General features: G+C 70.1%; 56 protein-coding genes (2 of these 56 running past the window's edge). 28 read left to right on the forward strand and 28 right to left on the reverse strand.

What is annotated here, in order from left to right; genetic code table 11:
• Both SY84_RS07480 and SY84_RS07485 read right to left on the reverse strand, forming a co-directional pair.
• Window positions 1-180, reverse strand: partial view of a hypothetical protein gene (locus SY84_RS07480; protein WP_046843497.1) — the 5' portion only. It extends 60 nt beyond the left edge of the window; the window shows 180 of its 240 coding nt (coding positions 1-180); the start codon lies at window positions 178-180; its stop codon lies off the left edge, out of view.
• A 44-nt stretch (window positions 181-224) separates the two neighbouring features.
• A complete protein-coding gene (locus tag SY84_RS07485; protein ID WP_046843498.1) occupies window positions 225-2,633 on the reverse strand; it encodes a transglycosylase domain-containing protein in 2,409 nt (802 codons plus the stop codon).
• A gap of 218 nt (window positions 2,634-2,851) precedes the next feature.
• Here SY84_RS07485 and ttcA point away from each other — a divergent pair, with 218 nt between their 5' ends.
• Both ttcA and SY84_RS15875 read left to right on the forward strand, forming a co-directional pair.
• Window positions 2,852-3,736 (forward strand): tRNA 2-thiocytidine(32) synthetase TtcA, encoded by an 885-nt coding sequence (ttcA, locus tag SY84_RS07490; RefSeq protein WP_046843499.1) that lies wholly within the window; start codon window positions 2,852-2,854, stop codon window positions 3,734-3,736.
• 37 nt (window positions 3,737-3,773) lie between these two features.
• Window positions 3,774-4,478 carry an HAD family hydrolase gene (locus SY84_RS15875; RefSeq protein WP_052751079.1) on the forward strand — a complete coding sequence of 235 codons (705 nt, stop codon included), beginning with the start codon at window positions 3,774-3,776 and terminating at the stop codon, window positions 4,476-4,478.
• On the opposite strand, the gene SY84_RS07500 is transcribed toward SY84_RS15875, so the two are convergent.
• The 4 genes from SY84_RS07500 to SY84_RS07515 all read right to left on the reverse strand — a co-directional run bounded on the left by SY84_RS07500 (window position 4,473) and on the right by SY84_RS07515 (window position 7,531).
• Window positions 4,473-5,108 carry a LysE family translocator gene (locus SY84_RS07500; protein ID WP_046843500.1) on the reverse strand — a complete coding sequence of 212 codons (636 nt, stop codon included), beginning with the start codon at window positions 5,106-5,108 and terminating at the stop codon, window positions 4,473-4,475. The two genes, SY84_RS15875 and SY84_RS07500, sit on opposite strands and share 6 nt — an antisense overlap.
• A 78-nt stretch (window positions 5,109-5,186) precedes the next feature.
• On the reverse strand, window positions 5,187-6,140 hold the full coding sequence (locus SY84_RS07505) for an acetyl-CoA carboxylase carboxyltransferase subunit alpha (protein WP_046843501.1): 954 nt from the start codon (window positions 6,138-6,140) through the stop codon (window positions 5,187-5,189).
• Window positions 6,137-6,991 carry an acetyl-CoA carboxylase, carboxyltransferase subunit beta gene (gene accD / locus SY84_RS07510; RefSeq protein ID WP_046843502.1) on the reverse strand — a complete coding sequence of 285 codons (855 nt, stop codon included), beginning with the start codon at window positions 6,989-6,991 and terminating at the stop codon, window positions 6,137-6,139. The genes SY84_RS07505 and accD overlap by 4 nt, the downstream gene beginning before the upstream one ends.
• Window positions 6,992-7,087: 96 nt before the next feature.
• Complete coding sequence (locus tag SY84_RS07515) at window positions 7,088-7,531, reverse strand: hypothetical protein (protein ID WP_046843503.1); 444 nt, start codon at window positions 7,529-7,531, stop codon at window positions 7,088-7,090.
• Between the two features lie 180 nt (window positions 7,532-7,711).
• Between SY84_RS07515 and SY84_RS07520 the strand changes: the two genes are divergently transcribed.
• From SY84_RS07520 to SY84_RS07545, 7 genes are all read left to right on the forward strand, one after another.
• Window positions 7,712-8,623: an SPFH domain-containing protein gene (locus SY84_RS07520; RefSeq protein WP_081424537.1), complete on the forward strand. Its 912-nt coding sequence runs from the start codon at window positions 7,712-7,714 to the stop codon at window positions 8,621-8,623.
• A 2-nt stretch (window positions 8,624-8,625) separates the two neighbouring features.
• Complete coding sequence (locus SY84_RS16720; RefSeq protein ID WP_168927154.1) at window positions 8,626-8,799, forward strand: hypothetical protein; 174 nt, start codon at window positions 8,626-8,628, stop codon at window positions 8,797-8,799.
• 124 nt (window positions 8,800-8,923) lie between these two features.
• Window positions 8,924-9,535, forward strand: a complete 612-nt coding sequence (locus tag SY84_RS07525) for a deoxynucleoside kinase (RefSeq protein WP_046843504.1) — start codon at window positions 8,924-8,926, stop codon at window positions 9,533-9,535.
• Window positions 9,535-10,158, forward strand: a complete 624-nt coding sequence (locus SY84_RS07530; RefSeq protein WP_046843505.1) for a deoxynucleoside kinase — start codon at window positions 9,535-9,537, stop codon at window positions 10,156-10,158. Before SY84_RS07525 ends, SY84_RS07530 begins: the two co-directional genes overlap by 1 nt.
• 69 nt (window positions 10,159-10,227) lie before the next feature.
• Window positions 10,228-10,860 carry a hypothetical protein gene (locus SY84_RS07535; protein WP_046843506.1) on the forward strand — a complete coding sequence of 211 codons (633 nt, stop codon included), beginning with the start codon at window positions 10,228-10,230 and terminating at the stop codon, window positions 10,858-10,860.
• A 33-nt stretch (window positions 10,861-10,893) separates the two neighbouring features.
• Window positions 10,894-12,363, forward strand: a complete 1,470-nt coding sequence (locus SY84_RS07540) for a UDP-N-acetylmuramoyl-L-alanyl-D-glutamate--2,6-diaminopimelate ligase (RefSeq protein WP_046843507.1) — start codon at window positions 10,894-10,896, stop codon at window positions 12,361-12,363.
• Between the two features lie 330 nt (window positions 12,364-12,693).
• Window positions 12,694-14,097 (forward strand): RtcB family protein, encoded by a 1,404-nt coding sequence (locus SY84_RS07545; protein ID WP_046843508.1) that lies wholly within the window; start codon window positions 12,694-12,696, stop codon window positions 14,095-14,097.
• A gap of 570 nt (window positions 14,098-14,667) precedes the next feature.
• On the opposite strand, the gene SY84_RS07550 is transcribed toward SY84_RS07545, so the two are convergent.
• Window positions 14,668-15,318 carry an HAD-IA family hydrolase gene (locus SY84_RS07550; protein ID WP_046843509.1) on the reverse strand — a complete coding sequence of 217 codons (651 nt, stop codon included), beginning with the start codon at window positions 15,316-15,318 and terminating at the stop codon, window positions 14,668-14,670.
• A gap of 102 nt (window positions 15,319-15,420) precedes the next feature.
• Between SY84_RS07550 and SY84_RS07555 the strand changes: the two genes are divergently transcribed.
• Window positions 15,421-16,035, forward strand: a complete 615-nt coding sequence (locus SY84_RS07555; RefSeq protein ID WP_046843510.1) for a DedA family protein — start codon at window positions 15,421-15,423, stop codon at window positions 16,033-16,035.
• A 60-nt stretch (window positions 16,036-16,095) separates the two neighbouring features.
• Here SY84_RS07555 and SY84_RS07560 read toward each other — a convergent pair whose 3' ends face one another.
• Complete coding sequence (locus SY84_RS07560; protein WP_046843511.1) at window positions 16,096-18,318, reverse strand: MMPL family transporter; 2,223 nt, start codon at window positions 18,316-18,318, stop codon at window positions 16,096-16,098.
• 146 nt (window positions 18,319-18,464) lie between these two features.
• Between SY84_RS07560 and SY84_RS07565 the strand changes: the two genes are divergently transcribed.
• A complete protein-coding gene (locus SY84_RS07565) occupies window positions 18,465-18,854 on the forward strand; it encodes a helix-turn-helix domain-containing protein (protein WP_046843512.1) in 390 nt (129 codons plus the stop codon).
• A gap of 63 nt (window positions 18,855-18,917) precedes the next feature.
• Here the strand turns inward: SY84_RS07565 and SY84_RS07570 are convergent, their stop codons facing one another.
• Complete coding sequence (locus SY84_RS07570) at window positions 18,918-19,700, reverse strand: APH(3') family aminoglycoside O-phosphotransferase (protein WP_046843513.1); 783 nt, start codon at window positions 19,698-19,700, stop codon at window positions 18,918-18,920.
• A 90-nt stretch (window positions 19,701-19,790) separates the two neighbouring features.
• Between SY84_RS07570 and SY84_RS07575 the strand changes: the two genes are divergently transcribed.
• From SY84_RS07575 to SY84_RS07590, 4 genes are all read left to right on the forward strand, one after another.
• Complete coding sequence (locus SY84_RS07575; protein WP_229755864.1) at window positions 19,791-20,483, forward strand: YqhA family protein; 693 nt, start codon at window positions 19,791-19,793, stop codon at window positions 20,481-20,483.
• 60 nt (window positions 20,484-20,543) lie between these two features.
• Window positions 20,544-21,446: a hypothetical protein gene (locus SY84_RS07580; RefSeq protein WP_046843514.1), complete on the forward strand. Its 903-nt coding sequence runs from the start codon at window positions 20,544-20,546 to the stop codon at window positions 21,444-21,446.
• Window positions 21,443-21,814 (forward strand): hypothetical protein, encoded by a 372-nt coding sequence (locus tag SY84_RS07585; RefSeq protein WP_046843515.1) that lies wholly within the window; start codon window positions 21,443-21,445, stop codon window positions 21,812-21,814. The genes SY84_RS07580 and SY84_RS07585 overlap by 4 nt, the downstream gene beginning before the upstream one ends.
• Window positions 21,815-21,900: 86 nt before the next feature.
• Window positions 21,901-22,641, forward strand: coding sequence for a CDP-alcohol phosphatidyltransferase family protein (locus tag SY84_RS07590; RefSeq protein ID WP_245621427.1), 741 nt, complete (start codon window positions 21,901-21,903; stop codon window positions 22,639-22,641).
• Here the strand turns inward: SY84_RS07590 and SY84_RS07595 are convergent.
• Window positions 22,620-23,294 carry a DUF2270 domain-containing protein gene (locus SY84_RS07595; protein WP_046845033.1) on the reverse strand — a complete coding sequence of 225 codons (675 nt, stop codon included), beginning with the start codon at window positions 23,292-23,294 and terminating at the stop codon, window positions 22,620-22,622. The genes SY84_RS07590 and SY84_RS07595 overlap by 22 nt on opposite strands.
• A gap of 238 nt (window positions 23,295-23,532) precedes the next feature.
• Here SY84_RS07595 and SY84_RS07600 point away from each other — a divergent pair, with 238 nt between their 5' ends.
• The gene (locus SY84_RS07600; RefSeq protein WP_046843516.1) at window positions 23,533-24,861 is read left to right on the forward strand and encodes a S8 family peptidase; all 1,329 of its coding nucleotides are present in this window, start codon (window positions 23,533-23,535) and stop codon (window positions 24,859-24,861) included.
• Between the two features lie 51 nt (window positions 24,862-24,912).
• On the opposite strand, the gene SY84_RS07605 is transcribed toward SY84_RS07600, so the two are convergent.
• The 6 genes from SY84_RS07605 to SY84_RS07630 form a co-directional block, all read right to left on the reverse strand.
• Window positions 24,913-25,557 carry an MBL fold metallo-hydrolase gene (locus tag SY84_RS07605; RefSeq protein WP_046843517.1) on the reverse strand — a complete coding sequence of 215 codons (645 nt, stop codon included), beginning with the start codon at window positions 25,555-25,557 and terminating at the stop codon, window positions 24,913-24,915.
• Window positions 25,558-25,744: 187 nt separating this feature from the next.
• A complete protein-coding gene (locus tag SY84_RS07610; RefSeq protein WP_046843518.1) occupies window positions 25,745-26,680 on the reverse strand; it encodes a DNA polymerase III in 936 nt (311 codons plus the stop codon).
• An 8-nt stretch (window positions 26,681-26,688) separates the two neighbouring features.
• Entirely contained in the window at window positions 26,689-27,450 is a 762-nt protein-coding gene (locus SY84_RS07615) for a metallophosphoesterase family protein (protein ID WP_046843519.1), read from the reverse strand.
• Window positions 27,451-27,504: 54 nt separating this feature from the next.
• Window positions 27,505-28,551: a S66 family peptidase gene (locus SY84_RS07620; RefSeq protein WP_046843520.1), complete on the reverse strand. Its 1,047-nt coding sequence runs from the start codon at window positions 28,549-28,551 to the stop codon at window positions 27,505-27,507.
• Entirely contained in the window at window positions 28,545-29,045 is a 501-nt protein-coding gene (locus tag SY84_RS07625; protein WP_328512063.1) for a GNAT family N-acetyltransferase, read from the reverse strand. The genes SY84_RS07620 and SY84_RS07625 overlap by 7 nt, the downstream gene beginning before the upstream one ends.
• A 5-nt stretch (window positions 29,046-29,050) precedes the next feature.
• Window positions 29,051-29,989, reverse strand: coding sequence for a carbon-nitrogen hydrolase family protein (locus tag SY84_RS07630; RefSeq protein WP_046843522.1), 939 nt, complete (start codon window positions 29,987-29,989; stop codon window positions 29,051-29,053).
• 107 nt (window positions 29,990-30,096) lie between these two features.
• On the opposite strand from SY84_RS07630, the gene SY84_RS07635 reads away from it, so the two are divergent.
• The 3 genes from SY84_RS07635 to SY84_RS07645 are packed head-to-tail and all read left to right on the forward strand — an operon-like array spanning window position 30,097 to window position 32,428.
• Window positions 30,097-30,654 (forward strand): 5-formyltetrahydrofolate cyclo-ligase, encoded by a 558-nt coding sequence (locus tag SY84_RS07635; protein ID WP_046843523.1) that lies wholly within the window; start codon window positions 30,097-30,099, stop codon window positions 30,652-30,654.
• A 49-nt stretch (window positions 30,655-30,703) separates the two neighbouring features.
• Window positions 30,704-31,324: a DinB family protein gene (locus SY84_RS07640; protein ID WP_245621428.1), complete on the forward strand. Its 621-nt coding sequence runs from the start codon at window positions 30,704-30,706 to the stop codon at window positions 31,322-31,324.
• Window positions 31,325-31,351: 27 nt separating this feature from the next.
• A complete protein-coding gene (locus SY84_RS07645; protein ID WP_046843524.1) occupies window positions 31,352-32,428 on the forward strand; it encodes a PilT/PilU family type 4a pilus ATPase in 1,077 nt (358 codons plus the stop codon).
• 58 nt (window positions 32,429-32,486) lie between these two features.
• Here the strand turns inward: SY84_RS07645 and SY84_RS07650 are convergent, their stop codons facing one another.
• The 4 genes from SY84_RS07650 to SY84_RS07665 form a co-directional block, all read right to left on the reverse strand.
• The gene (locus SY84_RS07650) at window positions 32,487-32,837 is read right to left on the reverse strand and encodes an endonuclease domain-containing protein (RefSeq protein ID WP_046843525.1); all 351 of its coding nucleotides are present in this window, start codon (window positions 32,835-32,837) and stop codon (window positions 32,487-32,489) included.
• Window positions 32,838-32,974: 137 nt separating this feature from the next.
• On the reverse strand, window positions 32,975-36,967 hold the full coding sequence (dnaE, locus tag SY84_RS07655) for a DNA polymerase III subunit alpha (RefSeq protein ID WP_046843526.1): 3,993 nt from the start codon (window positions 36,965-36,967) through the stop codon (window positions 32,975-32,977).
• A 24-nt stretch (window positions 36,968-36,991) separates the two neighbouring features.
• Window positions 36,992-37,882 carry a hypothetical protein gene (locus SY84_RS07660; protein ID WP_046843527.1) on the reverse strand — a complete coding sequence of 297 codons (891 nt, stop codon included), beginning with the start codon at window positions 37,880-37,882 and terminating at the stop codon, window positions 36,992-36,994.
• Window positions 37,875-38,534, reverse strand: coding sequence for a hypothetical protein (locus tag SY84_RS07665; protein ID WP_157882925.1), 660 nt, complete (start codon window positions 38,532-38,534; stop codon window positions 37,875-37,877). Before SY84_RS07665 ends, SY84_RS07660 begins: the two co-directional genes overlap by 8 nt.
• Before the next feature lie 109 nt (window positions 38,535-38,643).
• On the opposite strand from SY84_RS07665, the gene SY84_RS07670 reads away from it, so the two are divergent.
• Window positions 38,644-39,225: a PAS domain S-box protein gene (locus SY84_RS07670; RefSeq protein ID WP_046843529.1), complete on the forward strand. Its 582-nt coding sequence runs from the start codon at window positions 38,644-38,646 to the stop codon at window positions 39,223-39,225.
• 2 nt (window positions 39,226-39,227) lie between these two features.
• On the opposite strand, the gene panB is transcribed toward SY84_RS07670, so the two are convergent.
• From panB to SY84_RS07685, 3 genes are all read right to left on the reverse strand, one after another.
• Complete coding sequence (gene panB, locus SY84_RS07675; RefSeq protein WP_046843530.1) at window positions 39,228-40,049, reverse strand: 3-methyl-2-oxobutanoate hydroxymethyltransferase; 822 nt, start codon at window positions 40,047-40,049, stop codon at window positions 39,228-39,230.
• Between the two features lie 46 nt (window positions 40,050-40,095).
• Window positions 40,096-41,352: an MFS transporter gene (locus SY84_RS07680; protein WP_046843531.1), complete on the reverse strand. Its 1,257-nt coding sequence runs from the start codon at window positions 41,350-41,352 to the stop codon at window positions 40,096-40,098.
• 93 nt (window positions 41,353-41,445) lie between these two features.
• Entirely contained in the window at window positions 41,446-41,925 is a 480-nt protein-coding gene (locus tag SY84_RS07685) for a DUF420 domain-containing protein (protein ID WP_046843532.1), read from the reverse strand.
• Between the two features lie 160 nt (window positions 41,926-42,085).
• On the opposite strand from SY84_RS07685, the gene SY84_RS07690 reads away from it, so the two are divergent.
• The 8 genes from SY84_RS07690 to SY84_RS07725 all read left to right on the forward strand — a co-directional run bounded on the left by SY84_RS07690 (window position 42,086) and on the right by SY84_RS07725 (window position 51,614).
• A complete protein-coding gene (locus SY84_RS07690) occupies window positions 42,086-43,072 on the forward strand; it encodes a COX15/CtaA family protein (protein ID WP_046843533.1) in 987 nt (328 codons plus the stop codon).
• Window positions 43,069-43,998, forward strand: coding sequence for a heme o synthase (locus tag SY84_RS07695; RefSeq protein WP_046843534.1), 930 nt, complete (start codon window positions 43,069-43,071; stop codon window positions 43,996-43,998). The genes SY84_RS07690 and SY84_RS07695 overlap by 4 nt, the downstream gene beginning before the upstream one ends.
• Window positions 43,999-44,366: 368 nt before the next feature.
• Window positions 44,367-45,485 (forward strand): cytochrome c oxidase subunit II, encoded by a 1,119-nt coding sequence (gene coxB, locus SY84_RS07700; protein ID WP_308420083.1) that lies wholly within the window; start codon window positions 44,367-44,369, stop codon window positions 45,483-45,485.
• Window positions 45,482-47,938 carry a cbb3-type cytochrome c oxidase subunit I gene (locus SY84_RS07705; RefSeq protein ID WP_046843535.1) on the forward strand — a complete coding sequence of 819 codons (2,457 nt, stop codon included), beginning with the start codon at window positions 45,482-45,484 and terminating at the stop codon, window positions 47,936-47,938. The genes coxB and SY84_RS07705 overlap by 4 nt, the downstream gene beginning before the upstream one ends.
• A gap of 148 nt (window positions 47,939-48,086) precedes the next feature.
• A complete protein-coding gene (locus tag SY84_RS07710) occupies window positions 48,087-48,788 on the forward strand; it encodes an SCO family protein (protein ID WP_046843536.1) in 702 nt (233 codons plus the stop codon).
• 69 nt (window positions 48,789-48,857) lie between these two features.
• Complete coding sequence (gene ruvB / locus SY84_RS07715; RefSeq protein WP_046843537.1) at window positions 48,858-49,850, forward strand: Holliday junction branch migration DNA helicase RuvB; 993 nt, start codon at window positions 48,858-48,860, stop codon at window positions 49,848-49,850.
• 120 nt (window positions 49,851-49,970) lie between these two features.
• On the forward strand, window positions 49,971-51,176 hold the full coding sequence (locus SY84_RS07720; protein ID WP_211117131.1) for a NupC/NupG family nucleoside CNT transporter: 1,206 nt from the start codon (window positions 49,971-49,973) through the stop codon (window positions 51,174-51,176).
• Between the two features lie 78 nt (window positions 51,177-51,254).
• Window positions 51,255-51,614, forward strand: a complete 360-nt coding sequence (locus tag SY84_RS07725) for an ArsC/Spx/MgsR family protein (RefSeq protein ID WP_188844257.1) — start codon at window positions 51,255-51,257, stop codon at window positions 51,612-51,614.
• A 13-nt stretch (window positions 51,615-51,627) separates the two neighbouring features.
• On the opposite strand, the gene SY84_RS07730 is transcribed toward SY84_RS07725, so the two are convergent.
• From SY84_RS07730 to SY84_RS07750, 5 genes are all read right to left on the reverse strand, one after another.
• Window positions 51,628-52,134 carry a hypothetical protein gene (locus tag SY84_RS07730; protein WP_046843538.1) on the reverse strand — a complete coding sequence of 169 codons (507 nt, stop codon included), beginning with the start codon at window positions 52,132-52,134 and terminating at the stop codon, window positions 51,628-51,630.
• Between the two features lie 167 nt (window positions 52,135-52,301).
• On the reverse strand, window positions 52,302-53,006 hold the full coding sequence (locus SY84_RS07735; RefSeq protein WP_046843539.1) for a hypothetical protein: 705 nt from the start codon (window positions 53,004-53,006) through the stop codon (window positions 52,302-52,304).
• Window positions 53,007-53,094: 88 nt separating this feature from the next.
• A complete protein-coding gene (locus SY84_RS07740) occupies window positions 53,095-54,051 on the reverse strand; it encodes a GNAT family N-acetyltransferase (protein WP_046843540.1) in 957 nt (318 codons plus the stop codon).
• Window positions 54,048-55,034: a GNAT family N-acetyltransferase gene (locus SY84_RS07745; protein WP_046843541.1), complete on the reverse strand. Its 987-nt coding sequence runs from the start codon at window positions 55,032-55,034 to the stop codon at window positions 54,048-54,050. The genes SY84_RS07740 and SY84_RS07745 overlap by 4 nt, the downstream gene beginning before the upstream one ends.
• Window positions 55,031-55,463, reverse strand: the final stretch of a protein-coding gene (locus SY84_RS07750; RefSeq protein WP_046843542.1) for a GNAT family N-acetyltransferase. 605 nt of this gene lie beyond the right edge of the window; only the last 433 of its 1,038 coding nucleotides appear in the window; its start codon lies off the right edge, out of view; its stop codon occupies window positions 55,031-55,033. Before SY84_RS07750 ends, SY84_RS07745 begins: the two co-directional genes overlap by 4 nt.

The raw sequence follows: 55,463 nt of genomic DNA on the forward strand, positions 1-55,463 counted from the left end.
GGGCAGCAGGGTCGCCAGGGGCGCGCCCAGCAGCAGCAGGGCACCCAGCAGCGCGAAGGTCAGCAGTTCCCCCGCGATGCCGGGGATGGACACGCGCGGCAGGTCGCGGGTGAGCAGCAGGACGCTGCCGAGCGCCAGGGCGGCGGCCAGCAGGGACATCAGCCAGAACAGGGCCGTCATGCGCGCAGTGTAGAGCGCGGGGACGGCCCCGTTCCTGCTGGAGGTCAGTCCAGGGGTTGGATCTCGTTGATGGGGTCCGTGGTGTCCTGCCCGTCCGGGGTGGTCGGGTCCGGGAGAGGCTCGACCGGATCGCCGGGGTTCTGATCCGGGACGGCGTTCGGGTCGGGTTCGGTGGGCAGCGGCTCCGGGGGGTTCTGCACGGGGACGTCCGGCGCGGTGTCGGGCGTGGCGGGCTCCGGCGCGGGGGTGGGGTCCGGCTGCACCTGCGGTTCGGGTGGCGTGGCGGGAATGGCGTCCACCGGGGTGGGCTCGGGGGTCGCCTCGGGGGTGGGTTCGGGGGCCGCGACCTCCTCGGTGGGGACGGGCGCGGGTTCCGGGTCGGGCGCCGGGGTGGGCTGCACGGTCGGGGCGGGCTGGCGGCGGCGGCCGAAGAACCCGCTGCTCCTGCCGCTGCCGTCGCGGGCGACGGGTTCGTTGTCGGCCTCCTCGGTGCGGAAGGCCATGTTCACGTTCCGCACGACGCGGTACGTGACGCCGTCCGGCTCCCGGAAGGCGGCCTCGGGCTGCCCGGCCAGCGCGCCCGCCACCGCCTGCTGCCAGATGGGGGTGGGAATCTCGCCGCTGTACGCCCAGCCGGGCAGTGGGCCGCCCTCCTGCTTCCCGACCCAGACGGCCCCGGCGACGGTGGGGGTGACGCCCGCAAACCAGAGGTCCTTGATGTCGTTGGTGGTGCCGGTCTTCCCGCCGACGGGCCAGCCGGGAATCAGGGCGCGCGTGGCGAGGCCCCCCTGTGAGGCGCTGAGGTCGTTCACGACGCCGCGCAGCATGTCCAGGCCCAGCCACGCGGCGCGGGCGTCCCACACGCGCTTCGGGGTGGGGGCGGCGCGGGTGTAGATGACCTTGCCGCGCGCGTCCTCGACCTTCCGGACCAGGGTGGGCGCGTAGTACAGGCCGCCGTTGGCGAAGGTGGCGTACGCGGACGCCATCTGCAGCGGGCTGGCTTCCAGCGTGCCGATGGTCAGGGACAGCCCGGCGTTCGCGGGGGGCGTCAGGCCCAGGTCGCGCAGTTTCGCCTCGAAGGTCGGAATGCCGAGTTCCTGCCCGATCCGCACGGTGGGGAGGTTCAGGCTGTGGTCCAGCGAGTAGCGCAGGGTGACGTACCGGCCGGTCCAGCGGCGGTTGTAGTTCATGGGCTGGTAGTCGCCGCTGATGGGCGCGTCGAGGACGGTGTCGCTCTGTTTCCAGCCCTTCTCGAGCGCCAGGGCGTACAGCAGGGGCTTCACGCTGCTGCCCACCTGCCGCCGGGCCTGCGTGGCGTTGTTCCAGTCGCTGGGCCGGGCGTCCGTGAGTTTCTGCCCGACCAGGGCCAGCACCTCGCCGCTGTCCGGGCGGACCAGCGCCGCGCCCAGCGTGGCGCCGTCGGGCAGGCGCGCGCCCCGGCTGGCCTGCTCGGCGGCCGCCTGCGCCTGGGCACTCATGCCGGTGTAGATCTTCCCGCCGCCGTACAGCGCCTTGCGGCCGATCAGGGGCAGCAGTTCCTTTTCCACGGCCTGCAGGTAGTAGAAGTTCGAGTAGCGCTGCGCGCCCTCGGTCCGCTGGAGGTTCTCGCCCAGGCGGTCCGGGCGTTCCAGGTTCGCGCTGCGCAGCGTGCCGTCCGCGTTCCAGCCGATGCGCCACCCGGCCGGGTAGATCGGGGTCTTCCAGGCGGCGTCCGCCTCAGCCTGCGTGACCTGCCCGTCCTCGACCATGCGGGCCAGGAGGCTCTTCATCAGGGGGCGGTACGACTTGAATTCCTTGTAGCGGCGGTTGGGTGCGGGGATGATCGTGGCGAGGTACACGCTCTCGGCGAGGTTCAGTTCCGCCGCGTCCTTCCCGAAGTATGCGTGCGCGGCGCCGCCCGCCCCGATGATGTCGCGGTTTCCGCCGTCGCCCCAGTAGATGACGTTCAGGTACGCGTTCAGGATCTGCTTCTTGTCGAAGTTGCGTTCCAGCTGGTAGGCCAGGACCGCCTCCTTGAACTTGCGTTCCGCGGTGCGCGCGCCCTGAAAGTCGGCGAGCAGGGTGTTCTTCACGACCTGCTGCGTGATGGAGCTGCCGCCCTCCAGGTCGTTCTTCAGCAGGCCCTTCAGGAGGCCGCGCCCGATGCCGATCACGTCCACGCCGCCGTGCTGGTAGAAGCGGCGGTCCTCGCTGGTCACCACGGCCTTCTGGAGCCACGGGCTGATCTGCCCGGCCTTGAGCAGGTCGCGATTCACGCTGCCGCCGCTGCTCAGGCTGGGGGTCAGGGTGCCGACCAGCGTTCCGGCGCGGTCGTACACGCGGGTCTGCCCGCTGAATTCCAGGACGTCCAGGTCGGACACGCTGGGCAGGTCGCGGCCCCACGCGGCCCACAGGCCGCCCACGCCAGCTGCTCCGGCGAGCAGCGCGCCGCCCAGGATGTTCAAGGCTCTCATCGGGGCCACTCTAGCGGGTGAAGCTGAACGGAAGCTGCGGCGGCAGAGGGGGCGGCGGTGGCCGTCATGAGTGGCAGTCTGCCACGCGCGGGCCGCTACGCCGTCCACAGAAAGCATGAGCGTCCCTTGTGGCTTGCGGGCGCCCGGGGCGGGGGGCGGGGCGAGGCAGGGAACACTTGCCCCGCCCCGCAGCGCGTACCATGACCCGTTAGCGCGCCATGACCCAGACTGCCCCCCCCACCCCGACCACCGACCCCCGCCTCTTCCAGACGATCGTGAAGGGGGTGGGACAGGCCATCGGCGACTACCGCATGATCGAAGGCGGCGACCGCGTGATGGTCTGCCTGTCCGGCGGGAAGGATAGTTACACCCTGCTGGACGTCCTGCTGCACCTCCAGAAGAAGGCGCCCATCGATTTCGAGATCGTCGCGGTGAACCTCGACCAGGGCCAGCCGGGCTTCCCGAAGGACGTCCTGCCCCGCTACCTGACGGAACTCGGCGTGCACTTCGACATCCTGACCGAGGACACGTACAGCGTCGTCAAGGACAAAACACCGGAGGGCAAGACCACCTGCGCGCTGTGCAGCCGCCTGCGCCGCGGCATCCTGTACGCCCACGCCCGCAGGATCGGCGCGACGAAGATCGCGCTGGGCCACCACCGCGACGACATCCTGGAAACGCTGTTCATGAACCTGTTCTTCGGGGCGCGCCTGAAGGCCATGCCGCCCAAACTCCAGAGCGACGACGGCACGAACGTCGTGATCCGCCCCCTGGCGTACGTCGCGGAGGCCGACATCATCCGCTACGCGCAGGCGCGCCAGTTCCCGATCATTCCCTGCAACCTCTGCGGCAGCCAGGAGAACCTGCAGCGCAAGGTGGTCGGCGAGATGCTGGAAGGCTGGGAGCGGGAACATCCGGGCCGCCTGACGAACATCGCCCGCGCCCTGACCCGCGTCACCCCCAGCCACCTGATGGACCGCACCCTGTTCGACTTCGCGTCCCTGAGCGTCACGCCCGCCGAGGGCGACCGGGGGTTCGACCCGGACGAGTACCCGCAGCGCGAGTTCCTGAGCGGGGTGCAGGAACTCGACATGCTCGGCTGAGGCCGCGCGCGATGGGTGCGGCGGATAGGCTGCCGGAGTGCGTCCCGACCTGCCCGCCCCGCTGCGCTTCCTGGCCTTCGACTTCGACGGCACGCTGACGGATTTCGTCACGGCGGACATTCACGCGCTGGACACGCTGCGGCGCGCGGCCTGCCCGGACGTGCCGCCAGCAGCGTTCGAGGACCGGGCGGTCGAGGAGATCATGGCCTTCCACGACCGGGTGGAGGCTGGGGTGGCCGACCCGCTGCGGCAGGACGGCGAGCGGCTGGGGCGGACGCTCGCGGCGTACGGCGTGACGCTGACAGAGGAGCACCTGGGCCTGTATACGCGGGCGCTGGTGGCGGCGACCGTGCCCGTGCCCGGCGCGGCGGAGCTGCTGCGCGACCTGCGAGCGGCCGACGTGCGGCTGGCGCTGCTGTCCAACGCGTACGACGGCCCGGCGCAGCGGGCGCGGGTGCAGGCCTGCTTCCCCGACGTGTTTGAGGTGGTCGTCATCGCGGGTGAGGTGGGGGCGCTGAAACCCGATCCCCTGCCGTTCCGGGTGCTGCTGGACGCCCTGGGTCTGCCGGCCGGGGCGGGCGCGTACGTGGGGGACAGCCCGGAGCATGACGTGCGCGGCGCGGTCGCGGCGGGCCTGAGCGCGTGGCACGTCCACGCCCACCCGCGCGTGCGGGAGAGGGCGCTGGCGGGCGGCGCGGCGCTCAGCGTGGCGGCGCTGGCCGACCTGCCTCTGCCTTCATGACCCGTGGGGGATCAGGGCGGTGCCCACGCCCAGCGCGAGGTATACCCCGCCGGACACCCGCTGCTGCCGCCGGGCGAAGGTGCGGCTTCCCTGCCAGCGCCGCCCCAGGCTGCCCGCCAGCAGGGCGTACGCGCCGTCACTCAGGGTGGCGAGGCCCAGGAATACCAGCCCCAGCGTGAGCGTCTGCGCCCACATCGGCCCGTGACCGGGGTGCACGAACTGCGGCAGGAACGCCAGGAAGAACAGCGCCGTCTTGGGGTTCAGGGCGTTCACGACGGCCCCTTGCCGGTAGATTCGCGTCAGGGGCGGCGCGTCCGGTACGGTGACCGTCAGGGCGTCCGGGGTGGGGGCGCGCAGGGTGCGGAGGCCCAGCACGATCAGGTACGCGGCCCCCGCCCATTTCAGGACGCTGAACAGCAGGGCGCTGGACAGCACGAGCGCGGAGACGCCCAGCGTGGCGGCCAGGACGTGCACCAGTCCGCCGGTCTGCACGCCCAGCGCGGAGACCAGTCCGGCGCGCCGTCCCTGGTGGAGGCTGCGCGCCACGATGTACAGCACGCTGGGGCCGGGAATGACGATCAGGGCCAGCGCCGCGACGCTGAAGGCGAGCAGGGTGGGCAGGTCAGGCATGCCCGAGCATAGCCGCGCCCTGCCAGAACAAGCGCGGACCGCCCGGTCAGTGGCGGGTCCGCGCCGTCAGGATGTGGGTCAGGGCGTTTCGGTGTAGGCGCCCAGGCGGCGGAAGCGCGCGGCCCGGTCGGTCTTCAGGGTCGCGGCGTCCTGCGCGGCGAGTTCACGCAGGTGACGGGTGACGGCCTCGCCCACGGCGCGGGCGGCCTCGTCGGCGTTCTGGTGCGCGCCGCCGGCGGGTTCGGGAATGACTTCCTCGACAATCCCGAGTTTCAGGAGGTCCGGGGCAGTCAGGCGCAGCGCCTCGGCAGCGAGGGGGGCCTTGCTGGCGTCCTTCCAGATGATGCTCGCGGCGCCTTCCGGGGAGATCACGGAGTACCACGCGTTCTCCTGGATCAGGACGCGGTTGCCCACGCCGATGGCGAGCGCGCCGCCCGAGCCGCCCTCGCCGATGACGACGTTCACGACCGGCACACGCAGGTTCAGCATGCGGCGGATACTCTCGGCGATGGCCCAGCCCTGGCCGCGTTCCTCGGCTTCCAGGCCGGGGTAGGCGCCCTGGGTATCCACGAGGGCCACGACGGGCAGCCCGAACTTGTCGGCGAGGTCCATCAGGCGCACGGCCTTGCGGTAGCCTTCGGGGTTCGCGCTGCCGAAGCGGCGTTTGATCTTGCTCTTGGTGTCGCGGCCCTTCTGCTGCAGCAGCAGCATGACGGGCACGCCCTGCCAGCGGGCAGGGCCGCCGATCAGAGCGGGGTCGTCGCCGTAGCGGCGGTCGCCGTGCAGTTCGGTGAACTCGGTGCACAGGCGGTCCACGTAGTCCAGCGCGGTGGGGCGGCCCTGCGCGCGGGCCAGCTGCACGCGCTCCCAGCGGGTCGGGGTGACCCTGGGCTGCGCGGCGCGCAGGCGGTCCACCTCGGCCCGCAGGGGAGTCAGGGCGGCGTCGAGGTTCTGCCCGGTCTTCTGGGCAGTCACTTCGAGGTCGCGCACGCGGGCCTCGAGTTCCTTCAGGGTGTCGATGGGGGCGGTCACGCGTTCACCTCGCGGCGGGTCAGCAGGCCCAGCAGGGACGCGAGGTACGCGCGCTGCTCGCGGCGGTCCACGACGGCGTCCACCATGCCGTGCTCCAGCAGGAACTCGGCGCGCTGGAAGCCCTCGGGGAGGTTCTGGCGGATGGTCTGCTGGATCACGCGCGGGCCCGCGAAGCCGATCAGCGCGCCGGGCTCGGCGACGATCACGTCCGCGATGGTCGCGAAGCTGGCCGTCACGCCGCCCGTGGTGGGGTCGGTGAGCAGGCTGACGTACGGCAGGCCCCGCTCGGTCAGGCCTTCCAGGGCGACGGTGGTCTTGGCCATCTGCATCAGGGACAGGGCGCTTTCCTGCATGCGGGCGCCGCCGCTGGCGGTCACGATGATCAGGGGCGTGCCGTGCGCGGCGGCGTGCTCGGCGGCGCGGGCGATCTCCTCTCCCACGACGCTGCCCATGCTGCCCCCGGAGAAGGCGAAGTCCATGACGGCCAGCGTGACCGGCACGTCCAGGATGGTGCCGGTCCCGGTCAGGATCGCGTCGGGGCGGCCGGTCTTCTTCTGCGCGCGGCGCAGGCGGTCGGTGTAGGCCTCGGTGTCCTGGAAGTTCAGGGCGTCGGTGGGCTGCACGCGGCCGGACAGCTGCGTGAAGCTGCCCTCGTCGAGCAGCACCTGCACGCGCTGAGCGGCGTCGAGGCGGATGTGGTGCCCGCACTTGGGGCACACGTAGGCGCCCGCTTCGAGGTCGCGGTTGTACACCCCTTCCTTGCAGGCGGGGCACTGGGTCCACAGGTCAGGCACGTCCGTGCCCGGCTGCTGCTGGGGGCGACGGCGGCGGAAAAAACGGTCAAGGGCCATGCGGTGTACTCCTCCGTGGGCATTCTAGGCGGCGCGGCCCGCTGCTTTTGCACCGGGTGCAAGGAGTGTCCAGCCGCGCCGCCCGGCGCCCATACCTCAGCCCAGCTTGGTCTTCAGGTAGTCGTCCATCTGTGCGAGCTGCACGTTCAGGTCGCGTTGCAGGGCGTCCACGCGGGCGCTCAGGGCCGCGACGTCCGCGCCGCCGCTGCCCTGACCCAGCACCCGGAAGCGCTCGTCGAGGTGCGTCTGGAGCTGCGCGAAGCGGCTGCCCTCCTGCTGGTCGAGGCTGGTGCGCAGGGCTTCCATGTCGCGCAGCAGCTTGGCGCTGTCCGCCTGGGCACGCAGGCCCGTGATGCCCGCCCAGAAGTAGAACACCAGGGTCAGGAGGGTCGCCACGATCAGCAGGATCAGGCCCATGGGCACGCCGGTGTACGTGACGAACCCCAGACTCAGCGTGTGGGGGAACATCAGCGCGTTGGTGTTCAGCACGGCGAACAGCCCCAGCAGCACCAGCACGACGATCAGCACGACGGTTCTCATCCGCTCAGCGTAACGGCGCGCGGGCCGGGCGGCCTTGCGGGAACGTTGACGCTGCGGGCGTCCCCTGCCAGGGGTAGGGCGGGGGTGGCCGTCCCGGCTCGCGGGCCGTACCCCCTGGTGAACTCAGGTCCAAGGTGATATCACTTTGATGGTTATTCGAGATCGCCCGGAGGTTCCACCATGAACGAACTGCAACAGGCTCCCGTTCCCGCCCCGCAGGGCGGCGTCTCCACCCGCAGCGGCGTCGCCAGCACCGAACGCCCCGCCTTCGGCCTGCCCGGCATCCCGGTCTTCCTGGTGTGGCTGCTGGCCATGCTGGGCACCTCCGCGCTGTACATCACGTCCGGGTACTGGGCCCTGCTCCCGGTCCTGGCACTGCTCGGCCTCATCCCGTTCGGCTTCTTCATCGTGCAGCCCAACCAGGCGACCAACCTCACCCTGTTCGGCCGCTACGTCGGTACCGAGCGCCGCAACGGCCTGTACTGGACCAACCCCCTGACGGTCCGTAAGAGCGTCAGCCTGCGGATCCGCAACTTCAACAGTGAACGCCTGAAGGTGAACGACGCCGCCGGGAGCCCCATCGAGATCGCCGCCGTGATCGTCTGGCGGGTCGTGGACAGCGCCCGCGCCGTGTTCGACGTCGAGGACTACGCCGAGTTCGTCGCCATCCAGAGCGAGACCGCGCTGCGGCACCTCGCCAGCCAGTATCCCTACGACGAGTACGACGGCGCGGGCATGAGCCTGCGCGGCAACGCCGACGAGGTCGCCGAGGCCCTGGGACTGGAACTCGCCAACCGCCTGCGCCACGCGGGCGTGGAGGTCCTCGAAGCGCGCCTGTCGCACCTCGCGTACTCCCCCGAGATCGCCGGGGCGATGCTGCAGCGCCAGCAGGCCAGCGCCATCATCGCCGCGCGCGCGCAGATCGTGCAGGGCGCCGTGGGCATGGTGCAGATGGCCCTGAAGGAACTCAGCGAGCAGGACATCGTGCAGCTCGACGAGGAACGCAAGGCGCAGATGGTCAGCAACCTGCTGGTCGTCCTGACCAGCGAGCGCGGGACACAGCCGGTCGTGAACGCCGGTAGCCTGTACTAATCATGCCGCCGCGCAAGAACTTCCCCCTGCGCATCAGCCCGGAGCTGTACGCCGCGCTGGAACGCTGGGCCGCGGACGACCTGCGCAGCGTCAACGCCCAGATCGAGTACCTCCTGACCCGAGCCGCACGCGACGCCGGACGCCTCAAAGACAAGAAGAAAGAGGACGGGGAGTAGAGGAGGGAGGATGGATCTGGCTCCATCCTCCATGTCCCGTCACTCCTCCCCCCGGTCCCCCCGCGCGTGTCAAGGTCTTCATCCACCCTTGAGACTCGCGGGGGACGCTATGCTCAGCGCTGTCATGTACGTTGTCGTCGAAGGGCCCATCGGGGTCGGGAAAACAAGCCTCGCCCGGCGCCTCGCCGCGCGGCACAGTGCCGAACTGAACCTGGAGGTCGTTGAGGAGAATCCCTTCCTGGCGAAGTTCTACCGCCAGCCGGACGCCTACGCCTTTCAGGTGCAGGCCTTCTTTCTGCTCTCGCGCTTCAAGCAGCTCTCGGCGCTGTGGCAGCCCGGGTTGTACGCGGGCAGCGTCGTCAGCGACTACCTGTTCGACAAGGACTTCATCTTCGCGTCCATGAACCTGCGCGACGCCGAGTTCGCGCTGTACGAGGACCTGTACTCGCACCTGTCCCCGCGCCTGCCCACCCCGGACCTCGTGGTGTACCTGCGCGCCGACACGGATGAACTGCTGCGCCGCATCGCGCTGCGCGGCCGGCCTTTCGAGCAGGACATGCAGGCCGCGTACCTCGCGGACCTCACGGGGCGCTACGACGAGTACTTCCGCACGTACCCGCACCCGCACCTGATCATCGACGCCGCCGGCATCGACTTCGTGAACAACCCCGAGCACGAGCAGCAGATCCTCACCCGCGTCGATGAGGCCCTGCGCGCCGGCCAGGCGGCCGACTGATGTACCTCGCGATCTCCGGAAACATCGGCAGCGGCAAGAGCACCCTGACGCGCATGCTGGCCGGGCGCTACAGCCTGCGCCCCGTGTACGAACCCTACGCCGAGAACCCCTACCTGGAGGACTTCTACGGCGACATGCGCCGCTACTCCTTCCACTCGCAGGTGTACTTCCTGTCGCGGCGACTGGAGCAGCACCTGAACCTCGTGACCGGCGCGCGCTACGTCATCCAGGACCGCACGGTGTTCGAGGACGCGAACATCTTCGCCCGGAACCTCTATGAGAGCGGGCAGATGGAGGAACGCGACTGGGCCACGTACCGCAGCCTGTACGAGGGCGTGCTGCCCGCCCTGCGCGTCCCGGATCTGCTGATCCACATCGACGCGAGCCTCCCCACCCTGAAGCGCCGCATCGCGCAGCGCGGCCGCGCCTACGAGCAGGACATCCCCGAGGCGTATCTGGGCGGCCTGAACCGCCTGTACGACAGCTGGGTCGCGGGCTTCGACGCCTGCCCGGTCGTGCGCGTGCCCGGCGACCAGCTGGACTTCGTGGCCGACCCGCGGGCGTTCGAGTGGGTGTGCCAGCGCGTGCAGGCCAACGGGTACGGGCTGCCCCTGCTGCGCTGAAGCGCCCGCAGCTGAAGGTCCGGTCAGATGAGGCAGCGCGCGACGTGCCCGCTGGGTACGCTGCGCGGAATGTCCTCAATCCGGCCGATCATCCTGACGCTCACCCTGCTGGGCAGCGCCGCCCTGCTCAGTTCCGCCCGCGCCCAGGCCACGCCCGACCCGCTCCGGGGCTGCCCCGACTGGCTGACCCTGGACCCCGGCGACCTGCGGGCCGCCCGCGTGTCGGCCAGCCGCGCCGTGTTCACCGACGCCAGCGGCCAGCCGGGCAAGGCGTACGTGGTCAAGGGCGACCTGCTCCTCCAGGGGCCCCCCGTGAACGGTCGGCGCTGCAGCTACTTCGTGCGGGGCGGCGTGCCGACCGGCGTGGGCGGGTACCTGAACACCATGCAGGTGCAGAACGTGCCCGCCAGTCCCGCCCTGAGCGGCACCTGGAAGTCCGGGACGGGCACCCTGATCCTCGCGAAGACGGCCGCCGGCACGTGGCGGGTGAAGGGGGACGCGCTGTACCCCACGCCCGGCGGCAGCGCGAACCTGGGCGAGGTGGACGGGACCCTGACCCGCCAAGGCGGCGCGTGGCAGACCGTGTCAGACGGCTGCGAGCTGAGCCTGTGGCCGGTCGGCCCGTGGCTGGTCGCGCTGGACAACGGCGCGTGCGGGGGCCTGAACGTGACGTTCACCGGCCTGTACACCCGCCAGCGCTGAGGGGCTCAGGTGGCGGGCCGCTATGATCCCGGCATGCGCCTTGCCGAGCTGGCCGACCACCTGCACGCCCACCTGACCCCTGTTGGCCCGGAGCTGAACCCGGGGGTGACGGGGGTCACGCACAATGCCGACTGGGTGCAGCCGGGCTCGGCGTTCGTGGCGATCCGCGGGGCGCGTTTCGACGGGCACAGCTTCATCGGCCAGGTCGCAGCGGCGGGCGCGGTGGCCGTGATCGGCGAGGGGCTCCCGGACGGCGTGACCAGTCCGCTGCCGTACCTGCGCGTGCCGAGTGCCCGCGCCGCACTGGCGGACACGGCGGCCGCGCTGGCCGGGCACCCCAGCCGCCAGCTGCGGGTGGTGGGCGTGACCGGCACCGATGGCAAGACCACGACCAGCTGGATCACGCGGCACCTGCTGCGCGCCGCCGGACAGCGCACAGGCCTCCTGAGCACGGCCGGCTACGAACTGCCGGACGGGACGCTGCGGCACTTCCCGGCGCACTTCACGACCCCGGAGGCGCCGCAGGTACAGGCCACCCTGGCCGACATGGTGCGTTCAGGCGCGGACGCAGCGGTGCTGGAGGCCAGCAGTCACGCCCTGGCGCTCGAGCGCGTGCGCAGCGTGCACTGGGACGTGGCGGTCTGGACGCACCTGAGCAGCGAACACCTGGACTTCCACGGCACGCTGGAGAACTACTTCGCGGACAAACGCCGCCTCGTGGAGGCCGCGCCGTTTGCGGTGCTGAACGTGGACGACCCCTGGACCGCGCAGCTGCGCGGCGTCGCCCCGGCCGAGACCACCTACTCCGCCGAGGGACAGCACGCCGACTGGCGCGCCACCGACATCGAGGAACGCAGCACGGGGCTGCACTTCCACGTGATCAGCCCGCTGGGCGAGTTCGACGCGCACCTGCCCATGATCGGGCGCTTCAACGTGGCGAACGCCCTGGCCGCCATGGCCGCGAGCGCGCACCTCGGCGCGTGCTGGGAAGCGCTGGCCTCAGGCCTCGCGTCGTTCCGGGGCGTACCGGGCCGCATGGAACTCGTGCCCGACACGCGCGGACGGCGCGTGGTCGTGGACTTCGCGCACACGCCCCCCAGCCTCGAAAAAGCGCTGGGTACCCTGCGAACCACCACTGCGGGCCGCCTGATCGTGGTGCTCGGCTCGGCCGGCGGCCCCCGCGACCCCGGCAAACGCGCCCCGCTGGGTGAGGTCGCCACCCGGGTCGCGGATCACGCGATCCTCACCGAGGAGGACTGCCGCGACACCCCTCTGGCCGACATCCTGCGCGAGATGGCACGCGGCGCCCAGGAGGCCGGGCGCACCAACTTCGAGGCCATTCCCGACCGCCGGGACGCCATCCGCGCCGCCATCCGGCTCGCGCAGCCCGGTGACACGGTGCTGCTGGCCGGGAAGGGCCCGGAGGACACCCTCGAACGCGCCCACGAGACCGTTCCCTGGAACGAGACGCAGGAAGCCGTAGACGCCCTGCACCTGAGCTGACCCCCGACCACCCGCCAGGACCCGCCACCTGCCGTACAGGACGGCGCGACCGGTCACATCCACGCCTCCCCCACATCCACCCGCCTGACCACTGGCCTACGCCACTGGGCGGATGCCCCGCCCCACACCCTCGCGCCACACTCACGACGACCCCATTCAGGGAAAGGAGGCGACCATGCCCGCAGGTTCACCCAGCACAGCTCCATCCGGTACAGCCACGCCCAGCACACCCGCAACCAGTACGCCCGACGCCCCGGACGGCGATCCCGGCGACCGGACACCCACCGCCCGAGGCGCAGTCGCCTCCCCACCCACCTGAAGAGAGACCACATGAACGGCAAACACCTCGTGAAACTCGGCCTGGAAAAGAAAGCCATCGCCCTCGCCCAGACCGCCGCCACCACCCGCGAAACCGCCGGACTGAGCCGCGACGACATCCTGGCCGAACTGCGCGCCGTGCAGCAGAACCCCGCCGCGTACACAGCCGGCGGCGTGTACGCCCCGCTCGCCGCCGAACTGCTCGCCCAGCAGGCCGTCCAGGACGCCCGCAAGGGCAGCGACCTGCGCCCCGAACCCCTCCCCTACCCCACCTGGGGCGCCGACCTGATCGACCCCGGCGCGCACCGCCAGATGGACGTCGCCATGCGCCTCCCCATCAGCCGTGCCGGGGCACTCATGCCCGACGCGCACGTCGGCTACGGCCTCCCCATCGGCGGCGTCCTCGCCACCGAGAACGCCGTCATCCCCTACGGCGTCGGCGTGGACATCGGCTGCTCCATGATGCTCTCCGTCCTCCCCATCCAACCCGGCGCGCTGCGCACCGACGAGGCCACCACCCTGCTGCTCAAGCACACCCGCTTCGGCGCGGGCGTCGCCTTCGACAAACGCGACCGCCAGGACCACGACGTCCTCCACGAAAACACCTGGCAGGACCAGCCCATCCTGCGCCACCTGTTTGAGAAGGCCGCCACGCAGATCGGCACGAGCGGCAGCGGCAACCACTTCGTCGAATTCGGCACCCTCACCCTGCCCCACGCCGACCTCGGCCTGGGCGTCGGCGAGTACCTCGCCGTCCTCTCGCACAGCGGCAGCCGCGGCTTCGGCGCGCAGGTCGCCGGGCACTTCACCGCCCTCGCCGAACGCCACCACCCCACCCTCGCCCCCGAAGCGAAAAAACTCGCGTGGCTCCCACTCGACCACGAAGACGGCCAGGCGTACTGGCAGGCCATGACCCTCGCCGGCCGCTACGCCCTCGCCAACCACGACCTCATCCACGCCCGCCTCGCCCGCGCCCTGAATGTCACGCCCCTCGCGCAGGTCAGCAACAGCCACAACCTCGCCTGGAAACAGACCGTGAACGGTCAGGACCTCATCGTCCACCGCAAGGGCGCCACCCCCGCCGCCCAGGGCCAGCTCGGCCTGATCCCCGGTAGCATGGCCGACCCCGGCTACGTCGTCCGCGGCCTCGGCCACCCCGGCGCCCTTGCCAGCGCCAGCCACGGCGCCGGCCGCCAGCTCGGCCGCAAAGCCGCCGCCAGTACCCTCAACAAGAAAGATGTCCAGGCGTACCTCACCACGCGCGGCGTCACCCTCATCGGCGGCGGCATCGACGAAGCCCCCCAGGCCTACAAACGCATCCAGGACGTCATCGCCCGCCAGGACGACCTCGTCAACGTCATCGCCAGCTTCCAGCCTCGCGTGGTCCGCATGGACACCGGGAGTGAGGACATCTGACGGACTGATCGGCTATTTCACTCAGAACTTGAGCGGAATGGTTGCGCCTGCGGCGGGCTGCCCCACCCCCCAGCCCCCTCCCCCAGAGGGGCAGGGGGAGTTTTCGCTGCGCTCGGCAAGGTATTTCTCTGAGGTGGTCAGCAGGCATGCAGCGGGTTCGGCCACGTATGGGGTTGCAGACCTCCGGGTTCGCCGCGTTCGCCCCGCGCGCTGCGCGCACGACGGGCTCGGCTGCCACGACGCCAATGGGGCCAACCAACTTGGTGCGTGCCAGAAGGTTCTACTTTTTGGGCTGTTGCCAAAGCGGCCTTTTCAAAGTCGATCAGCGGCCCTAAGCGTTCCACCCTTCACCTGACCGCAGACTGCCACCGGCCGTCGTGCGCGCAGCGCGCGGACCTTGCGGGGGGCGGAGAATGGCGACGAGGCCGGACACGCCACCGCCCACAGCACCCCGCCGCACAAGTCAAAACTCTTGCCGAGCACAGCGACCGCTCCCCCTACCCCCCTGGGGGAGGGGGCTGGGGGGTGGGGAGGCCCGCCGCAGGCGCACCCCTTCCAACGGTTCCCCCGTCAGTCCCGAACAGTCGCCAGTAGGGCTTCCAACCCCCCTTCATACCCGTCGACGCGCCCCCATTCGGGCAGGAAGGCCTGGGTGCGGGTGACGTCGTTGGGGACGACAACGACGTGCAGTCCGGCGGCAGCGGCGGCGGTGGCGCCGTTGAGGCTGTCTTCGACGGCGAGGCACTGGTGGGGTTTCAGGCCGAGGGTGTGGACGGCGAGGGTGTAGAGCTCGGGGTCGGGCTTGACGCGGGTGACGTCGTCGCGGGTGGCGAGTGTTTCGAAGTGGTCGTACAGGCCGTGCTGGTGGAGCCAGCGGGTGACCCAGGTGCGGTCGCTGCTGGTGGCGAGGGCGAGGCGCAGGCCGGCGGGTCGGATGGCGTCGAGGACGTGGCGGACGCCGGGGCGCAGGTCGCTCTGCTGGATGGTGTGGTGGATGTCGGTGCGCAGGCGCTCGTGGGTGGCGTGGCGGTCCTGTTGGACGCTCTCGGGAAGGCCGAGCCAGGGGTCGAAGGCGTCCCAGGTGCCGATGCCGCGTTGCCAGTCGTGAAGGTGGAGTTCGCGGTCGTGTTGGCGGTAGAGGGCCTGCCAGTGGGTGAATTCGGGGGTTTCGGTGTCGAGGATGGTGCCGTCGAAGTCGAAGATCACGGCTTTGATGGTCATGCGCCGAGTGTAGGGGGTGGGGGGTGGGGGGTGGGCGTGCGTGAAGTGGGCTTCACTTTGGGTGGACGCGCGCCCTGCGTGGGGCCCTGTAGGCTCGGGGGTATGGCCGAGTGGGTGCAGAATTTGATGGACAGCATGGGGTACCTGGGGATCTTGCTGTTGATGGTGCTGGAGAACGTGTTTCCGCCGATTCCGAGTGAGTTGATCATGCCGTCGGCGGGGTTCGCGGCGTCGCGTGGGGATCTGAATCTGGTGCTGGTGATCCTGATGGGGACGCTGGGGAGTGTGATCGGGACGCTGCCGCTGTACTACGTGGGGCGAGCATTCGGTGAGGACCGGCTGGTGGCGTGGGCAGACAAGCATGGGAAGTGGTTGACGCTGAGCGGGAAGGACATCCGGCGGGCGGACGACTGGTTTGACCGGCATGGGTCGAAGGCGGTGCTGTTCGGGCGGATGGTGCCGGGGATCCGGAGTCTGCTGAGTCTGCCGGCGGGCATGAGTGAGATGCCGATGCCGAAGTTCCTGCTGTTCAGCGCGATCGGGTCGGGTCTGTGGGCGTCGTTGCTGGCGGGGGCGGGGTTCCTGCTGGGGGAGCATTACGACCGGGTGGAGCAGTACGTGGGTCCGGCGAGCAAGATCATCCTGGGGGTGCTGGCGGTGGCGGCGGTGGCGTGGTTCCTGCGCCGCAAGCGCGAGCAGGAGCACGCCGAGGCGTAACGACACACAGGGAGAGGGGCAACCGCGCGTGCAGGTTGCCCCTCTTTCTGTTGCCTCGGTTCAGTGTTCGAGACGGATGTGCGGCAGGCGTCTGTCGAGCCAGGCGGGCAGCCACCAGTTCCACTTTCCGGCGAGTTTCAGGAAGGCGGGGACGAGGACGAGGCGGACGAGGGTGGCGTCGAGGGCGACGGCGATGGCGAGGCCCAGGCCGATGCTCTTGCTGGCGACGACGCGCCCGAAGATGAAGGCGGAGAAGACGATGAACATGATGATGGCGGCGCTTGTGATGATGCGGGCGGTGTGGCCGACGGCGAGCACGACAGCTTCGTCGTTGGGGTGCCCGGCGAGGTATTCCTCCTGCACGCGGGAGAGCAGGAAGATCTCGTAGTCCATACTGAGGCCGAACATGACGGCGAAGAGGAGGACGGGGAGGCTGGCGTCGAGCACGCCGACGTCGCCGGGAATGCCGAGGGGGGCGGCTAGGACGCCCTCCTGCACGATCAGGGTGACGAGGCCGATCGCGGCCCCGACCGTCAGGGCGTTCATGAGGATGCTCTTGAGGGGGATCAGGAGGCTGCGGAACGCGACCATCAGCAGCAGGAACGTTCCGGCGAACACGGCGAGGACCACGGTGGGCAGCGAGTCGGTGATGGCGCGGCTGAATTCCTCGCCGCCGACGGGCGCGCCGCCGAGCAGATAGGCGTACCCGCTGGCCTGGATGGTGCCCCGGATCTGCCGTTCGAAGGCGGGGATCTCGCGGGCCGGGAGGGTCCGGTCGGGGATGACGGTGACGCGCAGCAGGGTGCGGTCGCGGCTGAAGGAACGGGTGGTCAGGGCGCTCAGCGCGGCCAGCTGGTCGGTGCTGCCCCCATTCGTGCCCGCGAGATCGCTGGGAGTCAGGAAGGGGCTGAGGACGCCCTTCACGCCGGGCAGGGCGCGCAGGTCGGTCACGAGCGCCTGGAATGTCGCGCGATTCTCCGGGGTGTAGCGCTGGCCCTTCAGGTCGAGGATCACCTCGAACTGGCTGAGCAGGCCGCCCGCGCCGAGCGCCTCGACGTCTTTCAGAGTGTCGCGGCTTTCCACGCCAGGCGTGAGCCCCCACGCCCCGGCGTATCCGGTGCGGATGTTCAGGGCGGGTGAGGCGAGCAGCAGCAGGAAGGCGGTGCTGCTCAGCACGGCGAACCAGGGGCGGGCGGTGACGCGCCGCGCGAAGGCCGTCCACGCGCCGGACGCGGCGCCGCTCTGCGCCCAGTTCAGGCGGGTGAAGCGCGGGTGGTTCACGCGGTCGCCCAGCAGGGCCAGCAGCGCCGGGAGGGCGGTGAGGCTGGCCAGGACGGTCAGCAGCACGGCCAGCACGCCGCCGATCCCGATGGACCGCACGAACGCGATCGGGGGGAGGATCAGGCCCGCCATGGCGATGGCGACGGTCAGGCCGCTGAAGGTGACGCTGCGCCCGGCGGTGTGGACGGTGCGTTCGGCGGCGAGGCGCGGGTCGGGCGTCCGCACGAGTTCCTCACGGAAGCGGTTGACCATCAGCAGCGCGTAGTCGATCCCGGCGCCCAGACCGAGCATGGTGATGACGCTCTGCGCGAAGGTGCTGACGTCCATGACGTGCGTCAGGCCGTACAGGGCGGCCATGGCGACGCTGATGCTGAGCATCCCGACGGCCAGCGGGAGGCCGGTGGCGACGAGCGCGCCGAACACGACGAGCAGCAGCGCCCCGATCAGCGGCAGGGCCACGAGTTCGCTGCGTTTGGTGTCGCTCTCGGCGAAGTGGGTGAAGTCGTCGGCGATGGCCTGCCCGCCGGTCACGCGGATGTCCAGCGCGGCGCTCTCTGTCCGCGCGGTGTAGGCGCGCACGCGGCGCAGGGTCTCGCTCGCGCCGTCCAGCAGGGGGATCTGCGCGAGGGTCAGGGCCAGGGTGCCGTCCTCGGAGCGGGTGCGGTAGGGGCCGCCTCCCTGCGCGGCGGTGACGCGGGTGACGCCGGGCACGTCCTCCAGCCCGTCCAGGAAGCGCCGGTAGGTGACGTCGCCCTGGGGGGTACCCAGCGGCGGCTGGCTGCGGGTGACGAGGACGACGGTATTGGTGTCGCGTTCCCCGAAGCGGTCGCGCAGCAGGTCGGTGACGCGGGTGGCCTCGGAGTCCGTCAGGCCGCCGGCGGGATCGGCGGTGAGGGCAGCGGGAGCGCGAGCGGCGAAGGGGAGGCTCAGGGCAGCGGCGAGCAGCCACGCGAGCAGCACCGCCCAGGGGTGCCGGGAGACGAGTCGGCCGAGGGTGCGCATGAGCCCGAGTAGAGCACGGGCGGGCCGGGCAGACCGGGGGGCAGGCGACGAAACACATTCAGCGTCAATTGACGCCATCTTGCGCTATCTATTGACATTAGGCATTAGATAGCGCAAGATAGCCTCACCTGAGAGGAGGTGCCGGAATGAACGCAGCGACGACCCCCACCGACGAGGTCCTGACCCTGGAGGAACTGGCCGCCTACCTGAAGGTGAGCGAAACCACCGCCTACACCCTGGTGCGGGGCGGTGAGATCCCGGGCCGCAAGGTCGGCCGGGAGTGGCGTTTCCTGAAAGCCCGCGTGACCCACTGGCTGATGCAGGCCGGTACGGAGGAAGACATGGAGAAGACTGGATTCGTACAGCGCGATGACCTGGGCGGGGAATTCAAGCAGGAAGGCGGCCAGGAGTACGTGGCCCTGTGGCTCCCCATCACCCGCGAGGAGAAGGCCGCCCAGATCGAGAAGGCCACCCGCGACGGCGTGAACGTCAGCGAACTCATCGCCGACTACCTCCGCAGCTGGGTCAAGGCGTAAGGGGGGGTAGGCAGTGGGGGGTGGGCTGTGGGAAAGAATCAGATCCCACAGCCCATACCCCACTCAAAACAGTTCGTCGTGCAGGCGGTAGTACGCGAGTTTCGTGTCGTCCACCAGGGCGCGGCCGTACAGGTCGAGGAACATCCCGGCGTAGCGTTCTCCCAGTTCACCGCGCACACTGCGGTGGGCAAGGGCGAGGTCGGCGTGCCGGTCGGCGATCCCGAGTCGGCCCACGTCAATCAGGCCCTCGACGTATTCGCCGTTCAGGATGATGTTGTCCAGCGTGGCGTCGCCGTGCGCGACCACGAGGTCGTCCTGGGTGGGGCGGGTGCGGGCCAGTTCGTTGAAGACGCTGGTGGCGCTGCGTCCGGCGCGGTCGTCGTCGAAGTCGCTGCCGTCGATCAGTCCGGCCTGCACGCGCTCGCGGGCCAGGGGCAGGGTCACGTCCAGCGTCTGCCGGAACGGGCAGTCCCGGATGGGCAGGGCGTGCAGTTCGCGCAGCGCGCGGGCCAGCAGATTCACGACCCGTTCGGGGTGCAGCCGGGCGTCCGGGTGGCTCATGGGGATGCCGGTCAGGCGGGTCATGGCCAGGACCTCCTGGTCACCTTCGGCCTCGAAGGCCACGACCTGCGGGGCGGGGATGCGGCCCTGGAGCCAGCGCAGCCGCTCGCGTTCCTGTTGCAGCGTGCTCGTGGCGTGCGGGATGCGGGGCTGCATCTTCAGCACGTAGCGGGTGGATCGCCAGACCTGCGCGCCGCTCTGGCCGCCGCTCACGCGTTCCCAGCGGGCGGCGGGCAGCACGCGTTTCAGGGCGTCGGGCAGGGTCGGGCGTTCGGGCGCACTCACATCCCGCAGTCTGGCAGCGGCCCTGACCTTCAGGCAAGCGTGAAGGTCCTCCCCCACCGCTCGTCCACGCCGCCCGGGATGATGGAGGGCGTGACCCGCCCTTCCTCTGCCCCGCGCCCCCCGAACCCCGAACCGTCCAAGCGGGAGTGGTTCAGCGAGATCATCGGCCGCACGCGCTTCGTGGTGCTGATCGCGGTGATTGCCGTGCTGCTCGTGTCGTTCAGCCTGTTCCTGCAAGGAACGCTGCTGGCGCTGCACACCATCTACGATTCCTGGCGGGACACGTTCACGCAGGGCATTGCCAGTCAGGAGGGCAACATCGCCGTGGAATTCCTGGAGATCGTGAGCACCATGCTCAAGGCGGTGGTGTTCTACCTGATCGGGGTGGGCCTGTACTCGCTGTTCATCACGCCGCTGAACCTGACGTCCGCGCTGGGCGTCGAGAGCCTCGCGGACCTGGAGCAGAAGGTCGTGTCGGTGATCATCGTGATCCTGGGCGTGACGTTCCTGGAGCACTTCGTGCGCTGGGACAAACCGCTGGACACCCTGTACTTCGCGGGTGCGCTGGCGCTGGCGGGGGGCGCGCTGGTGTTCTTCCAGCGGGTGCACCGGGGCAGCGGCGGGGACCTGGGGCAACCGCAGTCGAAGGTGCGCGCACGCCAGGAACTGTTCGAGAACCACACCGAGCAGCGGCACATCGACGATCACGACGTGGAGGTTGCGGAGCAGGCCACCCAGGCGAAGCAGGAAGGCAAGGTGGACGCCGAGGAGGGCAGCGGCTGAGATGCTGGGCACGGACCACCCTGGACACCTGGCCCCCCGCGCGCGGGTACACTGTTCAGAATGAGGGTTGGTCTGCTTGAAACTCACGCCGCGCGCCTCCCGGGCTACTGGGCGGCGTTCCTGAAGGAACTGGGCTCCGAGCCCGTTCTGCCCGCCCTGGACGACACGCAGGCCCTGGCACTGGGCCGCGAGAGCCTGCCGAATGAACCGCTGGGCGTGCAGCTCGTGCTGGGCCGGATCCTGTCGATGGGCCGCGTGGACGCCGTACTGATCGCGCAGTGGCCCGCCGTGAGCGGCGACGCCTGGAGCGAGGCGTTGCCCGACCTGCTCGCGCGGCGTATCAGCGGTCTGCCCACCCTGATCGGCGTGCCCGACAGTCCCGAGGGCCTGGAGGGCGCGGCGACCGAGCTGGGTCTGCGCATATCGCAGAACGCTGGGCGGGTACGGCTGGCGCTGGAGAAGGTGCGGCCCCTGGCGCAGGATCCACGCGCCGCGCAGCCGCCCCTGACCCGCGCGAGCCGCGCGACGGTCGCCGTGATCGGCCCGCGCGCCCTGCTGAGCGAGCCGCTGGTGGCCGCTCCGCTGCGCGCGGCACTGGACGACCTGGGCCTGTACGGCGTGTTCAGCCATGAGCTGCCGGTCGCGGACGTCCTGAAGCGCGCCGAGCGTCTGGAGCAGCCGCGCGCGACCGCCGGGGACCGTGAACTGTTCGGCGCGGTGTCGCTGCTGGGCGGCAAGGGCGCCGTGAAGGGCTTCCTGTTTGTGAGCGGCGCGCGGGACGGCTCGACCGCCACCGCCACGGCCCGTCTCGCGGAGCGGCAGCACAAGCCCACGCTGCTGCTGAGCGTGGACGGCCAGACGGACTTCCCGGAACTCGCGGCGTTCCGCGACCTCGTGACGTCCGGCGGCGCAGCCCGCCCCGCCCCCAGCGGACCGGACAGCGCGGAGGGTGAGCGCGCGTGAACCTCTGGCGCTGGCTGACCACCCCGGACCCCGCGCCGGGCTTCACGGCAGGCAAGATGCTCAAGTTGACGGTACGGGTCATGCTGTTCGCGCTGGTCGCCACGCTCCTGAGCGGACTGCTGCAGCTGACGCCGCTGAAGGACACCCTGAACACGTGGTGGGGCAGCCTGCTGTTCGTGCTGCTGCTGTACATTCCCGCCGCGCGCTTCCTGACCATGGACACCTTCGCGCCCCGCCGCCCGGTCGCCACGCCGGGCACGGGAGCGAAGGGCGCAGCGGCGAAGGGCAGCAGCGCGCAGCGCCGCAAGGAACGCAACCGCTACGCCGGGGTCCGCAAAGGCGCGCCCAAGTACGGGGGCCGCCGATAGACGCCGGGCTCGCCCACACGCGCAAGGCCCGTCCGGCGCGCGAGTGGGCGGGCGAACGTCTGTTCCGCCCGGCGGCGCAGCTGCTCGTGCCGCCCCTGGCGCGGCTGAACGTCAACCCGCAGCACGTGGTGCTGCTGCACACCGCCCTGGGCCTGATCGCCGCGCTGCTCATCCGGCGCGGCGAACGCGTCCGGCCCGCACTGCTCCTGCAGGTCAAGACACTGCTGGACGGTCTGGACGGGCAGCTGGCCCGCGCGACCGGGCAGACGACCGAGACCGGCCGGTACCTGGACACCGAGGGGGACCTGCTGGTGAACCTCGCGCTGAACGTGGCGATCCTGGGCCGTGCGGGCGTGCCGGTCACGCTGCTGCAGAGCCTGATCCTGACCGTGGATTTCCTGTGGGAGCGGGAGTACCGCGCCGCGCGCGGTGAGGTCTTCCGCGAGGGCGCCGCGCAGGCCGGGGATCACCCGGTCGTGCTGGGAGCCCTTCAGGCGGTGTACAACGCGTATTTTGTGCCGCAGGAACGGGCGCTGGACCGCGCCTTTCAGCGTCGGCTGCGCCGCGTGACCGGCACGGCTGTGCCCTCCCTGACGCAGCGGCAGGCGTACACGCCGCTGGCCGTGAACACCCTGAGCGCCAACCTCGGTCTTTCCACGCAGTTTCTCCTTCTGGGCGCGTGCGTGCTCTCGGGCCGCCCGCGGTGGTACGCGCGCAGCCTGGGCGTGCAGGCGCTGGCGCTGGTGGGCGCGCAGATGTGGCGGGAAGCGCAGGCGCGGACCGTCGGGGGAGCGCCTGGGCCGGATCAGCCTTCCTCCAGCGGGTAGGTGCGCGCCGCGCGGGCTGCCAGGGCGATCAGGTGCAGGTAGAACCCGCCCACGATCGTGAACACCAGCCAGCCGGGAAAATTCCCGATGTCCGCCAGGGCGAACGCGGCCGGGAACTCCAGCACCCAGCCCTTGGGCTGCGCGAGGTCCAGTTTCGCGAACCACGCCGCGAGGACCGCCGCGTAGATCCACAGGTAGTTGCGGTTCAGCCGCCAGCCCAGCGCGTCGGCGCGGCTCATGGGACTGCGCGGCTTGCTCAGTTCCGCCAGCAGCAGCTGGTGCCAGCCGGGGTCCACCCGGTCACCCAGCATGGCCGGGTAGAAGAAACGCTCCATGATCCGCACGCGGTGGTGCGCGATCTCGAAGGTGCGGAACCGCCGGGCTTCCAGGCGCAGGAAGAAGTAGTTCATGAACATCGCGAACAGGAAAGTCGCGTGGCTGTTGTTCACGTCGCCCAGCGCGAAGGACGCCAGACCCGCCGTGGTCACGACCGACCAGTTGGTGGTCATGTCCAGCCGCTGCCGGTAGGCGGTCATCTTGCCGACCTCGGCGCGGTACAGGTGAATCAGGGCGTTGGCGGTGTTCGTGCTGTAACTCACGTCGGTCAGGCCCGCAGCCGCCTGCGCGCCCGGTCCCAGCCCTGTTCCTGGCATCACGTCCCGCATTGTGGCATGGCGCGTGGATCAGGAGGCTTCTCCTCACTTGTCGGCAGAGCCGCTGCCGGACGCGCCTGACTCGTCCTGCCACCTCGGCGCTACCCCCAGATGGCGGGACAGGCAATGGAATTCGTTTCACAAATGACCGATTGCAGAGCAGCCTATGGTTTGCAGACCGTTCCATACGTTCCACTCACCGTGACGGGCCCCGCGCCCCATCACGCCGGAGGCTGCAATGAACCGTACCCGTCTGTTTGGCCTGCTCACCCTCTCCGTCCTCCTGGCTGCCTGCGGACAGACCCCGGCCCAGCTCACCCCCGACGCCCCCCAGGCCAGTGCGCCGACCTTCGTGGACGGCGAACTCCTGGTGCAACTGAAAGGCGGGGTCAGCAGCCAGGCGCTGACCAGCCTGAGCGCGCTGGGCGTGCAGAACGTCGAGACGCTCGCCACCGTGAACGGCGCCGCACTGCTGCGCGCCCGCATCACCGACGGTCAGGGCGTGACGGCCAAGGCCCAGCAGCTCCAGGCCAGCGGCCTCGTGCGCTTCGCGGAACCCAACTGGACGTACCAGACCCAGGCGCTGCCCAGCGACATTTCCTACACGAACGGCACGCTGTGGGGCATGAAGGGCAACTTCGGCTCGGGCGCCGAGACCGCCTGGGCCGCCGGGAAGACCGGCAGTAAGAGCGTATACGTGGGCATCATCGACGAGGGCTACCAGTTCGACCACCCGGACCTCAGGGGCAACGCGTGGCTGAACCCCTTCGACCCGGCCGACGGGCGCGACAACGACGGCAACGGCTACGTGGACGACTCGCGCGGCTGGGACTTCGCGAACAACGACAGCACCGTCTATGACGGCGGCACGCGCGGCAGCCTCGACGCGCACGGCACGCACGTCGCCGGGACGATCGGCGGCACCGCGAACGACGGCGGCGTGGTCGGCGTGAACCACAACGTCACGTTCATCAGCGGCAAATTCCTGGGCCGCCGCGGCGGGAACACCGCCGACGCGATCAAGGCCGTGGACTACTTCACGGACCTCAAGACCCGCCACGGGCTGAACATCGTCGCCACGAACAACAGCTGGGGCGGCGGCGGCTACAGCCAGGCCATGTACGAGGCGATCGTCCGCGCCGCGAAGGCGAACATCCTGTTCGTCGCCGCCGCCGGGAACAGCGGCACGAACAACGACACGACCGCCAGCTACCCCAGCAACTACGACACGACGGCCGGCGCCGGGTACGACGCCGTGATCGCCGTGGCCGCCATCGACAAGGCCGGCGCGCTGGCATCCTTCAGCCAGTACGGCAAGACCACCGTGGACATCGGCGCGCCCGGCGTGGCGATCACCAGCAGCGTGCCGTACAACACCTACAGCAGCTACAACGGCACCAGCATGGCCACCCCGCACGTGACGGGCGGCGTCGCCCTGTACGCCAGCATCAACCCAGGCGCGAGTGCCGCGCAGATCCGTTCCGCGATCCTGGGCAGCGCCACGCCCACCACCAGCCTCAGCGGCAAGACCGTTACCGGCGGCCGCCTGAACGTCAGCGGCTTCTAACCTCTTCCCTCTCCGGTGCCGCCCCCCAGTGAACGGGGGGCGGCGCTGCTGTCATTGCAGGAAGGGATTCGTCTGGATTTCCGTGGCGACCGTCGTGCGCGGTCCGTGCCCCGGGTACACCGCCGTGTCGCCCGGCAGGGTCAGCAGCTGCCCGCGGATGCCCGCCAGGAGCTGCGGGTGGTTCCCGCCCGGCAGGTCGGTGCGGCCGATTCCACCGCGGAACAGCGTGTCCCCCGCCACCACGAGACCCGGCGCGCTGAACACCACGTGCCCCGGTGCGTGCCCCGGCAGGAACCGGGCGGTGAGGGTCAGGTCGCCCGCCGTGAACGTCTGCCCCTCGCTGATCTCATGGTCGGGATCGGCCGGCTGGATGAACGGGAGGTTCCAGCGCGCGGCACTCTGCGCGCCCGCCCGGTACAGCGGCAGGTCCGCCGGGTGCAGCCACACCGGCACCTGCAGCGCTTCCCGCAGCGGCTGCACGGCGCCGATGTGATCGAAGTGCGCGTGCGTGAGCAGGATGCCCCTCACCGTCACCCCCGAGCCGCGCACCAGCGTCAGCAGGCGCTCGGCGTCGTCGCCCGGGTCGATCAGGAAGCCCTCATTCTGGGTCCCGGCGATCAGGATGGCGTTCTCCTGGACGGGACCGGTCGGCACCGACCAGAGGCGCAGCGCGCCATGCGTGAAAGGAGCACTCATGCCCGGCAGTCTACGCCGGGGCGTCCTGCGCTGGTCCCTTCAGGTGTCGGGTCATACCGACTCCGGTTGCGTGGTTTGCAAAAACCATTTGATCCGGGTGGACGCGAGTCGGAGCAGCGCGGGTTCCGGGCGTAGCGTTGGCCCCCGGTGGTCTTCCGGGTTGCTGACGGAACAGACGAAATCCGCTTCAGGCGTGCCCGAAGGCGCCTCGCAGCGCCAGCGCGAACACCTGGAAGCTCAGACTGGGGCTGGCGTACGCCTCCAGGGCCTCCTGGAGCGCCGTCAGGGCCGTGTCGGCGCGCGCGCGGACGTGCGGCGGCTGATCCCGCCACGTGAAGCGCAGCGTCTCGGGATGCCAGGCCGGATCGAAGCGTTTCTCCAGCGCCTCGGCGGCCTCCAGGGCGCCCAGCAGGCTCTCGCCGAGCGCGTTCGTGAGTTCACGGGCGTCCTGCAGGGCGGAGCGTACCGATTCCGGGTCGTGCAGGACCCCGGTGCGTCCCGCGGCGAACGCCACGAGTTCCGCGTCGGGTTCCTGCCCGGCGCGCAGCAGGGCGCGTTCCAGCGCCGGGTCGCTGACCGGCGTGACGGTCAGGCGGGCGCTGCGGCTGACGATGGTGGGCAGCACCGCGCGCAGGTCCTCGGCGAGGAACACGAACAGTGCGCCGTGCGGGGGTTCCTCCACGAGTTTCAGCAGGGCGTTCGCGGCCTCGGGGCCGAGGTACTCGGCGCCCTGCACGATCACCACGCGCCGATAGAAGGTGGGCCGCACCTCCAGGAATTCGAACACGTGCGTCTCGTACTCGCGGGCCTTGTCCCGGGCGGACAGGACCGCGCCGATGGGAATCAGTTTGCGCCGCGCGGCCTTGCCGGTGCTCGTCGTGGCGCGCGGCTCGACGAGCAGCAGGTCCGGGTGGGCGCCGGCCGCCAGGGCCCGGCACGACGGGCACGTGCCGCAGGCCTCGCCGTACATGCCCCTCTGCCCGGCGCAGTTGTGCTGCGCGGCCACGGCGCGCGCCACGTCCAGCTTGCCGACGCGGGCCGGGCCGGTCAGGAGCAGGGCGTTGCCCCGGAAGGCTCCGGTCTGCTCCAGCAGCGGGCCGTGCAGGTCGGCGGCGGTCGTCATGGAAGCGCCTACTTCCCGATGGCGAGCCGGGCGGCGAGCACCTGCGGCAGACCCGCCTCCAGCGCCGCCTCCTGCGCCCGCTCGATGTCGTACGCCACGCGGAACACCTCGAAGTAGCCGCGCACCGAGTCGTAGATGGCGTAACTGGCCTTCGGGTTCCCGTCGCGCGGCTGCCCGACGCTGCCGGGGTTCAGGATCACGCGGGTGCTGGGCGCCACCATGTAACTCCCGCCGTCCGGGAAGGCCTGCACCTTCACCCAGTCGCCCACCGGGGAGTTCAGCGTGGCGTACGCTGCCGGGACGTGCGTGTGTCCCACGAAGCCCAGGCGGCCCTGCCACTGCGTGAAGGCCTCGCGGGCGGCCGGGACGGAATCGGTGTAGTGGTCGAGGCTCACCGGCGTGCCGTGCCGGTACCGCGCGCCGACGTCCGGGTCATCAATGCCGTCGCGCCACAGCCGCACCCACGCGACGTCCCGTTCGGACAGGCGTGACAGCTGCCACGTGAGGGCCATGCTCACGATCGAGTCCTTGGCCTCTTTGCGACCTGCCGCGTACTGGAGGAGCATCTCGTCGTGGTTGCCCAGCACGCAGATCGCGTCGAGTTCGCGCAGGACGTCCAGCACCTCGCGCGGGTGCGGGCCGTAGCCCAGCGCGTCGCCAAGGTGGATGACCTGATCGAAGCGGCGTTTTTCGGCGTCGTTCAGAACCGCTTGCAGCGCGGTGTGGTTCGCGTGGATATCAGACAGCAGCAGCAGCCGCACACCGCGCATGATAGCGCGCCACGCGCCTGGGACGGATGTGTGCGCCCCTGCCGACCGGACCGGTCACGGCTGCACGGTCACGCGGCCGCCCAGCCGGTCCAGGCGCACGAACGCGCCCAGCGGCAGCGTGAGCTGCGGACTGGTGTGCCCGAAATCCACGTTCGCCACGACCGGCAGGTCCGGACGGCCCGCCTCGCGCAGCACGCGGCGCACCCAGGTGTACAGGTCCGCGACCATCTCGGGCGTGTAGCGGCGCGGGCGGGCCAGCAGCAGTCCCGCCAGCCCACCCAGGATGCCCTGCGCGGCAAAATTGCGCAGCCAGTACCCCACCTGCCGGGGCGGGGGGACGTCCTCGCTGGTCTCCAGCGCCAGCACCGCGCCGCGCCACAGGTGGGGCTCCGGCCAGCCGGGCGTGCCGCTGAACATGTCCAGCACCTCGATGCAGCCGCCCAGCAGATGCCCCTGCGCGGGCGCCTCGCCCTGCAGCCACACCCAGCCGTCACCGGCATCGAAAGTCCGGGGGACCTCCTGCGCGGCCTCGTCGGCCCAGTCCGGGCTGGCCTGCGTCCAGCCGGGCGCGGGCGCCAGATCGAAGGGCGCGGGCGGATCGATCAGCGCGCGGCGCACCCCCTGCACCACGTAGGGGTGCATCCCACCGTTCTCCGCGAGGTCGGTCAGCAGCGCCGGACCGTGATATGCCATGACCCCGGCCCGCACGAACTGCGTGAGGGTCACGGTGGTGTCGCTGAAACCCAGCAGCGCCTTCGGGTGCGCGCGGATCAGGTCCGGGCGCAGGAACGGCAGCAGCCGCACGCTGTCGTCCCCGCCGATGATGCTCACCATCCCGCCGATGTCCGGCGCCTCCAGCGCCCAGTGCAGGTCGTCCGCACGGGCCTGCGGGTTCGCCGCCAGGAACGCCGGGCCACGCAACGCGTTCGGGGCGGCCACGATCTCCCACCCGAACTCCTGCGCGACCTGCCGCACCCCGGCCCGGTAGCGGGTCATGACCTCGGTCACGAAGCCGCTGGAGAGGCTCAGGGCCGCCACCCGCGACCCCGGAACCAGCCGCGGCGGGCGCACGAAGCTGGGCGCTGGAGGCGCCGTCAGCATTCCAGCACCAGCCAGTGCTCGGCGTGCACGCGGCCGTCCCGGCGCACCGCGTCCGGCTGGATGCCCCACACGCGGAAGCCGCAGCGTTCGTACAGACGCCGCGCGGCGTCCTGCGTGTCCATGACGGCGAGGTGCAGGGACGTCACGCCCACCCACGAGCGCGCCAGCGCCACCCCGGCCCGCACGAGCGCCGCGCCGAGGCCCTGCCCGCGCGCCCCCGGGGCGACGGACACGCCGTACACGTTCACGCGGTGCGCCAGCGGCGGGGCCGTTTCGCGCACCAGGGTCAGGAGGCCCAGCAGCTGACCGTCCACGAACGCCCCCAGCGTGACGCCCGCCGCGTCCGGCGCGAGGCGGGCCGCCAGCGCCTCCTCACCCAGCGCCGCGAACTCGTGTGCGGTCGTCAGGAACGCCGCCGGGTCGGCCTGCAATGCCGCCAGCCGCGCGGCGCGGTAGGCCGGGGCGTCCGGCGGGGTCAGGCGACGGACCGTCACGGCACTCAAACGCGCTCCGGCACGCCGCCCAGGCTCACGACCTGCGCCGGTGTGGGACGCGACGCGCCCACCACGCGGTCGCGCCAGTTCAGGACGTGCCCGTCCACCCTCACGGCGCGGGTCAGGCGCAGGTCCAGGTCCGTCACCAGCCAGCCCGGCTCGTTCCAGCCCAGCTGCGCCACGATGCCGTCCTCGGGCAGGCCGTTGTCCGACGGGGCGTACACGCCCGCCGCGCCGTGCGCGTCCTCGACGGCGTACGTCCAGGGGGCGTCCGCGATCAGCGGGGCGTGCAGCGCGTACAGCTGGTTTTCCAGCGCGCGGGCCATGCTGCCCACCCGCACCCGCGTGAACCCCGCGCGGCTCCCGGTGAAGGACGGCACGACCAGCAACTCCGCGCCCGCCTCCGCCAGTTCGCGCGCCAGGGTGGGGAACTCGCTGTCGTAGCAGATGGCGATCCCGAAGCGCAGCGTCCCGCCCGGCAGGGGCAGGTCGAACACCGCCGCGCCCTCGCCCGGCGCGATGTGCCACTCCTCGGCCTCGAAACGGGTCATCAGCAGCTTGTCCTGATGCGCCTGCGTGCCGTCCGGACCGAACACGAACGCCCGGTTCACGAAGCCGTGATCCTGCGCCACGGGGTAGCTCCCGGCGACGATGCTCACGCCATACTCGCGGGCCAGCTGGGCATGCAGCGCCACGAAGTCCGGCACGAACGCCTGCAGCGCCGGGCGCATGCCGACCACGTCATGATGCAGGTCCTGCGGGAGCAGGCTGATCAGTTCCAGCGGCGCGTACTCCGGGAACACCAGCAGCTCCGCGCCCTGCCCCGCCGCGTCCGCCACCCAGCGCGAGAGTTTCGCCTCATACGCCGCCCAGTCCGCCAGGAAGTCCACCGGGTACGCCGCTGCCGCCACCCGCACCACCTCTGCCCGCACGCCATCCGTCATGCGCCCGAGTGTAGCCCCACCCCCCGCCGCGCGCCGCCGCCAGATGACCTATCCGGGACGCGGGGGGCAGGAGGCGGGAAACAGTCGCATTTTGCTAGCGTGCAGGTATGAGCACTGCCGGAGCCGTGCGCGAACAGGTGTGGGACGACCTGATGGGCAAGCAGGCCTGCGCCTACCCCCTGCCGCCGCACGGGCACTGCCCGAACTTCACGCACGCGAAGAAGGCCGCCGCGCAGCTGCTGGCCCACCCCGACCTCACGGCGCGGCACACCCTGATCATCGGGCCCGAACGCGCGCTGCTCCCCCTGCGGCAGCAGGCGCTGAAGACCGGAAAGACCCTCTACGTCCCGCACCAGAAGAAAGGCGGCTGGTACTGGCGCGTCACCGACCCGCGCGGCGCGCGCCTGAGCGCCCTGCCAACGTACGGCGAGCCCACCCTGACCCCCGAGGGCGCGCAGGCGGCCGTCCTCGCATGCGTCGCCGTGGACACGCGCGGCGCGCGGCTCGGGAAGGGCTTCGGGTGGGGCGCGCGCGGCCTGCCCCTGAACCTGCCCGAGTACACCCTGGCACACCCGCTGATGCTCCGGGAGGCCCTCCCCTGCCCCGCCGACTCGTACGTGCAGCTGATCGGCCTGCCCGACCGGGTCCTGACCTGCCCCCCCTGACCCCCCCGGCGGACGGAACCCCACCCCCCTGAAGCGCGTACCATGCGGCATGAGCCAGCGAAGAACCAGCCCCGCCGTGCCCGCCCTGATCACGGTCGCCACCGTCGGCGTGGCCGCCGGCGCCGCGTACCTCGCCCGCACCCGCCAGCGCGACCTCAAGGGCGCCGTCGTCAGCCGCGTCTTAGAGCGCCCCGCCGGCCGCAGCTCCTACCAGGAACTCGCCCACAGCCTCGAAACCAGCGGCACCCACCTCACCGGCCGCGCCGCGCGGGCCGCCGACACGCACGCCAACCGCGAAACACTGGCGCACATCATCGGCATCGAACGCTGGGGCCAGCACCGCCTCGGCGCCGCGCTCGGCCGGCACCCCGACCTCACCGCGCCATACCACACCCACCGGCCTCCCCAGGACACCGCCCTGCCCCAGTTGCAGGCCATGATCACCAGCACCCGCGCCGCCAGCGTCGACCTCGCCCGGCAACTCCACACCCGCCCCCCCAACGACGACCAGACCATCCCCCACAACAGCCTCGGGGACCTCACCGCCAAGGCGTGGCTGCGCTACCTGACCCACCACGCCGACCTCGAAAGCCGCAAGCTGCGCGGCCCCACCCCCCAGAAGGGGGACATGAACCCCACCGAAACGCAGCCCAGCGCAACGAAACTGTAAGACGCCTGCCCCTACCCTGAGGGCACCATGAGTGTCCTGAACAGCGTACTGACCGCCATTGTCAAAGAAGGAGCCAGCGACATCCACCTGCGCACCGGCAGCGCCCCCGCTGGCCGCATCAACGGCGAGATCAGACGCTTCGGGGACACCCGACTCGGCCACGAACACGTCGAAGCGTTCACCCGCGAAATGATGAACGGCCCCATGTGGGACGACTTCGTCAAACGCCGCGAAGCCGACTTCGCCTACGGCATCCCCGGCCTCGCCCGCTTCCGCGTCAACGCCTACTGGCAGCGCGGCAGCATCGGCCTGATCATGCGCGTCATCGAGGACAAACCCATCCCCACCTTCCAGCAGCTCGGCCTCCCGGTCGAGACCTTCGAACAACTCGCGCAGCACGAACGCGGCCTGATCCTCGTCACCGGCCCCACCGGCAGCGGCAAGACCACCACCCTCGCCAGCCTCCTCGACCACATCAACGCCACCCAGCCCGTCAACATCGTCACCCTCGAAGACCCCATTGAAGTGCTGCACAAAGACCGCATGGCCATGATCAGCCAGCGCGAACTGGGCCTCGACACCATGAGCTTCGCCAACGGCCTGCGCGCCAGCATGCGCCAGGACCCCGACGTCATCCTCATCGGCGAGATGCGCGACAAGGAAACCGTCGAAGCCGCCCTGTCCGCCGCCCAGACCGGCCACCTCGTCTTCAGCACCCTGCACACCCAGGACGCCATCCGCAGCGTCAACCGCATCATCGACTTCTTCGCCCCCCACGAACGCGACCAGATCCGCCAGGGCCTCTCGGAGAGCATCGTCGGCATCGTCAGCCAGCGCCTCCTGCCCAAAGTCGGCGGCGGCCGCGTCCTCGGCCTCGAAATCATGCTCGGCACCCCCACCGTCCGCGAATGCATCAAAGACCCCGAACGCATGGAAGAAATCAAACAGGCCCTCCAGGAAGGCGGCGCTCGCGGCATGCACACCTTCGACCAGCACCTCGCCCACCTCGTTCAGGAAGGGCTCATGCACGAAGACGACGCCCTGCAGAGCGCCACCAGCCCCCACGAACTCAAGATCATGATGATGCGCGCCAAATACGCCTGAGCCGAAGGCAACCCCTCAGTCAGCTTCGCTGACAGCTCCCCTCAAGGGGAGCCTTTTTTTATTCCCGGAGCGATGACTCAATCAGGGCGGCCACACCGGGCAGGTTCCGCATGACCTCCACGTTCCGCACACGCAGCACCCGGATACCCGCACCCGCCAGCCCCCGCGACCGCTCGGCGTCATACGCCACAGCATCCGGCGAATCATGCGACGCGCCGTCCACCTCCACGCACACCCGCGCGGACGGCGCGTAAAAATCCAGAATGAACCCCAGCAGCGGCACCTGCCGGCGAAACCGCACGGGATGCGACCGCAGCAGATCGAACCACAACCGCCGCTCCGCAGGCGTCATGGCCCCCCGCAACTCACGCGCACGCGGCACCAGACGCCTCGAATGCAGGTCACGCATGACCCGCAGCGTAACCCCTCCGCCCCCTCCGGGGGCACCTCCCCTCAAGGGGAGGCAGCAAAAGGCTCCCCTTTGAGGGGAGCTGTCAGCGAAGCTGACTGAGGGGTTCTCCGCACAGGGGAGGGGTCCGCCCGCGCTTAAGCCCGCATGCCGCCGTTCTGTTTGTTCATCCAGGCGGGGGGTTTGGGGGCGAAGCGGCCGAGGATGGTCTGCTGGTCGTAGGCGAGGTACGCGTCGGCCCAGGGGAAGGTGTGGTTGAGGACGCGGATGGCCTCGCTGCTGCCCATGCCGTGGTCGAGTTGGTACAGGACGAACTGTTCGGGGGTCTCGAGGCGGAGGTAGGTGGGCATGCTGCCCGCGTGTTCGTCGAGGAGGCTCTGGAATTCGCCGAGGGCGTCGGGGGTGGCGTGTTCCAGGTCGATGGTGACGTACATGACTTTGGGAACCTCGCCGAGCTGTTCGACGCTGACGACTTCCTCGGCGATGGCTCGCAGGCCGCCGTCTTCCGATTCGAGTTCGACGATGACGAGGGCGGGGGTGTCGTTGATCAGCTTGTCCTGGATGCGGTCGTAGGCGCGGCTGAAGGCGACGAGTTCGGTCTGGCCGGATTCGTCGGCGAGGATGAAGCGGGCCATCATACCGCCTGATTTGGTGGGTTTCTTGACGACGCTCTCGATCATGCCCGCGAGGACGGCCTTGATGCGTTTGCCGGGGGCGACGTTCTGCGTCTGGAACCACGTGTCGAGGTCACTGATGCGGCAGCTGGCGGCTTCGCGCAGACCTTCGTGCTGTTCGAGGGGGTGGCCGGAGATATAGAGGCCCAGGGCTTCCTTCTCGATGCTGAGGCGTTCCAGATCGGTGTAGGGGGTGACGCCGGCCCTGAGCTTGGGTTCGGGGGCGACTTCCTGCGCGCCGAACAGGGCGTCCATGCCGCTGTTGGCGAGTGCGGCGGCGCCCTGCGCCCAGGTCATGGATTCCTCGAGGCTCTCGAGGAGCTGGCGGCGGTCGCCGAACTGGTCGAAGGCCCCGCTCTTGATGAGGCTTTCCATGGCCTTGCGGTTGCAGACCTTGTTGCCCAGGCGGGAGCAGAAGTCCGCGAGGCTCTTGAAGGCGCCGGCGCGTTCGCGTTCCTCGAGAATCTTCAGCACGGCGCCCTCGCCGAGGCCCTTGATAGCGTACAGGCCGAAGAGGATGTCCTGCCCGACGACCGCGAAGTCGGGCGCGGACTTGTTGATGTCGGGGGGGAGGACGTGGACGTCCATCTTGCGGGCGTCGCTGACGTACTCGGCGACCTTGTCGCTGTCCTTGCGTTCGACGGTCAGCAGGGCGGCCATGAACTGCACGGGGTAGTTCGCCTTGAGCCACGCGGTCTGGTACGTGATGACGCCGTACGCGGCGGAGTGGGACTTGTTGAAGCCGTAGTTCGCGAACGCGTCGAGCAGATCGAACAGTTTGTTCCCCTCGTCCTTGGGGACGCCGTTGCCTTCGGCGCCCTCGACGAAGATCTGCCGCTGGCGTTTCATCTCCTCGGCGTCTTTCTTGCCCATCGCGCGGCGCAGCAGGTCGGCCCCGCCTAAGCTGAATCCGGCGACCTCGGAGGCGATCTGCATGATCTGCTCCTGGTACACGGGGATGCCGTAGGTTTCGGCGAGGATCTTCTGGAGGTACTGGGCGCTGTTCGGGAAGCCGTCACGGACGTAGTCCACCTGTTCGATGCCGTGGTGGCGGCGGACGTAGGTGGGGATGTTCTCCATCGGGCCCGGGCGGTACAGCGCCGAGAGGGCGATGATGTCCGCGAGGCGGCGCGGTTTGAGGCGCCGGGAGGCGTCGGCGATCCCGGCCCCTTCGAGCTGGAAGACGCCCTTGGTGTCCCCGCGGCTGAGGAGTTCGTAGGTGCGGGCGTCGTCGAAGGGAATGTCGTCGAAGGTGCCGTACTTCGCCTCGAAGTCGGTGCCGGATTCCTTGAGGATGCGTTTGGCTTCGTCCAGGAAGGACAGGGTGCGCAGGCCCAGGAAGTCCATCTTGATCAGGCCGATGTCCTCGACGGCCTTCATGTCGTACTGGCAGACCATGCCCGCGCCCGACGTGTCGCGCATGACGGGCACGAGGTCGGTCAGCTGCGTCTTGCCGATGACGACCCCGGCGGCGTGGACGCTGGCGTGGCGGGTGAGGCCCTCGAGTTTCTGCGCGAACTCGTACGCCTCTTTCAGCTGGGCGTCCTCGTTCAGCATCTGCTGGATGTCCGGCACGGCCTCGCGCGCCTGTTCGAGGCTGTAGCTCTTGCCGAACTTGATCGGGATGAGCTTGCTGACCTTGTCGACCTTGGCGTACTCCAGGCCCATGACGCGCGCCACGTCCTTCAGGCAGGCCTTGGACGCCATGGTTCCGAAGGTGGCGATCTGCGCGACCTTGTCCTCGCCGTACTTGTCCTGCACGTACTGGATGACTTCCGTGCGGCGCGCGTCGTTGAAGTCGATATCGAAGTCCGGCATGGAGATGCGGTCGGGGTTCAGGAAGCGCTCGAACAGCAGCTCGAATTCCAGGGGGTCGAGGTTCGTGATGCGCATCGCGTACGCCACGAGCGAGCCTGCGCCCGACCCACGCCCCGGCCCCACGCTGATGTCCTGATCCTTGGCCCAGTTGATGTAGTCCGCGACGATCAGGAAGTAGTCGGGGAAGCCCATGTTGTTGATGACCGACAGTTCGTACTCGGCGCGGCGCAGGATCACCAGCGCGTGGCGGTGGTGGGCGCGGGTGGTCTCCTCGCCGTGCTCGCCGTCCAGGGCGATGCTGGTGTCGCTGTCCTTCTGCGCGGCGCGGCGGCAGTCCTCGTGCGCGTAGGCGGGCAGCGGTCCGGAGTCCGCCTCGGCCTCCATGAGTTCCAGCGCGGGGTACTTGGTGTACTTCTCGCCCGCCGCCTTGCCGCGCGCCTCCCACTCGCTGCCCGCGAAGGCCAGCAGGGTGTACAGCGTCTCCAGGTCGCAGCTCTGCGGGTCGCAGCCGCCCGCGCGCTCCAGGACCTTCTGCGCGTCGGCGCCCAGCGCGGTCAGGGTGCGGGCCGCGTAGTCGCGCAGCAGACCTTCCGTGGCGTGTGCCGGGTAGCGTTTCACGGTCCCGCGGTACGTCTGCACGCGCAGTTCCTCGGGCATGGTGCGGCCCTCGGGGATGGGCAGGGCGGGCATCTGGTACACGCGCTTCTTGCCCACCGGCAGGTCCACGTTGCACATCTCGGCGATCATCGCGGTGTTGTCGAAGGGTTCCTCGCCCCACTCGCTGACCGGCAGGGACGCCTGCATCTCCTCGAGGTCCTTCACGTAGAACTCGTCGCAGGGGAACTTGAAGCGGTTCTCGTCCGCCAGGGTCGCCTTCGTCTGGATGGCCAGCAGCGTCTCGTGCGCGGTGGCGTCGCTCTTCTTGACGTAGTGCCCGTCGTTCGTGGCGACCATCCCGATCCCGAGTTCCTGCGCCCAGGCCCGCAGGATGGGATTGTTGCGCTTCTGCTCGGGCAGCCCGTGGTCCTGGATCTCGATGAAGTAGTTCTCGCCGAACAGCTCGCGGTACCACAGCAGGCGTTTTTTGGCGTCGTCCTCGCGGCCCTGCAGGAGCAGCTGCTGCACCTCGCTGCCCAGGCATCCAGAAAAGGCGATGACGCCCTTGTGGTGCTCTTGCAGAAGCTCGTGATCGATGCGCGGCTTGTAGTAGTAGCCTTCCGTGTACCCGCGACTGCTCAGGCGGCAGAGGTTCTGGTAGCCCTCGAAATCACGGGCGAGCAGCGTCAGGTGGAAGATGCCCTTCTCGCCGTCCTGCGCGCGCGTCCGGTCGCGGCGGGTGCCCTCGCCCGGCACGACGTACGCCTCGTACCCGATGATGGGCTTGACGCCCATCCCGGTCGCGTAGTTGTAGAAGTGCACCGCGCCGTGCATGTTCCCGTGGTCCGTCATGGCCAGCGCCGGGGTCTGTCCTTCCGGCGTGACCTCCTTGGCCCACTTGAGCAGGTCCTTGAGTTTCGCCGCGCCGTCCAGCAGTGAGTACTGCGTGTGCTGGTGCAGATGCGCGAACTTCTTCGGGGTGCAGCATGAGCCGTCCGGAACGTGAATATGAGGCTTCGCGGAATCGGCAGACGCGGTCATTGGATCAGGATAGAGCCCCCCCGGTCACGGCGCTGTGACACCGGGACTTGACGCGCCGGGCGTCACGATCAGCACCGAATGGAACGCCTGACCCCGCAGCCAGGAGGCCAGTTCAGGAGCCGGGGACGCGCCCGTTGCCGGGACCGGATCACGCCGGGACACGGCGGTCACGGTGAATGGCTGGACGTCGTCCTCGGCGATGCAGCGCAGCGGCACGGCCCACTGCCCGCCCGTCACGCCGCCCGCCTGCCGGAAGGGCAGGTTCAGCGCCGGGGCCTCCACCGGCTGCCCGGCGTCCGTGAAGGTGCGCCGCTCGTCCTGCACCCACGCGCGCACCATGTCCGCGAAGGACTGCCCCTGCGGGAAGTCCTGCCACGCCACCAGACACAGCGAGTCCGGCTGCACGCTGCCTGCCGGGAAGTCCCGGCAGCTGACCCGCGTGAAGCCCAGCGCAGCGGCCGAGGTCCACTGACCGTTCGTGGTGTACCGCACCACCTGCGTCCCGAGATCCCGCGCCCCCCACGCGAACATGCCCCCGACCAGCGCCACTGGCACGGCGTACAGCAGCGCGGCCCGCCACAGCGGCAGGGGCGGCAGCGCGGGCAGGCTCCGCAGTTCCGGGTGCCGCCAGAGTTGCATGGGCGCGGCAGCCTTCCCCAGGGTGCCGAAGGCCCCCCAGTAGGCGTGCGCGTACGCGCCGAAGGACAGCGCCTGCACCAGGAACCACCAGGGGAACAGCCCCATGACCCGGTCCGCCAGCCGCGACAGCGGACTGCTGACCACCAGCACGACCAGTCCGGTCAGCATTCCCAGCAGGAACACCCCCTGAAGAAGCAGCGTCAGCCGCAGCGGGCCGGAGCGCGGGCGGAACTGCGGGCCGTCCGTCTGGATGTGGGAAGCGGTTCGGTCAGTCATCGGCGCGCTCCAGGCTGGCCTGCGCCAGGGGCAGTGCCGCGTCGGGCAGGGGCGCGGCGCGGCCCACGATCACCGGGCCGTCGTATCGCAGCGTGAACGGCACCTGCCGCAGCCCGGCGCGCAGCGTGACCCGCGCCTCCCCCATCACGCGGTCTCCCTGGCGGGTCAGGGGCAGGGCACCACCCTTGATCCGGCCCCCGGCAGCCGTGACCGCCGACTGCAGGAGTTCGGCCATCAGGGGACCGTCCACGTTCGCCTGCACGCACCGGTTGCCCCGCACCGGACAGGGCACCATGATCAGTTCGAGGTCACGGGCCGACCGATCGAAGGCTGTCTGGGCCGTGAGGTCCACGTCCCGCGTCAGCTCGCGGTCGATCAGCAGCGCGCCGCCCAGGAGCAGCCCCAGGGTGGGCAGCAGGTAGAAGGGCAGCGAGGTCCGCCAGTCCCGGACCGGCACCTCGCCCCGCAGGGGCCACAGGGCGTGCAGCAGCGTCCCGAGGGCCGCGCCCAGCATCAGCGCCACGCTGATCAGGCTGGGCCAGGGGAAGTCCGCTGCGGGGCGCTGCACGTCCCGGAGCAGCGCGGGAAGCTGAAGGGCGCCGGCGGCGCTCATCAGGGCGGCGCTGATCAGCATCTGCCGTCGTGGGTTCATATCCTGGCAGGGTAACGGCCCGGGTGCGCGGGCATGCGCTCAGGTGCGCGGACGTTCAACGTGAACGGACGTAAGAACCCTGCAAGGTTCCGCCGGGCACCCTGTACTCATGAGACCGGGTCAGCTGGAGTTGCGGGTGGCGTACGTGCTGTTCGCTCTGCTGATCCTGGAGTCGTTCCTGGTGGCGCTGCTGGTGCCGCGCCCACAGGCGTTCGTGGTGATCCTGCCGGTTCTGGCGACGCTGGGTGTGGCGGCGTGGCTGGCGCCGCAGCTGGTGCGGCTATTGCGCGGGCACCGCGAGCTGAAAGAAGCCTACGCTCAGGAACTGCACTTTACGCGGCAGCTCATGGAGTCCGTGGAGCACGGCCTGACCGTGGCGGACGAGGACGGGCGGTTCGTGTTCGTGAACCGGGCGTACGCGCGGATGCTGGGCCTGACGCCCGAGCGGGTGCTGGGACGCACGCCGTTCGAGTTCACGGTCCGGGAGGATCACGCGGCGCTGCGTGACGCGCGCGAGCAGCGCCTGGCGGGCACGTCGAGCACGTACCGCACGCGGCTGCGCCGCCCGGACGGGTCGCTGCTGGAGGTCGTGATCACGGGCTCGCCCCGCTGGCACGCGGGGCGGATCGTGGGGAACGTCGCGGCGGTCGTGCCGCTGCGCGAGTTACGGGACGCGGACGACGGGGCGTAGCGTCAGTACAGTTTGTCGAGCACGTCGTCTTTCATGACGAAGGCGTTGTCGCGGGTGGGGAATTCGCGGGCGCGGACGTCGGCGGCGTACGCGGCGATGGCCTCGCGGGCGGCGCGGCCGAGTTCGGCGTAGCGCTTGGCGATCTTCTTCTCCTCGCCCTCGTAGATGCCGAGCAGGTCGTGCGTGACGAGCACCTGCCCGTCGCAGTTCACCCCGGCGCCGATCCCGATGGTGGGGACGGTCAGGCGTTCGCTGATCAGGCGCGCCAGCCGCGCGGGGATGGCTTCCAGCACCACGCTGAACGCCCCGGCACTCTCCAGGGCGAGCGCGCCGTCCAGGGTGGCGCGGGCGCCCGCGTCGTCCTTGCCCTGCACGCGCAGGCCGCCCTGGGCGGTGGCGGTCTGCGGCATCAGGCCCACGTGGCCCATGACGGGAATGCCGTTGCGGGTCAGGGTCTGCACGACCTGCAGGATCTCGGGGCTTGAGCCTTCCATCTTGATGGCGTCCGCGCCGGTCTCCTGGATGACGCGCACGGCGTTGCGCATGGCGTCCTGCACGCCGGTGTGGTACGTGCCGAAGGGCAGGTCCACGACCATGAACGTGTCGGGGGCGCCGCGGCGTACGGCGCGGGCGTGGTGGATCATGTCGCCCAGCGTGACGGGCGCGGTGCTGTCGTAGCCCAGCACGACGTTCCCCAGGCTGTCCCCGACCAGGATCAGGTCCACGCCGGCGGCCTGCGCATGCTTCCCGCCGGGGTAGTCGTACGCGGTCACCATGACCAGCGGCTGCGCGGAGTGCTGCAACTCCGGAATGCTGCGTTTCATGCCCGGAGCGTAGCAGGGCCGGGCGCGTGCGAACTGGCGTTCCGCCTCAGTCCTCGATGTCCGTGAGGTTCATGGCGCGCAGTTCGGGGGCCAGTGCGGCGGTGGCGGCCACGACGATCAGGGTGACGATGCCGCCCAGCCAGACGCTGCGGGCGGTGCCGAGCAGCCGGGCGGCCACGCCGCTCTCGAACGCGCCGAGTTCGTTGCTCGCGCCGATGAACATGCCGCTCACGGCATTCACGCGGCCGCGCATGTGGTCCGGGGTGTTCAGTTGCAGGGTGGCGCTGCGGATGATCATGCTGATCCCGTCGAACACCCCGGCGGCCACCAGGGCCACCACGCTCAGGGCGAGGTTGTGGGACAGGCCGAAGACGATCATGCTGACGCCGAAGCCCGCGACGGCCAGCAGCAGCGTGCGGCCCGCGCCCTGCCCTGGGGGGCGGCGGGTAGCGAGCAGCATGACAGCCAGCGCGCCGACGCTGGGCGCCGCGACGAGCAGGCCCAGCCCGGTGGGGCCGACGCGCAGGATGTCGCTGGCGAACACGGGCAGCAGCGCGATGGCCCCGCCGAACAGCACGCTGAACAGGTCCAGGGCCATGCTGCCGACCAGCACCTGCCGCTGCAGGACGAACGCGAGGCCCACCTTGATGCTCTGCCCCAACGGCTCGCCGGGCGTGAAGGCGGGGCGGCCCTTGCTCTTCACGTACAGCACGCAGCCCAGCGAGATCAGGAACAGCCCCAGCGCGAAGGCGTAGGCCGCCTGCGGGCCGCGCCACGCGTACAGCGCGCCGCCCAGCGCCGGGCCGATGATCGCGGCGGCCTGCCACGCACTGGACCGCCAGGCGCTGGCGCGCAGCAGCAGGTCGCGCGGCACGACCTGCGCCTGGAAGGCCGGGAGGGCCGGGTCGGAGAACCCGCGCGCGACGCCCAGCGCGAAGATCAGCGCCAGCAGCGGCCAGATGCCCCCGGTCTGCGCGTGCGGGGCGTACAGCGCGAACAGCGCCGCGCACAGTACCTCCGCGCCGATGGTCAGGAGCAGGATGCGGCGGCGATCCGTCCGGTCAGCCACGACGCCGCCCAGCAGCGCGAGGCTCAGGGCGGGAATGGCCTCCACGAGCCCCAGCAGGCCCAGCGTGAGGGGGTCCTTCGTGATCTGGTACATCTGGTACGCGACGGTCAGGGCGACAGCGCGTGAGGCGAGGGTGCTGGTGACGGCGGCGACGAGCATGGCCCGGAATTCCGGGTAGGCCAGCACGTCCCGCCCGGCTGGGGGGGTGAGGTCAGACGGGGTGGGGACGGTCACCGCGTGAGTGTAGGCGCCGCCCTGCACCCCCGGCGCGGCGCGGGTCACACAGGACGGCGCACACTGCCCCGGGGCAGTGCCTGCCGTGCCGCGTCAGCTCTTGATGACCTCGCCGTAGCTGTGCAGCACGAGGTAGATGATCCAGCCGGTCACGGCGACGTACAGCCACACCGGGACCGTCCAGCGCACCCAGGCGCGGTGCTTGTTGAAGTACCCGCGCGCGGCGGGCAGGTCGATGTTGTTCAGGTTCCCGGCGGCCCTGAGACCCTTGACGGCGTTCCACAGGGCGCCCAGCGCCAGCGGCAGGTTCGCGGCGGCCAGGATGATGTGGCTGATCAGCAGCACGAAGTACGCCACTCGCCACTCCTCGGGCCCGGCGTATTTCTTCTCATAGCCCAGGCCCAGGCGGGTCAGGTACAGCACGAGGAAGATGGTGGCCAGGGTGCTGGCGACGATCATGGCTTTCATGTGGGCTTCTTTCAGCCCGCGTTTGATGAGGTACACGCCCACGCATAGCGCCAGGCCGCTCAGGATGATCGTGATGACCGCCCACTGGTTGATCGTTTCCGCCATAGTTCCGCCCAGTGTACGGGCGGCGTGAAGGTCAGGTGTCCGCGCCCGGGCGTGGGGGTGGGGGACAATCTTCTGCGGGGGGGGGCGGGTAGAATGCCGGGCGAGAGACCCCCGCCCTGGCCCCTACGGCCGGGCCTGACGGGCGGCGAGGATGGTGACGATGAGTGGAACGCTGACAGTTCCGCGCGCCCGCGCGGGCGCGTGGCTCCCCCGGCTGGCCTGGGCGGCGCTGATCTATAACGTGCTGGTGATCCTGTGGGGCGCGGTGGTGCGCATCACGGGGGCCGGGGCAGGGTGCGGCGATCACTGGCCACTGTGCAACGGCGTGGTGGTGCCGCAGAGTCCCACGCTGCATACCGTGATCGAGTTCAGTCACCGCCTGACCAGCGCCGCGAGCGGCCTGCTGGCGATCACGCTGATCGTGCTGGCGTTCCGGGCGGTGCCCCGGGGCCACCCGGCGCGGCTGGGCGCGGTGGTGTCGTTCGGGCTGATCCTGCTTGAGGGTCTGGTGGGGGGCGTGCAGGTGCTGCTGGGCCTCACGGCGGACAGTACCGATCCGGCGCGCGGGTTCGTGCAGGGCATTCACCTCGCGAACACGTTCCTGCTGCTGGCGGCGCTGCTGCTCACGGCGCTGTGGGCCAGTGGCGCGCCGGGGCTGCGGCTGCGCCGTCAGGGGCTGGTGGGCGGCTGGAGTTACGTGGGCCTGGGGCTGATGCTCGTGCTGGGTATGGCGGGCGCGGTGACGGCGCTGGGGGACCTGCTGTTCCTGCCGGCCGACGGCAGCACGCCGATCGAGACGGTCAAACGGGACTTCGCGGTGACGGCCTCGGTCATCGAGAACCTGCGGGTGGTGCACCCGATGCTGGCGGTCCTGACCAGCGCCTTCCTGGTGTGGCTGGGCGTGTTCCTGCGCCGCGAGCGCCCAGGGGCCGAGGTGCGGCGCTGGAGCGCCGTGCTGTGGGGCGTGCTGGCCGTGCAGATGGTCGCGGGTTTCTCGAATGTGATCCTGAAAGCGCCGGGCTGGGTGCAGCTCGTGCACCTGCTGCTGGCGCTGGCGCTGTGGCTGGCGCTGGTCATGCTGGTGTACCGGGCCCTGACGGGACTGTCCGTCCAGGGCGGGCGCGCTAGGGTGGAGGGGAACGTATGACGACTTCCGAGCCCATCCCCGCCGAGACCGCGCCCGCCCGGGCGACGTGGCGGGATTACCTGTCGCTGACCAAACCGAAGGTCATCAGCCTGCTGCTCTGGACGACCATCACGGCGATGTTCATGGCCGAGCGGGGCGTCCCGGATCTGTGGCTGCTGGTCGTCGTGAGTCTCGCGGGGTACATGTCCGCGGGGTCGGCGGGCGTGTTCAACATGATCATCGACCGCGACATCGACCTGAAGATGGCGCGGACCGCCCAGCGGCCCACCACGAGTGGCCTGATCAGCACGCGCGACGCCGCCGCGTTCGGCGGAGCGCTGCAGATCCTGTCGTTCGCCATGCTGTGGGTGTGGGCGACGCCGCTGGCCGCCTGGATGAGTCTGGCGGGCTTCCTGACGTACGTGGTGGTCTACACGCAGCTGCTCAAACGCAACACCTGGCACAACATCGTGCTGGGGGGGGCCGCCGGGTGCTTCCCGCCGCTGGTGGGCTGGGCGGCCGTGACGGGGGACCTGAACCTGTTCGCGTGGTTCCTGTTCGCGATCATCTTCTTCTGGACGCCCGTACATTTCTGGGCGCTGGCGTTGATGATCAAGGAGGAGTACCGCGAGGTCGGGATTCCCATGCTGCCCGTCGTGCACGGCGACAAGCTGACGGTCGCGCAGATCGGCCTGTACGCCATCTACACGGTGGTGCTGTCGGTCATGCCGGTGTTCTTCCGCGAGGTCGGGGCGATCTACTTCGTGGCGGCGGCCGGGCTGGGCGCGTGGCTGCTGGTGCTGTCCTGGCGCCTGTACCGGCACGTGATGGCCGGGAAGCCCGTCGAGCGGAAGGTGGCGGTGCCGCTGTACCTGTACTCGATGCTGTACCTGGCGCTGCTGTTCGTGGCCGCTGCCGCTGACCGCATGCTGCTGCCGGCCGCCTGACCGGCGCGCGGGCCTGACTGGCGCGGCGTCCGGAGTCCGGGGGCCGCGCCCGCTGTTTCCCCGCGCGGCGTAAAGGCGCATGATGGTCGGGGACTGGAGGAACGTCAGGACACTTGCCCGAGGCTCATCTGGTCTCATGGCGGGTATGCCTGACCGGTCGGTAGAATGTGGGCGGAAGCTTGAACGCTGACCGCGCGGGGCCACCCACGCGTTCCACACGCCCGCGTGACGCTTTAGACTGCAAGCAGAGGAAAGGAGTGACGTTGAATACCACCACACACCGCAACAGCGGCACACGGAGGCGGGGCCGGCGGGTCCTGCCCACCCTAGCGATCCTGGGCGCGACCCTGCTGACCGGCTGTCAACCCGTGACGCAGTCCCTGAGCATCGGGGACATGGCGTCGGCCTACAACCGGGAAATCTGGTGGATGAGCATCTGGGCGATTGCTCTGTCCATCATCATCTTTATCGGCGTGTCCTACGCGCTGTTCTACACGGTGCAGAAGTTCCGTGAAGACAGGCACGACGCCCCGCCCGCCCAGTTCCACGGGAACAACAAGCTCGAGACCATCCTGGTGGCCGTGCCTGTGGTGATCGTGATCCTGCTGAGCGTCCTGACCGTCAAGAGCATGGCGGTCCTGAACCCCACGCCCAACCAGGCGACCAAGATCGACGTGCTCGCCAAGCAGTTCTGGTGGAACTTCGCGTACCCCGAGGTCACCAGTGACGCGGGTGGCGTGGTCACGAACGGCAACGAGATGATCATGCCGACCAAGGAAGCCGTGGCGCTGACCATCACCAGTGGCGACGTCATTCACGGCTTCTGGGCGCCGAACATCGGCGGTCAGCGCGCCGCGATGCCCAGCGTGAAGAAGACCTGGCAGGTCGACAACGACCGCGCCGGGGTGTACCAGGGCAACTGCTCGCAGCTGTGCGGGGCCAGCCACGCCAACATGCGCTACAAGGTCATCGCGCTGGATCAGGACCGCTACAACACCACGCTGGCCGCCATGAAGGCCTACCGCGCCCCCGAGCCCGCTCCCGGCAGCGCCGAGGCCCGCGGGTACACCCTGTTCATGCAGGGCAAGGCCAGCACGGGCGCGACCTCCTGCGCCGCCTGCCACCGCGTGCAGGGCACCCCTGCGGCGGGCGTGCAGGGCCCTGACCTGAGCTTCTTCGGCACGCGCCGCACGCTGGGCGCGGGCATGTGGGAAGCCATGACCGACGCGCAGTGGACCGACGCCAAGGCCGCCGAGGAACTGCACGCCTGGATCAAGCACAGTCCGCTGGTCAAGCCCGGTAGCCTGATGCCCACCTATGACGGCAGCGAGTACATGGTCAAGGGCAAGATGGTCAAGGGCGGCACGCTGACCGACGCCGAGATCGACGACATCGCCGCGTACCTGCGCAGCCTCAAGCTGCCCGAGGAAGCGGACTACTGGAAGGGCACGCCCGTGCAGGGCGCACCCAACGGAGGCACCCAGTGACCGTTCAGCATGCCCCCGTTCAGGACGCCGGGGCCCGCCCGGGCCTCTGGGCCGTCCTGAAGGACTACATGATGACGACCGATCACAAGAAGATCGGGACGCTCTACATCGCCACCAGCATCCTGGGCTTCGCCCTTGCGGGCATCCTCGCGGTGCTGATCCGCCTGCAGCTGGCCGTGCCGGACAACACCTTCCTGGTGGGCAACACCTACAACCAGGTGCTGACCATGCACGCCGCGCTGATGATCTTCTTCTTCCTGATCCCGATCGGCCTGTTCGGCTTCGGGAACTGGTTCCTGCCGCTGCAGCTGGGCGTGCGGGACGTGGCGCTGCCACGCATCAACACCTTCGCGGTGTGGCTGTTCATCTTCAGCCTGATCCTGGTCGTGCTGGGCCTCGCCAACGGCGGCGCGCCCGGCGTCGGCTGGACCTTCTACTACCCCTTGAGCGTGGACGCCAACCAGACCGGCGTGACCGTGCTGATGGTCGCCCTGACCCTGAACGGCATCGCGTCGCTGCTGGGCAGCGCGAACTTCGCGGCGACCGTCGTGAACATGCGCGCCCCCGGCATGAGCCTGTGGCAGATGCCGGTGTTCGCCTGGAGCATCTTCGCGACCTCCATGCTGCAGCTGGTGTCCCTGGGCGGCCTGACCGCCGCCGCGCTCGTCACGTACCTGGAACTGAAGCTGGGCATCAGCATGTTCAACCCCGGCATCGGCGGCGTGCCCGTCATGTTCCAGCAGTTCTTCTGGTTCTACTCGCACCCGGCGGTGTACGTGATGCTGCTGCCCTACCTGGGCATCGGCGCCGAGATCGCCAGCACCATGGCCCGCAAGCCGCTGTTCGGCTACCGCGTGATGATCTACTCGATCCTGGGGATCGTACTCGTCAGCCTGCTGGTGTGGGTCCACCACATGTTCGCCGTGGGCCTGCCCGAGGCGTGGCAGATCGCGTTCATGATCGCCACCCTGATCGTGGCCGTCCCGACCGGCGTGAAGATCTTCAACCTGATCGGCACCCTGTGGGGCGGGCGGATCATCATGAAGTCCCCCACCTACTGGCTGGTCGGCTTCATCTTCAACTTCCTGATCGGCGGGATCACCGGCGTCTCGCTGGGCCTGATTCCCTTCGACTACCAGGTCACGATGTCGTACTACGTGGTGGCGCACTTCCACAACGTGATGATGTTCGGCACGGCGTTCCTGGCCATGGGCGGCCTGTACTACTGGTGGCCCAAGATGACCGGCCGCTTCATGAGTGAGAAGCTGGGTCTGGCGCACTTCTGGCTGTTCATGATTGGCTCGTGGATGACCTTCCTGCCCCAGTACATCCTGGGTCTGCTCGGCATGCCCCGCCGCTACTACACCTATCCCGAAGGCAACTTCGCCTGGACGGAACTGAACTTCATCTCCACCCTGGGCGCGCTGACCCTGCTGGCCGGCGGGATCGTGTGGGTGTGGAACATGCTCCAGAGCTTCCGTCAGCCCGCCACGGCTTCACCCAACCCCTGGGGCGGCTTCACGCTGGAATGGACGGCGGACAGCCCGCCCAAGCCCTACAACTTCGCGCATGACTTCCCCACCACCTTCCCCACCGAGCGCCCCCTGTACGACTGGGAGCAGAGTGGTGAGACCCTCACGCCGGTTGATCCCAAGAGCATTCACCTGCCGCAGGACAGCATCTGGCCGTTCATGACGGCCGTGGGCCTGCTGCTGATGGGGTACGGCCTAAGCTTCGGCTGGTTCACGAACTACCACCCCGCCACCGGCCTGCAGCCCTTCGCGGACGCGAGCTTCGCGTTCAAGCTGGCCACGGTCGTGCTGTACCTCAGTATCCCGGTATTCCTGTACAGCCTGTTCAAGTGGGCGGGCACCCGCGAGTACGCCGTGCCGGTCGCGCACCACCACCTGACCAAGTACGACAACGGTTTCATGGGCATGGCGTGGTTCATCATCAGCGAAGTCGGTCTGTTCGGCGTGCTGATCGCCGGGTACGCGTACCTGCGACTCATCGGCGCCGCCGAGCCGCCCGCGCTGCGTCCCAGCATCTGGCTGGCGGCGCTGAACACCCTGGTCCTCGTCGCGAGTTCCTTCGTGATTCACCGTGCGGAGCAGGACAACCACCACGGGAAACTCACCCGCTTCCGCATCGGCATGTTCGTCACGCTGCTGCTCGGCGCGATCTTCATGATCTTCCAGGTGTACGAGTTCACGCTGTTCGGTGTGGAAAGCGACTGGAAGCAGAACCTGTGGCAGGCGTGCTTCTTCACCATCGTCGGCCTGCACGGCCTGCACATCCTGATCGGCGGCACCGGCATCGCCCTGCCCTTCTACCAGTCCCTGACCGGGAAGATGGACAAGTACAACCACGGCTCGATCACCCCCGCCAGCCTGTACTGGCACCTGGTGGACGTGGTGTGGCTGCTGATCGTCGCGATCTTCTACGCCTGGTAACACCGCGCAGAAGACAGAGGGGGGCGCCTGAGCGGGCGTCCCTTTCGCGTTGTGTGGGGTCAATCGTGAGTGGGCGGCGGTTCGCGGTCGCCACCCACTACGCACTCCGGGGACACGTCACCCCGGCCCTCTCCCCTACCCTGCGGGCATGACGGGTGTCTCAAAATGGGTGACGGCGGCGCTGCTGGTGGTCGCGGCGGTGCTGGGTGGACTGCTGGTGATGCGGCGGGCCGCGCCGGGCGTGACGGCCGGTGAGGCGCTGGATCAGCCCAAGGCCCTGCCGGCGCTGGCGCTGGTGGATGACCGGGGGCGGGCGACGACGCTGGCGGCCTCGGACGGGCGGGTGAGGCTGGTGTTCTACGGGTTCGTGCGCTGCCCGGACGTGTGCCCGGCGACGCTGGCGAGCCTGAAGAACACGTACGCGGCGCTGAGCCCCGAGCAGCGGTCGCGGGTGCAGGTGCAGTTCATCACGGTGGACCCCGGGCACGACACGCCCGGGGTGATGCGCGAGTACCTGAACCGTTTCGACCCGGCGTTCACGGGTCTGACCGGGACGGCGGAGACGATTGACGCGGCGGCGCGCGAGATGTTCGTGGCGAACGTGGCCCCGATGCCCGCAGAGGACCACAGCGCGCACATGACCACGCCGCAGGGCAAGACGTCCAGTGGCGCGGTGAATGCCGCCCAGGTGGGTGCGGGAGCGGCGGTGGCGGCACGGATTCACGGCGATCAGGTAAGTGTCGTGGACGGTCAGGGCCGCTTCGTGCGGGTGTACGGGAACCTGGATGTGGTGGGCGGTGACCTGGAGCGAGATCTGCCCGGACTGATCGGTCAGCACGCGGGGCGCTGAAGCCGTGGCAGACTCTGAAACCGCCCGGGTGTATTCCGCTGACAGCGAACTTGCGCTAGACTCTCTGTTATGACTGAACCGCTCGACGCGGCCCTGCGGCCCAAGACCCTGACGGACTACGTCGGGCAGGCGCGACTGAAGGAGAAACTCGGCGTGTACCTCCAGGCCGCGCGCGGCCGCAAGGAAGCGCTCGACCATACCCTGCTGTTCGGCCCGCCCGGCCTGGGCAAGACCACCCTGGCGCACATCATCGCCCACGAACTGGGTGTGAACATCCGCGTGACCTCCGGCCCGGCCATCGAGAAACCCGGCGATCTGGCCGCGATCCTCACGAACAGCCTGGAGGAAGGCGACGTGCTGTTCATCGACGAGATCCACCGCCTGGGCCGCGTCGCCGAGGAGCACCTGTACCCCGCGATGGAGGACTTCAAGCTGGACATCGTGCTGGGGCAGGGCCCGGCGGCGCGCACCATCGAGCTACCGCTGCCGCGCTTCACGCTGGTCGGCGCGACCACCCGACCGGGCCTGATCACGGCGCCCATGCGCAGCCGCTTCGGCATCATCGAGCACCTCGAGTACTACACGCCCGACGAGATCGGCGTGAACCTGTTGCGTGACGCGCGCCTGCTGGGTTTCGGGCTGGACGAGGAGGCGGCCGTCGAGATCGGCGCCCGGGCGCGCGGCACCATGCGGATCGCCAAGCGGCTGCTGCGGCGCGTGCGCGACTACGCCGACGTGGCGGGCGAGACGACCATCGGCCTGCCCCGCGCGCAGGACGCACTGGACAAGCTGGGCCTGGACAGCGCGGGCCTGGATGACCGCGACAAGAAGTACCTGGAGACCCTGATCCACCGCTTTGCGGGCGGCCCGGTCGGTGTGGACACGCTGGCCACCGCGATCAGCGAGGACAGCCTGACCCTGGAGGACGTGTACGAGCCGTACCTGATCCAGCTGGGCTTCATCAAGCGCACGCCCCGGGGCCGCGTGGCCACCGCGCACGCCTACGACCACCTGGGCCTGCCGGTCAGCGGCGACCACGACCTCGGGTTCTACGCCAACTGACCTCACGGAGGTACGGGGGCTTCACCTCTTCTTCAGGTCCGGTCACGCTGTCCTCAAGCTCCCATCAGACGCGCCCCATAGTCTGATGGGATGCTGGACGTTTTCTGGGGTGTAGGAGGCATGGCCGTACTGATCGGCCTGGGCCTCCTCTTGAGTGTGAACCGGCGCGCCGTGAACTGGCGCACCGTGGGACTGGCGCTGCTGCTGCAGATCGCCTTCGGACTGATCGTGCTGCGCTGGCCGCTGGGCCGCCGGGCGCTGGACGCCGTGTCGGGCGCCGTGCAGGGCGTCGTGAACAACGCGCAGCAGGGCATCAATTTCGTGTTCGGGAACCTGACGAATGGGCAGCTGGAGGGCGCGGGCTTCATCTTCGCGTTCGGGGTGCTGCCTATCATCGTGTTCTTCAGTGCGCTGATCGCCGTGCTGTATCACCTGGGCGTCATGCAGGCCGTCGTGCGCTTCCTGGGCGGCGGCCTGAGCCGCCTGCTGCAGACCAGCCGCGGGGAGAGCCTGTCGGCCACCGCGAACATCTTCGTGGGGCAGACCGAGGCGCCGCTGGTCGTGCGGCCCTTCATCGACCGCATGACCCGCTCGGAACTGTTCGCGGTGATGGTGGGCGGGCTGGCCAGCGTGGCGGGCAGCGTGCTCGTGGGGTACTCGCTCTTGGGCGTGCGGCTGGACTACCTGATCGCCGCGTCGTTCATGGCCGCGCCCGCCGGGCTGCTCATGGCGAAACTGATCTTCCCGGAGACCGAACCCACCCAGGACTACAAGGGCGACGTCCCCGAGGACCCGGAGGGCCGCCCCGTGAACGTGATCGACGCGGCGGCGCGGGGCGCGAGCAGCGGCCTGGGCCTCGCGCTGAACGTCGGGGCGATGCTCATCGCGTTCATCGGCCTGATCGCGCTGCTGAACGCCATCATCGGGCAGCTGGGCGGGCTGGTGGGCCTGCCGGACCTGAGCATCCAGCTGCTGCTGGGCTACCTGTTCGCGCCGCTGGCGTTCCTGATTGGCGTGCCGTGGGAGGCCGCCACGACCGCCGGGAGTTTCATCGGGCAGAAGCTCGTCACGAACGAGTTCGTGGCCTTCGTGGAATTCGCCCAGACCCTCAAGGCGGGCAGCGTGACGCCCAAGGTGGAGGCCATCGTGACCTTCGCGCTGTGCGGCTTCGCGAACCTGTCGAGCCTCGCGATCCTGCTGGGCGGCCTGGGCAGCCTCGCCCCCAGCCGCCGCGCCGATATTGCCCAGCTGGGCCTGCGCGCCGTGGCCGCCGGGACGCTCGCGAACCTGCTAAGTGGCACCCTGGCCGGGATGCTCCTCGCCTGAGCCTCACCCCGCGCCCCCGCCGGGTTCCGGGCGGGGGCGTCACGCGCCGCCCGGCAGCGCTGCCTCTACACTTGAGGCATGAGTGAGTTGCAGGTGCAGGTGTTCGGCACGCGCAAGAGCAAGGAAACCCGCGCCGCCGAGCGCTTCTTCAAGGAACGCAAGATCAAGATCCACTTCGTGGACCTGAAGGAGCGCCCCATCGCCAAGGGGGAGCTCGGCCGGTTCGTGCAGAAGTTCGGCCTGAACGCCCTGCTGGACCTGGAAGGCAAGGCGTACGAGCGCAGCAACCTCGCGTACCTGCGCACCACCGAGGACGGCGTGATCGCCAGGATCATCGACGATCCGGAGCTGCTGCGGTTGCCGCTGGTGCGCGCCGGGAAGCACCTGACCGTCGGTGAGGACACCGAGGGCTGGAAGGCGATGGTGGCCGGAAGCTGAGCCGCTGGCCCCCTCAGCGGCGGCGCATGAACCCCAGGCGGGAGCGCGCTGCGGCGGGAGCGGCGGGTGGCGCGGCGCTGGTCTCGTACTCGCGGATGGCGATCTGCAACCATTCGGGTGACCCGCCCCGTTCGAGCAGTTCCGCGCTGGGAATCCACTCGGCGGCGCTGAGCTGCTGCGGGTCCGGCTCGAGAATCCCGGCGCTGTACTCGGTGCCGAAGATCAGGTGCAGGCGCGCGTCGGCCTGTCCGCCCTGCGTGCCGCGCGCCACGTACGACCCGGCCAGCCGCAGGTCACTGACGACCAGTTTCACCTGCTCGCGGATCACGCGCCGCAGGTGCAGTTCGACCGGGTTGTTGCCGGGTTCGGCGTTCAGGATCAGGCCGGGCAGGCCCTGCGCGCCGGGTTGTATCGGCTGGAGCGGGCGGGTGATCAGGTAGGCGCCCTGGTGGTGGATCAGGGCGAACGCGCCGACCTGATAGGCGACTTGCCGGGTGGATTCGGTGTGCGGGATGGTCACGGGTGCACTCCTGTGAAGCGCGCAGCTTCATGAAAAATGTTACACGGCGCCGCGGCGGGCTGACGCTCCCCTCTCGGGTGGGTTGCGGGCGGCGGCAGTCACGCGCAGCCGGTCCGCCGGTGACCCGGGCGGCGCGCACGGTCCACTCTGGATAGCACGCAGGCCGCTTAAGATCGAACGGACCTCTCCGCCCTCCCCATTCGGGGGTGCGGCGGCACCAGCACCTGCGCGCCCAGTTCGGCCGCCAGCGCCAGGAACGCCGGATCGTGCGCCGGGTTCGTCCACGCCGGGGACTGCACGAGCAGCAGCGACGTCACCCGCGCCGGGTCGGGCAGGTCCGCGCCGGGCCGCGCCTGCCGGGTCAGGGTCACGCGGTCCAGCAGCGCGGGGGGCAGCAGGTCGCGGATCTCGCCGTGCGTGCGGTCCAGATCGAAGCCCTCCGCGACGGGCAGCGCCGCGTGCCAGTCCGGGTACAGCGTCGTCACGGTGCGGATCAGGCCGCGCGCCAGCCCCAGCCCCGCCCAGTTCCCGGGCCGCACCCGCGCCGGATCGCCGCTGCGGCTGCCCAGGTCATGGTGCGAGTCGAGGTTCAGCACGTCCAGGCCCGGGAACCGTTCCAGCCACTCCCACGCGTCCGCGTGACTGAGCGTCACGAACGCCGGCACGCCCGCGTACGCGCGCAGGGCCTCCCAGCCGGGGTACAGCGGGAAATCCGCCTCCAGCGCGTCCCAGTCCTGCCCACCGCGCCTGCGCGCGCGGTCCATCCACGCGCCGGACCGGTCATGGTCGAGGTCCCGCGTCCCCCAGATCGGCGCGTCGAACACCAGTTCCCGCGTCCCCGAGAAGGCGTCCCAGTCGATGCTCAGCAGCACGGTTCCAGCTTACGCGCATGGCGGATGGTCCACAGCGTCTGCACGGCGCCCCAACCCACCCACTGCCTACTTCCCACTGCCCTCCCCGTCACCCGAAGCGGATCACGTACGACACGCTGGCAGGATCACGCACGAAGCCGAGGTGGTCGTTGATGGCGAGCATGGGGGCGTTGTCGCTGGCGTTGTCGGTGCGGATGGTCGTGGCCCCGACGGTGCGGGCGGCGCGGATCGCGGCGAGTTTCAGGGCGGTGGCGACGCCCTGGCCGCGCCAGGGGCGGGTGACGCCGGTCAGGCCGGTCAGGAGGTCGGGGCTGGCGTCGCTGCGAAAGCAGGCGGTCTGGCCCACCCACGTGCCGTCCGCCTCGGCGATCAGGTACGCGTCTGGCAGCAGGCCGGGGTCGCCGAGGACGCCGTCCTCGAACACCTGCCGGGTCAGGGGCGTGGCGGGTTCGGAACGGGGCACGTCCTGGCGCACGTCGCTCATGAGGGCGTGCAGGCGGCCCACGAGGTCCGGCGTGCCTGCGGCGCGCAGCTCGGTCAGGGTGCGGATGCGGACGCCGCGCGCCTGCACGCGGGCCTCCAGCGCGGCGTACGGGGCGGGATCGAAGTCCGGGACGTGCAGGGTGGACATGAAGTACCGCTTGCCGCCCGTGAAGCCCCGGCGGGTCAGGAAGCCGGGCGCGACCGGGTGGTCCTCGCGGGCCAGGAGGCGGGCGGACTCGGCGTTCCGGGCGCGCAGATCGGCGGCCAGGGTCTCCCAGAGGGCCGCGCCGACCCCTCGTCCCTGCGCGTGCGGCGCGACGGCGAGGTCCAGGCCGTAGTGGTGCGGGTGGAACGCGCCGGGGTTCTGGTGGTACCCGGCGACACCCGCCACCTCGCCGCCGGCGTGGGCGACGAACACGGCCCAGCCGTGACCCCAGTCCTGCTGTTCACGCATCTGGCGGCGGTATTCCTCGCCCGTCAGGGGTTCGTGCGGGTTCGCGCCGGTCAGGATCGCGGCGGCGGCGTCCCACTCGTGCCCGGCGATGGGTGCGACGCGGATCATCCGTCCACCTGACCACGCTGCATCTCGACCCAGGCGACGCGGGGGCGGAAGCCCAGGCGGTCGTTCAGGGCCAGCATGGGCGCGTTGGTGGTGGCGTTCCCGGTCCAGACCTCGCGGGCACCGAGGTCCCGCGCGACGCGCAGCGCGGCGACCTTCAGTGCCAGTGCCAGCCCCTGCCGGCGCCACGCGCGGGTGGTGCCGGTCAGGCCGGTGTTCAGGCGCTGCGGGTCGTGCAGGTCGCGGTGCAGTTCGGACAGGGCCGCGACCTCGCCCGCCGGGGTGACGGCCAGCAGGGTGCCGCGGGGCAGGTGTTCCGGGCGGTCCAGACGCGTCAGGAAGTCCTCATAGGCGACCGGGGTCGCGGCGGCGGTGCGGGGCACGTCCTCCCGCGCGGCCAGCCAGCCTGCGTAGTACGCGCGGCGGGCGGCGTCCTCGCCCAGTTCGGCGCTCAGGTCGGCCAGGGTCACGGCGCGCAGACCGCCGGGCAGGGTCGCCCGTTCCGCCCAGGCGTCCGGGTCGAACTCGGCCATGTCGAGCACGTTGTCGAAGAAGCGCATGACCTCCCGGAAGCCCCGCGACGCCAGGAAGTGCAGGCTGAGCGGTTCGTCCTCATACGCCCCGGCCAGGACCTCGCGCGCGCCCCGCGCCTCCAGGTGCGCGGTGACGTGCGCCGCGAGCGCCGCGCCGACCCCATGGCCGCGCGCGCCGGGGTGCACGCCGACCTCGGCGTGGTAGCGGTCCGGGTGGTACATCCCACCGAACTGCAACGCGGACGCGGCGCCCAGCAGCGCCCCGTCCGGGGTGTGCGCCACCCACTGCGCGACGTGCAGCCCCAGCGGGTGCGCCCGCAGCGAGTGCAGGTCGTGCGCCAGCGAGTCGGCGGTGTACGGGTGGCGGGGATTGACTGCCGTCAGCAGGTCCGCCAGGGCGCCCAGGTCGGCGTCCGTGGCGGGCCGCAGCGCGAAGGGTCGCGGGGCGGTCACGTCAGCTCCGGGGGCACGGGCACGGGGCGCCGCTCGCCCGTCACGGGGTCCAGGTGCAGCTCGTGGCGGCTGCGGGTCGGGCCGCGCCGGAAGCCCAGCGCGCGGTTCATGGCCAGCATCGCCTTGTTGGGCGGGTCGTTGAAGGTGCGGATCTCGCCGCCCCCGGCAGCGGCCAGGGCGCGCATCGCCGCGACCTTCAGGGCCTTGGCGACCCCCCTTCCGCGGTCCTCGCGGCGCACTCCGGTCATGCCGATCACAAAGAAGCCCGCCGGGTTGCTCATCAGGCTGCTGTAGCCCACGTACGGTCCGGTCAGCGGGTCGTCCACATCCGGGCGCACCGCCACGAAGGACAGCTCGTGGCTGAAGGTCGGGTCCTCCAGTTCCTGCTTCAGCCACGCCTCGAACGGCCGCCGGGTGAGGGCCTGTCCC

Source organism: Deinococcus soli (ex Cha et al. 2016), from assembly GCF_001007995.1.
In the GTDB taxonomy this organism is placed as follows: domain Bacteria; phylum Deinococcota; class Deinococci; order Deinococcales; family Deinococcaceae; genus Deinococcus; species Deinococcus soli.

Coding starts and splice junctions, on each gene's coding strand:
- panB (WP_046843530.1), bottom strand. CDS start 40,049: ATGAAACGCAGCATTCCGGAGTTGCAGCACTCCGCGCAGCCGCTGGTC.
- SY84_RS07650 (WP_046843525.1), bottom strand. CDS start 32,837: ATGCGTGACCTGCATTCGAGGCGTCTGGTGCCGCGTGCGCGTGAGTTG.
- SY84_RS07670 (WP_046843529.1), top strand. CDS start 38,644: ATGAGACCGGGTCAGCTGGAGTTGCGGGTGGCGTACGTGCTGTTCGCT.
- SY84_RS07515 (WP_046843503.1), bottom strand. CDS start 7,531: ATGAGAACCGTCGTGCTGATCGTCGTGCTGGTGCTGCTGGGGCTGTTC.
- SY84_RS07540 (WP_046843507.1), top strand. CDS start 10,894: ATGCGCCTTGCCGAGCTGGCCGACCACCTGCACGCCCACCTGACCCCT.
- SY84_RS07555 (WP_046843510.1), top strand. CDS start 15,421: ATGGCCGAGTGGGTGCAGAATTTGATGGACAGCATGGGGTACCTGGGG.
- accD (WP_046843502.1), bottom strand. CDS start 6,991: ATGGCCCTTGACCGTTTTTTCCGCCGCCGTCGCCCCCAGCAGCAGCCG.
- SY84_RS07695 (WP_046843534.1), top strand. CDS start 43,069: ATGACGACTTCCGAGCCCATCCCCGCCGAGACCGCGCCCGCCCGGGCG.
- SY84_RS07640 (WP_245621428.1), top strand. CDS start 30,704: ATGAGCCAGCGAAGAACCAGCCCCGCCGTGCCCGCCCTGATCACGGTC.
- SY84_RS07580 (WP_046843514.1), top strand. CDS start 20,544: ATGAGGGTTGGTCTGCTTGAAACTCACGCCGCGCGCCTCCCGGGCTAC.
- SY84_RS07740 (WP_046843540.1), bottom strand. CDS start 54,051: ATGATCCGCGTCGCACCCATCGCCGGGCACGAGTGGGACGCCGCCGCC.
- SY84_RS07565 (WP_046843512.1), top strand. CDS start 18,465: ATGAACGCAGCGACGACCCCCACCGACGAGGTCCTGACCCTGGAGGAA.
- SY84_RS07725 (WP_188844257.1), top strand. CDS start 51,255: ATGAGTGAGTTGCAGGTGCAGGTGTTCGGCACGCGCAAGAGCAAGGAA.
- SY84_RS07615 (WP_046843519.1), bottom strand. CDS start 27,450: ATGCGCGGTGTGCGGCTGCTGCTGCTGTCTGATATCCACGCGAACCAC.
- SY84_RS07620 (WP_046843520.1), bottom strand. CDS start 28,551: ATGCTGACGGCGCCTCCAGCGCCCAGCTTCGTGCGCCCGCCGCGGCTG.
- SY84_RS07645 (WP_046843524.1), top strand. CDS start 31,352: ATGAGTGTCCTGAACAGCGTACTGACCGCCATTGTCAAAGAAGGAGCC.
- SY84_RS07665 (WP_157882925.1), bottom strand. CDS start 38,534: ATGAACCCACGACGGCAGATGCTGATCAGCGCCGCCCTGATGAGCGCC.
- ruvB (WP_046843537.1), top strand. CDS start 48,858: ATGACTGAACCGCTCGACGCGGCCCTGCGGCCCAAGACCCTGACGGAC.
- SY84_RS07635 (WP_046843523.1), top strand. CDS start 30,097: ATGAGCACTGCCGGAGCCGTGCGCGAACAGGTGTGGGACGACCTGATG.
- SY84_RS07710 (WP_046843536.1), top strand. CDS start 48,087: ATGACGGGTGTCTCAAAATGGGTGACGGCGGCGCTGCTGGTGGTCGCG.
- SY84_RS07550 (WP_046843509.1), bottom strand. CDS start 15,318: ATGACCATCAAAGCCGTGATCTTCGACTTCGACGGCACCATCCTCGAC.
- SY84_RS07520 (WP_081424537.1), top strand. CDS start 7,712: ATGAACGAACTGCAACAGGCTCCCGTTCCCGCCCCGCAGGGCGGCGTC.
- SY84_RS07685 (WP_046843532.1), bottom strand. CDS start 41,925: ATGGCGGAAACGATCAACCAGTGGGCGGTCATCACGATCATCCTGAGC.
- SY84_RS07535 (WP_046843506.1), top strand. CDS start 10,228: ATGTCCTCAATCCGGCCGATCATCCTGACGCTCACCCTGCTGGGCAGC.
- SY84_RS07660 (WP_046843527.1), bottom strand. CDS start 37,882: ATGACTGACCGAACCGCTTCCCACATCCAGACGGACGGCCCGCAGTTC.
- SY84_RS07545 (WP_046843508.1), top strand. CDS start 12,694: ATGAACGGCAAACACCTCGTGAAACTCGGCCTGGAAAAGAAAGCCATC.
- SY84_RS07500 (WP_046843500.1), bottom strand. CDS start 5,108: ATGCCTGACCTGCCCACCCTGCTCGCCTTCAGCGTCGCGGCGCTGGCC.
- SY84_RS07560 (WP_046843511.1), bottom strand. CDS start 18,318: ATGCGCACCCTCGGCCGACTCGTCTCCCGGCACCCCTGGGCGGTGCTG.
- SY84_RS07605 (WP_046843517.1), bottom strand. CDS start 25,557: ATGAGTGCTCCTTTCACGCATGGCGCGCTGCGCCTCTGGTCGGTGCCG.
- SY84_RS07525 (WP_046843504.1), top strand. CDS start 8,924: ATGTACGTTGTCGTCGAAGGGCCCATCGGGGTCGGGAAAACAAGCCTC.
- SY84_RS07720 (WP_211117131.1), top strand. CDS start 49,971: ATGGCCGTACTGATCGGCCTGGGCCTCCTCTTGAGTGTGAACCGGCGC.
- SY84_RS07530 (WP_046843505.1), top strand. CDS start 9,535: ATGTACCTCGCGATCTCCGGAAACATCGGCAGCGGCAAGAGCACCCTG.
- ttcA (WP_046843499.1), top strand. CDS start 2,852: ATGACCCAGACTGCCCCCCCCACCCCGACCACCGACCCCCGCCTCTTC.
- dnaE (WP_046843526.1), bottom strand. CDS start 36,967: ATGACCGCGTCTGCCGATTCCGCGAAGCCTCATATTCACGTTCCGGAC.
- SY84_RS07630 (WP_046843522.1), bottom strand. CDS start 29,989: ATGACGGATGGCGTGCGGGCAGAGGTGGTGCGGGTGGCGGCAGCGGCG.
- SY84_RS07610 (WP_046843518.1), bottom strand. CDS start 26,680: ATGACGACCGCCGCCGACCTGCACGGCCCGCTGCTGGAGCAGACCGGA.
- SY84_RS07485 (WP_046843498.1), bottom strand. CDS start 2,633: ATGAGAGCCTTGAACATCCTGGGCGGCGCGCTGCTCGCCGGAGCAGCT.
- SY84_RS07690 (WP_046843533.1), top strand. CDS start 42,086: ATGAGTGGAACGCTGACAGTTCCGCGCGCCCGCGCGGGCGCGTGGCTC.
- SY84_RS07595 (WP_046845033.1), bottom strand. CDS start 23,294: ATGCCAGGAACAGGGCTGGGACCGGGCGCGCAGGCGGCTGCGGGCCTG.
- SY84_RS07600 (WP_046843516.1), top strand. CDS start 23,533: ATGAACCGTACCCGTCTGTTTGGCCTGCTCACCCTCTCCGTCCTCCTG.
- SY84_RS16720 (WP_168927154.1), top strand. CDS start 8,626: ATGCCGCCGCGCAAGAACTTCCCCCTGCGCATCAGCCCGGAGCTGTAC.